This is a genomic window from Amycolatopsis sp. NPDC052450, assembly GCF_044547565.1.
Classification (GTDB): domain Bacteria; phylum Actinomycetota; class Actinomycetes; order Mycobacteriales; family Pseudonocardiaceae; genus Amycolatopsis.
This window is the reverse complement of the sequence record NZ_JBIUAQ010000006.1, coordinates 202,095-259,490: the sequence shown is the minus strand read 5'-3', so window position 1 is coordinate 259,490 and position 57,396 is coordinate 202,095. Positions and strand designations below refer to the sequence as shown.

Genomic DNA, 57,396 nt, shown 5'->3' with positions numbered 1-57,396 from the left:
ATCTGGAACTCGTGGTCGTCCGCCTTGCGGTCCGCGTCCATCGCGAGCTTTTCGGCGATCGCGATCATCCGCGGGTCGTGCGAGGCGACCATCGGATAACCCTTGCCCTGCATGAGGATCTTCAGACAGCGCACGTAGGACTTGTCCACTTCGGACTTGTCCTGGAACGCGACCTCCTCAGGCTCGGCGTACGCGCCCTTGCACAGCCGCACGCGGGAACCCTCGGTGGCCAGGTCGCGGCAGTCCTGTTCGGTCCGCCGCAGGTAGGCCTGCAGCACCGCGCCGACCCACGGGTACTCGGTGCGCAGTTCCTTGAGGATGCCCAGCGTCGAGTCGGTGGTGGTGTGGTCCTCCATGTCGAGGGTCACCGTGGCACCGACCGCTTCGGCGGCCGCGCAGATCTTGCGGGCGTTCTCCAGCGCGACCTTCTCGCCTTCGGCGGGCAGGAACTGGCCGACCGCGGAGAGTTTCACCGAAACGTCCGCGCCGAACGCGAGGCCGTCGGCCGCCAGCGCGGTCAGCAGTTCCTCGTAGGCACGGACCGTCGTCGCGGCCTGCTCGGCGTCGGTGGTGTCCTCGCCGAGGTGGTCGAGGGTGACCCGGAGGCCGTCGTCGGCCAGTTCGCGGACCACCCTGGCGGCGTCGGGCGTCTTCGAACCGGCGACGAACCGGCTCACCACCGATCGGGTGGCGGGGACGACCTCGACCAGCTTGCGCATCCGCCGGGATCGGGCGGCGGCGAGCAACGGGGCACGCAACATCACGGACTCCTGGAGAACTCAGCCCTGGTGGGGGTAGCGGACGCTGGTGGGCGGGACGAAGGTCTCCTTGATCGAGCGGGGGCTCGTCCAGCGGAGCAGGTTGAACACCGAACCGGCCTTGTCGTTGGTGCCGGAAGCGCGGGCACCGCCGAAGGGCTGCTGGCCGACGACCGCACCGGTCGGCTTGTCGTTGACGTAGAAGTTGCCGGCGGCGAAGCGCAGCGCCTCGGCCGCCTTGGCGACGGCCGTGCGGTCGTTCGCGATGACCGCGCCGGTGAGCGCGTAGTCGGCGGTCTCGTCCACCAGCTCCAGGACCTTGTCGAAGTCCTCGTCCTCGTAGACGTGCAGCGCGAGGATCGGGCCGAAGTACTCGGTGCGGAAGATCTCGTGCTTCGGGTTGTCCGAAACCAGGATCGTCGGGCGCACGAAGTAGCCGACGCTGTCGTCCGCGGTGCCACCGGCGATGACGTCGATCTCGGCGTCCTCGGCGGCGCTCTTCAACACGGCCGCGTGCTTGTCGAAGGCGCGGCGGTCGATCACGGCGCCACCGAAGTTGTCCAGGTCGTTGACGTCGCCGTAGGTGATGGCCTCGGTCTCGGAGACCAGCTCGTCCTTCAGGCTCGCCCAGAGCGAACGCGGGACGTAGGCACGGGACGCGGCCGAGCACTTCTGGCCCTGGTACTCGAAGGCGCCGCGGATCAGCGCGGTGCGCAGGATGTCGACGTCGGCCGAGGCGTGCGCGAGCACGAAGTCCTTGCCGCCGGTCTCGCCGACCAAACGCGGGTACGTGCGGTAGCCGGAGATGTTGGCGCCGACGGTGGCCCACACGTGCTGGAAGGTCGCGGTGGAGCCGGTGAAGTGGATCCCGGCCAGGTCGCGGTGGGTCAGGGCGACCTCGGAGACGGCCTTGCCGTCACCCGGGAGCAGGTTGATGACGCCCGGCGGCATACCGGCCTCTTCGAGCAGCCGCATCAGCATGTGCGCGGCGTAGCTCTGCGTCGGCGACGGCTTCCACAGCACGACGTTGCCCATCAGCGCGGGCGCGGTCGGCAGGTTGCCGGAGATCGCGGTGAAGTTGAACGGCGTGATGGCGTACACGAAGCCCTCGAGCGGGCGGTGCTCCATCCGGTTCCAGATCCCGGGCGAGCTGACCGGCTGCTCGGCGAGGATCTGACGGCCGAAGGCGACGTTGAACCGCCAGAAGTCGATCAGCTCGCAGGCGGAGTCGATCTCGGCCTGGAAGGCGGTCTTCGACTGGCCGAGCATGGTGGCCGCGTTCAGCTTGGCGCGCCACGGGCCGGCCAGCAGGTCGGCGGCACGCAGGATGATCGCGGCGCGGTCGTCGAAGGACAGCGCGCGCCAGCCGGGGGCGGCGGCCTTGGCCGCGGCGATCGCGTCGTGGGTGTCCTGCGCGGTCGCGCTGTGGATGACGCCCAGCACGGCCTTGTGGTTGTGCGGCTGGACGACGTCGATCTTCTCGCCGCCGCCCTTGCGCTGCTCACCACCGATCGTCGCGGTGATGTCGATGGGGTCGGCGTTGCCCAGCGACTTGAGCGCGCCCTCGAGTTCAGCGCGCTCAGCGCTGCCCGGTGCGTAGTTCAGCACCGGCTCGTTCTTCGGGGCGGGGGTCTGGGTCACGGCGTCCACTGACTGCTCCTGACTGCACTTCGCCGGGTAGAGGTCTCACCCCGAACGGTAGACCGGACAGCACGCCAGCGGCTTGTCCGACTGGCTAGAATCAGGGTGACCATCTTGTCCGATCGGCTTAATCGGTGATGACAGCGACTACTCAGACGACCCCTGGCGCTTCCCTGCGGCACGTCCTCGCCACGCTCGGGGAACCGCTGGTCAGGGTGCTCGCGGCACCGAACGGGCTCGGCGTCGGCGTCGACGACGTCGTCATCCACGATCCGGAGGATCCGCCCGACGCCCATCCAGGTGACCTCGTCCTGGTGATCGGCGCTCGCGGACGCTCCGCCGCGGGGGCGATCCGGGCGGCGGGACGGTCCGGCGCGGCCGCCGTCGCGGTCAAGAACGGCATGGCCGCGGTGAACGTCGCGGCCGACGCGGGGATCGCGCTGATCGAGGTCGGCCACGAAGCACGCTGGGAGCAGGTCGAGGCGTTGGCCAGGGGCGTCGTCGACGCGGCCCGCGCGGGTGGCGAGGCGGACAGCGGCGAGGTGCTCGGCGACCTGTTCTCGCTCGCGCAGACCATCGCGACGCTGACCGGTGGCCTCGTCAGCATCGAGGACACCGCGAGCCGTGTGCTGGCCTACTCGCGGGCGGGCGACGAGGTGGACGAACTGCGCAGGCTCTCGATCCTCGGCCGCGAAGGTCCGGAACGGTATCTCGCGATGCTGCGCGAATGGGGCGTCTACCAGCGGCTTCGCGCCGGGGAGGGCATCGTCCGCATCGACGAGCGGCCCGATCTCGGCATCCGGCGGCGGATCGCGGCGGGGATCCACGCCGGGTCGCAGCCGCTCGGCACGATCTGGGTCCAGGAGGGCGCGCATCCGCTCACCGAAAGCGCGGAAGTCGCCTTGCTCGGCGCGAGCCGCGCGCTCGCTCCGCAGCTGATCCGGCACCGGACCTTGCCCAGCCCCGAACTCCGGTTACGCGAGGATCTGCTGGCCGGCCTGCTCGACGGCCGTCTCGACGTGGAATCCGTCGCCGACGACATCGGCGCCGATCCCGGGAAACCCGCGATGGTGCTGGGGTTCTCGCTCCCCCGCGACCGCGCCGCGACCGACCGGCAGCTGCGCCGGGCGGAGCTGGTGCACCTGATCACCGTGCACACCGCCGCGTACCGGCGGAGCGCGCTGGTGAGTGTGATCGGCGGCCGTGTCTACGCGCTCCTTCCCGACCTCCCCGAGCACGCCGAGACACGGATCCTGGCGCTGGCCAAGGAAATCGTCGGCACCGCGCAACGTCATCTCGACGTCCGGGTGCGCGCGGCGCTGGGCGGGGTCGTGCCGCGTCTCTCCGACGCGGCGGCCTCGCGTGGCGACGCCGACCGCGTACTGGCGACGATGGCGCGCGGGCACGGGACGGCGGACGTCGCCTCGCTGGCCGACGTCCGCGCCGAAGTCCTGCTCTCGGAGGTGCTCGCTTTCCTGAGCGAGCAACCGAGGATCCGCGATCCGCGGCTGGCCGAACTGGTCGCGCACGACGCCGAGCACGGCGGCATCCTGGTGCCCGCGGTACTGGCCTACCTCGACGCGTTCGGCGACGTACGGAAGGCGGCACGCGAGCTGAACATCCACCCGAACACGGTCCGCTACCGGGTGCGCCGCGCCGGCGACGTGTCCGGCATCGACCTGGACGACCCCGCGCAGCGCATGCTCACCCAGCTTCTTCTGCGCCTCTAGGGTTTTCCCGCCCAGAACCCGAGCCGGTGCGTGGCGGCGTAGTCCGTGCCGCCGCGCTCCCCGGGTGCCAGGCGTTCGACGTGCTCGAAACCCGGCCAGCCCGGATCGCCGTCCCTGGCGAAGGCCGCCCAGTGGCGGGTCATCCGGTCGGCGAGCTCCCGCTGTGGCGCAGGAAGTCCCGGACGGCCTTCGAAGTCGAACTGGTAGACCAGGGCACTGGAATGCTGGGCACCGGCGGGGAATCCCGGGACCAGTGACGGCGCGTTCTCGTCGGCGAACTCGCAGAACCAGGTGCCGGTGTGCGCCGCGAGGGCCTTGGCCAGTTCCCACGAGGGTCGCGCCCAGGCACGGTCCGTGGAGATTCGCGCCCACGCCAAGCTCGGGGTTTCGTAGTCCCGCAACGGATATCTGTCGGCGACGTCGTCCGCGTAGCCGCCGAACGCTTCGGCCAGCAACCGCGGATAGCTCTCGGCGGTGACCGGGTTCCCGGCGAGCGTGACGAAGAACCGGGCCTCGTCGAGCGTGGTCCCCAGCAGCACCGGCACGCGGTGGAAACGCCCGGCGGCCAGCGCGGCGGCGGGTGACTCGGGCAGTGTGGCGCCGCCGAAGGCCGGCCGGATGAACGCGTCCGAGACTTCGAGCAGGTCCTTCACCGGAACCTGCCGGAGCTGCGCGAGCGCGTCGGCGTCTCCGGTCACCCAGCCGCGCTCGGCCGCGACGGCTGCCCCGATCGCCGCCAGCTCCGCTTCGGGAGCCCAGCGAGGTGGCAGCTCCGGGAGACCGGGCATGAAGGTGTGCGCCGGCGTCGTGCCCAGAACCGAGAACACGCTCTGCACGATCGCTCGGTGGAACAGCCCCGCCGAGCCAGGGGCGGTCAGGTGTGCCGCGACCATGGTGGCGCCGTAGGACTCCCCCATCAGCGTCACGTTGCCGGGGTCGCCGCCGAATCCGGCGATCTCCCGCCGCACCCAGCGGAGGACGGCCTGCTGGTCCTGCAGGCCGAAAGTGCCGCCGCCATCGAGGCCCGGGTATCCGAAGCAGCTCAGGACACCGAGCCGGAAGTTCGGCGCCACCACGACGAGGTCACCGGTGACGGCGAGGCGGCGGGCGTCGTAGTCGGCGGCGTTCCCGTTGGTCCCGCCACCACCGTGCAGCCAGACCAGCACGGGACGGCCTTCGCCTGGCGTGCCGGGGGTGGTGACGTTGACCGTCAGGCAGTCCTCGTCGAGCGAAGTCGTGCCGTCGAAGGACGCCGCGGGCTGCGGCGCGGGATTCCCCGGTTCGAACGCGTCGCGGACACCCGTCCATGGCTCGACGGGTGCGGGCGGGCGCCACCGCAGGTCGCCGACCGGCGGCGCGGCGTACGGGATCCCCCGGAACGAGACGTGGCCGTCGAGGCGACGGCCACGGACGGTGCCGTTGGTCAGCCGCACCTTCGAGTTTTGCCATATGTCCATATTGCAAAGATACTCATCCGAGCCCACCTCTGTCAGGCGGACCACCGCCAGCGAGTGAAGACGGCGGCGACGGAACGGCGCAGGACCTCACATGCGGGGAACGCCTCAGCCCCCGACAGCGCGACCTGATCCGCCAGGCCCTGGACGGTCGCGAGGATCATCCGCGCGGCGAGTCCCGCGTCCGTTCCCGGCGCGACATCGCCGCCGTCCTTGCCCCGCTCGACCACCGAGGTCACGTAACCGAGCAGGTCGCGACCCGACCGCCGGGCGACGTCGGCGAGCCCGTCGTCGTGCGCCGCCTGCGCCTGAAGTCCTTGCCGGACGCGGTATTCCAGCTCGCGCTCGGCGTCGAGCGGCAGCAGTTCGGCCAGGGTGCCGAGCAGGACCTCCGCGATCGGGAGCCCAGCGGCCTCACCGTTGCGGACCCGCGACCGGACCCGCTCGCCCATCCGGCTCACGGCGTCGTCGTAGGCGAACCGGAGCAGGACGTCCTTGCCGGCGAAGTAGTGCTGAATGGATCCGACTGAGATCCCGGCCTCGGCCGCCACCTTCGAGAACGAGACGCCGGCGAAGCCGTCCGCGGCGAGCAACCGCTGGAACGCCCGCGCGATCCGGGCTCGGCGCTGATCATGATCGACGACGCGAGGCATATGGATATAGTACAGTCATATTGCCAAAGTCCCCGAGACAGGGAATCCGGACCATGCGTGCCAACCTGCGTGACGAACTGAAGACCGCCCTCAAGGCCAAGGACCGCGTCGCCATCTCGGCCCTTCGTTCCGCGCTGGCGGCGATCGACAACGCCGAAGCGGTGCCGCTGGACTCGGTGGACCAGGCCCCCGGGATCACCACGAACGAGCAAGTCGCGGGAACGGCGGTGGGACTGGGCGCGGCCGAGGTCGAGCGCCTTCACCTCACCGAGGACGACGTGCGGGACATCGTGGCGCACGAGATCAGGGAGCGCACCGTCTCCGCGGACGAGTACGAGCGTCTCGGCCGCGCCGACGCCGCCGACCGCCTGCGTGCCGAGGCCGCCGTCCTCGAGCGTTCTCTCACGCCCCGCGATTAGTCACCTACTTGCGGTGGACGCGCCTGGAACCCGCCTGCCGCCGATGTCATGAAAGGGTCGTTCAGGACATTTTTCGTCCTGAACGACCCTTTCATGACACTTCCGGGACGGGGCCAGGCGACGGCCAGGCTGAACCGCCGAGTCACGACACGGCGGCGAGGCTGCGCAACCCCGCGACCTCGGCCAGCGCGCGGTAGGAATCCAGCCGCTCCGTTTGGTCGAAAGTACTGGTGGTCACCAGGATCTCGTCGGCGCCGGTCTTCGCGACGAGGTCGGCGAGCCGGTCACGCACCTCGTCGGGGGTGCCGGCGAGCTGACCGTCGAGGGCCCGGTCCAGCCGCTCCCGATCGCGGTCCGGCAGCGACCCGGCGAGGATCTCCTCCACCGGCGAAAGCGGCGGAAAGACGCCGTGCGTGCGTGAGTAGACCGTCGACCACGCTTCGGGGATCAGCAACCGCCGGGCCCGTTCAGCCGTCTCGGCGACCGCGATCGCCGTGGACACCACGACATACGGTCGCGAAGCCTGCGCGGAAGGCCGGAAGCCGGAGCGATAACCCTCGATGGCTTCGAGCAGCGGCCCCTCGCCCCGGACCGGCGCGATCACCAGCGGCAGCCCCAGTTCCGCGGCCAGCTTCGCCCCGGCACCGGTCGCCAGCAGGAACGCGGGCACGCGCAGTCCTTCCGCGGGAATGGCGTGCACGCCCGGATAGCTCGTCTGGTCGCCCGCGAGGAAGCCCAGCAGCTCGCGAACCTGGTCGCCGAAGCGATCGGCGTCGTCCTTCTCGTGCCCGAGCGCCTGCCGGACGCCGCCGGTGAACCCGACCGACCGGCCCAGCCCCATGTCGATCCGGCCGGGGAAGAGCGATTCGAGCACGCCGAACTGTTCCGCGACCACGAGCGGACGGTGGTTCGGCAGCATCACGCCGCCGGTGCCGACCCGGATCCGTTCCGTCGCCGAGGCGACCGCGGCCGCCAGCACCGTGGGCGCCGAGCCGGCGACGCCGGGCACGCTGTGGTGTTCGGAGACCCAGAACCGGTGATAGCCCAGCGCTTCGATGTCCCGCGCGAAGGCGACCGTGTCCCGCAAGGCGCGAGGCGCGTCGCCGCCGCGGCGGGTCGGGGACCGGTCCAGTACCGAAAGCGTGATCACCTTCGAGTCAACGCGTCCGGACCCGGCGGGCATTCCCCGCTCAGGGGCGCCAGCGCTCGCTGTAGTCCGGGTGATCGGCGTGCGGCAGGGCGAGCAGCCGCAGGGTGAGGCACCAGTTCGTCCCGGCCTCGTCGGCGGGGACATGGCAGGTCTCGCACCAGTACTCGTTGCCGTACAAGGGGAATCCCGGGACCTTCTCGGAAACCGTGGTGCGGTGCGCCTGCAGGAGCCGCCGGGTCGCCTCGATCTCGTTGATCATCTGGTTGACCGTGTCGAGTTCAATGTCGTTCATCGAACGGATCTTCTTTTCGATGACGACCTTGGTCTCGCCACGATTGAGCGATTCGTTGATCTCGGTTTTCTTGACCGCCTGCATGATCAACGCCTGGCGTTGCCCCACACGCGCGGCGAGAAAGGCGATCAGGTCGTCCACGGGTACTCCTTCGTCCTCCCCCAGCCTAGTGTTCGGAGGGAAATGTCGCTGGCAGGAAGCCCGGCGTTACGGCCGGGTCCCGTGCGTCACACAGTCTCGTATCGATCCACCGCGCGACGGTGACTGGTTTCTGGATCGACACGAAAGCGCAATCACTCCGGGAGCAAAACGAAGGAAAGGCGCGAATTCGTCACCGAGAACGCACATATCGTCACAAAATGCGTTCCCGACCGAGATGTACAGCCTTAGTTGCGCAGTTGATCCTGCGGGTTTTAGCCTGCGATCATGACCGAGAACACCTCCGCGTCGAGTGCCCGCGCCGCCCACGACATCCGCCTGGCCTTCAGCAGGCTTCGGCGCCGCCTCCGCGAGAACTACGGCAGCGGTGACCTCACGCCATCCCAGACCTCCGTGCTCAGCCGGCTCGACAAGGACGGTGAAGCGGCGGTCAGCGAACTGGCCGCGCTCGAAGGCGTCCGCCACCAGTCGGTGGCCACCACCGTCGGGGTACTGGTGGAGCGCGGACTGGCCGCGCGCCGCCCGGACCCCGGCGACGGACGGCGTCAGCTGGTCTTCGTCACCGAAAGCGGGCACGCCTTCCTGGCGGAGCGACGGCGCGCCGGGGAAGGCTGGCTCGCGCGGATGCTGGAAACGCGGTGCACCGAAGCGGAACGCCGCACGCTGATCGAGGCGGCGGCCCTGCTGGAACGAGTCGTGCGGCGATGAGCACCCGGTTCGACCGGCGGCTCCTGCCGCCGATGATGCTGGGTGCGGCCCTCAACCCGGTCAATTCGTCCATCATCTCGGTCTCCCTGGTGCCGATCGGCGTGGCCTTCGGTGCCCCGCCCGCGGAGACCGCGTGGCTGGTCTCCGCCCTGTACCTGGCCACCGCGATCGGGCAGCCCGTGGTGGGGCGGCTCATCGACCTCTTCGGCCCCCGCCGCCTGTTCCTGGCCGGGGCGGCGCTGACCGGGGTCGCCGGGGTCGCGGGCATGCTCGCCCCCGGCTTCGGCGTGCTCGTCGCGTCACGGGTCCTTCTCGGTTTCGGCACCTGCGCGGGCTATCCGGCGGCGATGTACCTCATCCGCGCCGAGGCCCGGCGTACCGGGAAGGACAGCCCGGCCGGGGTCCTGACGGCGCTCGCGGTGACGACGCAGACCATCGCCGTCGTCGGGCCCAGCCTCGGCGGCCTGCTGATCGGCGTCGGCGGATGGCGCGCCACGCTGGCGATCAACATCCCGCTCGCGCTGGCAGGCCTCTACTTCGGTGCCCGCCGCCTCCCCGCGACGCGCGCCGACCGGCCTCCCCGGGGATTCCTGCGCGAACTCGACCTCCCCGGCATGGGCCTGTTCGCCACCGCGCTCGTCTGTCTGCTGCTCTTCCTGATGGACCCCTCGGGTGACGGCTGGTGGCTGCTGGCCGTCACGGCCGTGGCGGGCGCCGGATTCGCCTGGCGTGAACTCCGGACGCGGCAACCCTTCATCGACGTGCGCCTGCTCGGCGGCAACCTGCCGCTGCTGGCCACCTACGGCCGGGCGCTGCTCGGTTTCGTCGTCGGCTACGCCTTCCTCTACGGCTACACACAGTGGATGGAGCAAGGGCACGGGCTTTCGGCCTCGCAGGCGGGGCTGGTGCTGCTGCCGCTCTTCGGTGTCGCGATCGTCGCCTCCACCGTCACCGGACGCCGGGACACCGTCCGCGGCAAACTCCTGGCGGGCTCGGCAGGCCAGGTCGCGGCGTGCGCCCTGCTTCTGCTGCTGAACGCGGACAGTCCGGTGTGGATGCTCGTGGCCGTCGTGGTCGTCCTCGGTGTCCCGCAAGGACTGAACAACCTCGCGCTGCAGAACTCCGTGTACCACCAGGCCCACTCGGAACGCATGGGCTCGTCGGCCGGACTACTGCGCACCTTCGGCTACCTGGGCGCCATCGTCGCCTCCGCGGCCAGTGGCGCCTTCTTCGGTCCACGCGCCGACAGCGCCGGCCTGCACCACCTGGCCGCGTTCATGCTCGTGGTCAGCGTGCTGTTCCTCGTACTGACCGTCGCCGACCGCTCGCTGGCGCGCGTGGGACGCGCCTAGGTGTCGTCGCGCGCTTTGCGCCCAGGCGGTCCCTGACCTAGAGGCGAGAGCAAAGGTCCCTTGCTCTCTCGCGCGGTGACCGTGTGGATTTCGGGACATCTGACGCCCCAAAATCCACACGGTCAGCGATGGCCCTGACAGCGAGTGAGGGGTGTGTGGATATAGGGACACTCAACGTCCCTATATCCACACACCTAGGTGTCGTCGCGCGCTTTGCTCGGCTGGACGCGCTTCGGCTCGCCCGGCATCTTCGGATAGTCCGGCGGATACGGCATCTCGCCGAGACCGTGGTCGCGTTCGTCCCGCGCGTACCACTCCAGCAGGGTCTCGATGCCGAACGCCCGCTCGTCCATCGGCGCGTGCAGGTCACCGCGCTCGGCGTAGAAGGCGCCGGCGGTGAGGACGTCGAAGTCGTCCGGGTCCACTTCGGTCAGCAGGTCCCAGGTGAGCGGCATCGACACCGTCGCGCGGGGTGTGCCGCGGACCGACCAGGCCGACGCCACCGTGCGGTCACGCGCGGCCTGGTTGTAGTCGATGAACACCCGGCCGCCGCGTTCTTCCTTCCACCACGCGATGGTCGCCTTCTCCGGGATCCGGCGCTCGACCTCGCGGCCGAGCGCGATCACCGCGTGCCGCACGTCGATGAAGTCCCACTCCGGCCGGATCCGCACCAGGACGTGCACGCCGCGGCCACCCGAGGTCTTCGGGTAGCCGGTCAGCCCCGCCGAGTCGAGGACCTCGCGCACCACGGCGGCGACCTCGACCGCGTCGGAGAACCCCGCCTCGTCGGGCGGGTCCACGTCGATGCGGAGTTCGTCGGGGTGGTCGACGTCGGGCCGCCGCACCGGCCACGGGTGGAAGTCGAAGGTGCCGAGGTTCGCCGCCCAGGCGAACACGGCGGGCTCGGTCGGGCAGACCTCCTCCGCCGTCCGGCCCGACGGGAAGGTGATCTTCGCCGTTTCCACCCACTCCGGGGCGCCCTTCGGCACGCGCTTGGCGTAGAACCAGTCGCCCTCGACGCCGTCCACGTAGCGCTTCAGCGTCGTCGGCCGCTCCCCGATCGCGCGCAGCAGCGGCTCGCCGACCGCGACGTAGTGCTCCACGACCTGGCGCTTGGTGATCCCCGTTGCCGGGAAGTACACCTTGTCCGGACTGGACACCCGGACCTTGCGCTCGCCTGCCTCGACCTCGATCGGCTCACCGTTCTTGGGCATGCGCACACCGTATCGCCGATCAGGGCCGGGGATCGGTCCCCAGAACGGCCATCGTGATGACGTCATGCCACTCGCCGTCCCACCACAGCGCTTCCCGCTGGAGCCCCTCGCGGACGAACCCGGCCTTCTCATAGGCACGCTGGGCTCGCGGGTTGTAGTCGAAGACCTCCAGCGAGACACGGTGCAGCCCGACGACGTCGAAGGCGTACTCCAGGACCAGCTTGGTCGCCTCGGTGCCATAGCCCTTGCCGAAGAACTCCGGGCCGTTCAGCGCGATGCGGAACGCCGCGGAGCGGTTGTCCTTGTCGACGTCGGTGAGCGCCAGATCTCCGATGTGCGCCCGATCCTCCTTGCGCACGATCGCGTAATCCGCGCGATCGTCGAGCCCCGGTCGTCCGGCCAGCCAGTCCCGGATCTGCTCGGGGGTGAACTGGGTATGGGTGCCGGTCAGCCGGATGGATTCCGGCTCCTGCAGGGCCTTCCACGCGGTCTCGAAGTACGTCTCGTCGAGCTGGGTGAGCACGACGTTCTCGCCGGTGAGTTCGGGCTGCGTCCGCAGCGCCTCGGTATCGATCACGGCGGATACCGTACGGTTGACGCAGTGTCCGGCCGTACCAAATTAATTCTCGCGCTCACCGTGCTCGCCCTGTTCGTGGCGGCCGCGGTCCTGCTGCCGATCCCGAGCCCGGCCGGGCTCCGTGCCTGGGCAGCCGAGACCGGCCCTGCCACCCCGCTGGTGTTCTTCCTGCTCTATTCGGTGCTGACGGTCGCGCCGATCCCCCGCACCGTGTTCAACCTGGCGGGTGGGCTGCTGCTCGGCGCCACGACGGGCATCGTCGTCGGCATCCTGGCGACCATCGTCGCCTCCGCGCTCTCATTCACCCTTTCGCGGGCACTCGGCCGCGATCTGGTCACCCGGCACCTGCACCGAGCGAAGGTCCGCGCGGTCAACGACCGGCTTTCCGACGGCGGGGTGCTGGCGATCACCTCCTTACGGCTGATCCCGATGGTGCCGTTCGCTCCGTTCAGTTACCTGTGCGGAGTGTCATCAGTCCGTTTCGCTCCGTATCTGATCGGGACCGCGCTCGGCAGCCTTCCCGGCACGATCGCGGTCGTCGTCCTCGGCGACGCGCTGACCGGGGAAACCCCGCCCGCGCTGCTGATCTGTTACGCCGTGTTCGCCGCCGCGGGAGCCATCGGACTGCTCAAGGTCTTCCGGCGGAAAGCCCGTCCGATGCCCGGAACGAGCGATGAGGAAGAATTGCCCGCCTCCGCACCGGCGAGCTGACGGGGAGCCGAAACCGCCGCCCGCTACACTCGATCGGGTGCGCGGGACCTGTCAGGTCGCGTAACGCCACCATCACCCGGGATGTGTTCGTCAAAGAATGTGTCAGGAGCAGTCGCCATCGACACCGGTCAGCTGATCGCTGGGCACTACCGCCTGGTCGAGCAAATTGGTAGCGGTGCCATGGGGGTGGTCTGGCGTGCCATCGATGTCCGCCTGGAGCGCTCGGTGGCGGTCAAGCAGATCCTCCCGCAGCCGGGTGTCTCCGAGGCCGAACGCGACAACATGCGCCAGCGCGCCATGCGCGAGGCGAAGAACGCGGCCCGTTTCCAGCATCCGAACGCGATCGTGGTGTTCGACATCGCCGAGCACGGCGGCGACCCCTGCCTGGTGATGGAGTACCTGAACGGCCCGAGCCTCTCGGCGATCATCTCCGAAGAAGGCACGCTGCCGCTGGGACGCGTCGCGAAGATCGGCGAGCAGGTCGCGTCGGCGCTGGTCGCCGCGCACCGCGCCGGCATCGTGCACCGTGACGTCAAACCCGGGAACATCCTGATCGACGAGTCCGGCACCGCGAAGATCACCGACTTCGGCATCTCGCGCGCGGCGGGCGACATGACGCTCACCCAGACCGGACTGATCGGCGGCACCCCGGCGTATCTCGCGCCCGAGCTGGCGCGCGGCTCGGACCCGGTGCCCAGCTCCGACGTCTTCGCGCTCGGCGCGACGCTCTACCAGGCGATCGAAGGCCAGACCCCGTACGGGAACAGCTCCAACCAGCTGGCGCTGCTGTACGCGGCCGCGAACGGGCAGATCAACCCGCCGCAGCAGGCGGGCCCGGCGACGGCGCTGCTGATGAGTCTCCTGCGCACCGAGCCGACCGAACGCCCGACCATGGCCGAGGCCCGTGAGCGCCTCGCCGCGCTGGCGGCGAGCGAATCCGCCGCGGGCACGGCGGCGTCGCCGCGGCTCTTCGGAGCGGGCGGCGGTAGACAGCCCGCCGTGCCCGACACCCCGGGGCACGGCATCCCCGGCGGAGACCGCCCGCCGTGGCAGCGGACCGACAAGCCGGCGCAGTCCGCCGCGGCGGCTCCTCCGCCCACCAAGACACACACGCCGACGGCCGCCTTCATCCCGATGCGCTCGCCGTCCGCCCCGCCGAACACACCGCCGCGGCCGGTCGCCGCGATGAGCCCGCCGCCGTCCGCGGCCGCACCGATGCGGCCGTCCCCGGCGAAGCCGGCCGACGCCAAACGCAAGGCCGTCCTGTTCGCGGGCGGCGGTGCCGCGGTCGTGGTGATCGCCGTGATCGTGTTCCTGGTGCTGAATTCGGGCAACGGCGCCAACACCCCAGGGAGCAACAACGCCGGGGCGAACCCGCAGACCAGCGTCTCGGCGCCCAAGTCGAGTGCGCCATCCTCGTCGCGTCCCGCGCCTGAGGGCCTTGGCAAGACGCCGAGCGAAAAGATCACGAGCTACTCGAGCGTGGGCGAGTTCCTGCTGGACTTCTTCGACACGGACAAGATCGGCACCTCCGCGAGCTGGAACAAGCTCACAGACGCGGCGAAAGCCGTGTACGGCTCGGAGCAGGCCTTCGCCGACTACTGGACCGCGCACAAGGTCACCGGTGCCGACACCGCGCGAGCGGACAAAGGCGGCGGCAACGCCGACGGCTCGATCGACATGAACATCACGCTCAACAAGGGACCGCGGCCGGCGCTGCGCGTGGTCCAGGTCGGCGGCCAGTACCTCATCGACGCCGACACGCGAGTACTCGGCAACTGACGCAGCGTGGCGGTGGTGAGACCCGCCTCGCTGGTGGTAGGCCAATCGCCGATCGTGGCTTACTGTTGCCGGTATGGCCGATAGCGGACCTTTCGGACCTGGCCAGAATCCTCGTTTCGACGAGGACCTGGTAGGCCTCGACCCGTACGATCCCGAAGCCCGTGCCTTCGCCGAGCATCTGGACCGCATCGAACGCTGCGGCCCGAACTTCACCGTGGAAGCCTGCCTCGACGGTGTCTCCGATTTCGCCGACTCCAGCAACCGGCTCGGCGGTCTGCGCTGGTGGATTTCGGCACTCGTCGTGGTCCTCATCGTGCTCGGCGTGATGGTCACCGCATGGGACATCATCGGCCGGGCCATCGCGTGGCTCGCGGGGTAACGTGGAACCGGTGAAAGGCATGAAACCCGTTGTCGGAGCCACGCCGCGCGTGGTCAAATCCGAGCAGGAATGGCGGGAGCAGCTCAGCCCCGACGAGTACGCCGTGCTTCGCAAGGCGGGCACCGAGCGCCCCTTCACCGGGGAGTACACCGACACCGAGACCACCGGTGTCTACCAGTGCCGGGCCTGTGGCGCCGAACTGTTCCGCAGTGACACGAAATTCGAGAGCCATTGCGGCTGGCCGTCGTTCTACGACCCGGCCGACACCGACGCCGTCCTCCTCCGGGAGGACACCGCCATGGGGATGCGCCGGATCGAGGTGCTGTGCAAGTCGTGCCACAGCCACCTCGGGCACGTCTTCGAAGGCGAGGGCTACGACACGCCGACGGATCAGCGGTACTGCATCAACTCGATCTCCCTGAAGCTCGTTCCCGAGTCGTAACCGAACGAAGCCAACCGCCGCCCTCCTTGACGCGTTCCCGTTGTACAGGAACAGCGTCGGGGAGGGCGGTGTCGTTCATGAACGAACCTTGGGGAATCTCCGGGCCGGCTTTCGCCTGGCTGTACGGAGTCTGTGCCGTACTGCCGATCGCGCTCGCCGTGGCACACGAACTGTGGCTGCGTCGTGACACCGGCGCCAGGACGGTGCCCGGCCTCTATCACCTGGCCGCGCTGGCCGACGGCGTCGAGCGGGTCACCGACACGGCCGTCGCCGGTCTGCTCGAACGGAACTTCCTGCGGCCCGACGGCCGCGGCATCCTGCACCCGGTCAAACCGGTCCCGGCCGATCCGTTCCAACGCGCGGTCGTCCTGCTCGTGCACGGCCACGGGACCGGCCTGCGCGAGCTGCGCTCGATGATGGCACGGCACGAGGTCGTCCGGGAGCTGCGCGCCGATCTGGAGCAGCGAGGTCTGCTGGTCCACGAGAACCGCCGCCGGAAGGGCTGGCAGTACGCGATCGCCGCGTATGTGGCCGTCTTCGCGCTGGGTATCGCGAGACTGGCGAACGCCGTACCGCTGAAACGGCCGGTCGGCGTCCTCGTCGTCCTGATCGTCGGTGTGGCAGGCGGGATCGGCCTGGCCGTGTGGCGGCAATGGCCGGACCGCTTTGGCCGGGCGACCGCCGCGGCGGGCCTGGCGCTCCGTTTCGGCGATTGGGACCGTGGCCTGGCCGGCTCCGCGGCCGGGAAGGTCGCCCTCCACGGGTTGCAGGCCTTCCCTGACCAGATCGTCGCGATCACCCTGATCAAGACCAGCGGTACCAGGGCCAGGTTGTTCGCCGACTCGGCGAGCAACTGCGGCGGAGGCGCGTCGTACGCCGTCGGTTCCTCGTGTGGTGGTGGCGGTTCTTCGTGTAGTAGCGGAGGTGGTTGCGGTGGCTGAAACCTGGGGCATCCCGGGACCGGAATTCGCGTGGCTGTACGGCTTGGCCATCGCGCTCCCCTTCGCCATCGCGGGGCTTCACGCGCTTTGGCTCCGGCGCGGCTTCCACGACGGCGGCAGGCTGCCGAGCGTGCACCATGTGGCGGCGTTGGCGGGCGGCACCTCGCGGGTCACGGACACGGTGGTCGCCGCGATGCTCGAACGCGAACAGGCCCGGCTCGGCCGTTCGGGCAGGCTCTACCGCACCCCGCTGGTCCCGGTCGATCCGCTGGGGCTGGAACTCGCCGGCGTGCTCTCCGTGATACCCGACTACCGGCTGCGGGCGTGGATGAGCCGCGGGCCCGCGATGCGGGCACTGTGGGCCGACTTGGGCCGCCGCGGCCTGGTCGTCGCGGAAGGGCGACGACGGCTCACGTGGAGGATCACCGCCGCCGTCCACGGCGTTCTCCTGGGGATCGGGACGGTCCGGTGGATCGCCACCGGCGGCACCTGGGTCTTGATCGCGCTTCTCGTCGTCGCACTGGCACTGCTGATCGTCGCCCTCCTGCTCGGCCGGACCGACTACGAGGGCAGGACGACCGCCGCGGGCCGTGCGGTGCTGGCCGAGGCGGAAACGGATCAAAGCCTCGTTTCGGGTGCGGCGGGCGCGGTGGCCCTCGGCGGCTTCGGCGCCTATCCCGATCGCGACCTCGCCGGCATCCTGAGCCGCCACAGCGGGCGACCGGGCAAGGACACCCGCACCTTCGCCTGGGGCGACGGGACGGCCTCCGAGTCCTATGGGAGTGCCGGCAGCTTCTGACGGTCCAACTGCCGTCGTGAAAGCCCACTCCGGATGGTCGAATCACGGAACCACGACCGGACGGAAAAGCGTCCGGCTACGGTAAGTGCACCTGCTCGTGAAAGGCCCGTGCGATGGAAGACACTTGGGGCATCCCCGGACCCGCTTTCCTGGCGATCTATGGCGCCCTGCTGGTGTTCCCGCTGGTCGTCGGTCTCGTGTGGAGGGTCGCGGTCAAGCTCGGTGTCAAGGCCCCGCGCGCCACCGTGAGCGGACCGGAGCCGACGGTGTACGAACTCGCCTATCTCGCCGGCGGCCCGGACCGGGTGGTCGACACGGCCATCGCGGCGCTGGTCGACCGCGGGACGTTGCGGGTCAGCAGCACGAAGCAGCTCCAGCTCACCGGCCCCGAGCCCGCCGACCCGATCGAAAAGGCCGTCGCCAAGGGCGCACGGCCGGGGTACAAAGCCACGACGCGCGGCATCCGCGACCGGTTGCGGATGTCGGGGCCGATGCAGGCGCTCGCCAAGGGGCTGGAGGAGCGGGGACTCGTGGTCGCCGACCGGGCGCCGCGGATCCGCCAGGTCGTGTTCTTCCTGTACCTCGCCGTGCTCGTCCTCGGTGTGGCGCGCCTGATCGCCGGGATCTCCGGTGACCATCCCGTCGGTTTCCTGATCCCGCTGCTGATCGCGGCCGTGTTCGCGACGCTGGTCGCGCGGGCGGTCAAGAACAAGCGGTCGGGGCCCCGGCCGACCAGCGAGGGCGGCCGGATCCTCCATCGCGCCAAGTCCGCCCACGGACGGGAGCGCAAACGCGGCATCCCCAACAGCACCTCGATGGGTGGCATGGCCGGTGGCGCGCTGCTGGGCGGTGCCGCCGCGGCGGTCGCGTTCGGTGGTCTCTCCTATTACCCCGACGAGGAACTGAGCGCGGCCCTGATCCCGCCTCCGGTCTCCGGCGGTTTCGGTGGCGGTTCGTCCGGCGGCGGCTCCACGTGCAGCACCGGCGGCGGAAGCTCGTGCAGCGGCGGCGGAGGTGGCGGGAGCTCCTGCGGAGGCGGCGGCTGTGGTGGCTGACGGGCCGGGCACGCTCGGGATCGGCATCGGCTGGCGGCACGAGCTGGACTTGTCGATCGCGCGGCTGCCCGGCGTCGACTGGGTCGAGGTCGTCGCCGAAAACCTGCACGCCGGGCACCTGCCCGAGACCCTCGTCGCGTTGCGCGACAAGGGAATCCCCGTCCTGCCGCACGCGGTTTCGCTGTCGCTGGGCGGGGCGGAACCGCTGGACACCGCACGCGTCGAGCATCTCGCGGAGGTCACCCGCGAGCTCGGCGCGCCGATGGCCAGCGACCACGTGTGCTTCGTACGCGCGGGCGGCCTCGACTCGGGGCATCTGATGCCACTCCCCCGCACCCGGGAAGCACTCGATGTCCTGGTGGACAACGTGAAACTGACGCAGTCCATCGTGGGCGTCCCGTTCGCGCTGGAGAACATCGCGGCGGTGCTGGAGTGGCCGGACGCGGAGTTCACCGAGTCGGAGTTCCTGCGGGAGCTGACCGACCGGACCGGTTGCCTGCTGATCATCGACGTCGCCAACCTGTACGCCAACGCCCGCAACCTCGGCACCGATCCCGGACGGTTCCTCGACGAGATCCCGTGGGAGCGGCTGGCGTACACGCATATGGCGGGCGGTGTCGAACGCGACGGCGTCTACCACGACACGCACGCCCATCCGGTGGTCCCGGAGGTGCTGGACCTGCTGCGCGAGCTACGGCGGCGCACCGAGCCGCCGGGTGTCCTGCTGGAACGCGACGACGACTACCCGCCCGACAGCGAACTGGCGGCCGAACTGGCCGCGCTCAGGGAAGCGGTCTCGCCGTGACGTCGCCCCGGGAGCGGCTCGCCGCGCGGCAGGCCGAGCTGCTCAAGGCGCTGCTCGCCGGGGGCGACGCTCCGGCGGGCTTCGACGCGGACAGGCTCCGCATCGAGGCGAACGTCCTGTGGAACAAGCAAAGCAGGCTGGTCGCCTACCTTCGCCCGGACCTCGCCGAGGCACTCGGAGACCGGTTCGGCGCGCTCTTCCGCGAGTACGCGACGAGCAGCCCGAAGACCGACGCGATCCGCGCACGGGCCTACGCGGACGCCTTCGGTGCGTGGCTCGTTGAGCGTGGTGAGGTCCCGAAACCGAAGAGACGCCTCGCCAGCCGCCTCCGGCTACGCCGCAATTAGTCACCTACTTGCGGCGGTTTCACCAGACCGGGCGGTCGCTTCCGGGTACGTGCGTCGCTTCCGTCCACTGTGGATTCGAGCCGGGCAGCGTGCCGGCCATCTTGACCCGGGTGACCCGGCCGAGCTGGCCGTCGACCTCTTCGGTCCATTCGCCGCCGTCGAAGCCGGCGGTCCCGGCTTCCTTGCGTCCCAAGGAGTTCAGCCACTCCCCGGTCCCGGCGAGCGAGGTACGGACGTACTGGGTGCCGCCCTCGGTGGCCGCCCGGCGGAGCGCGGTCATGATCGCCGCCGCGGTGAGCCAGCCGGTCGCGTGGTCGAGTGCCTGCACCGGAAGCGGTCCCGGGCCGTCGAGCCCGGCGGTCTTGCCGCCCTCGTCGGCGATCCCCGACGCCATCTGCACCAGGCTGTCGAACCCGCGCCTGCGCGCCCATGGCCCTTGCCAGCCGTAGGCGGACAGGTCCGCGACCACGATTCCCGGCCGGAGCTCCGCGATCGCTTCCGGCGAGAACCCCTTGGCCACCAACGATCCCGGCCGGAAACCCTGCAGAACGACGTCGGCGCGGGCGATCAGCTTGCGCAGCCGTGAACGCCCGGCCTCGGTCTCCAGGTCGACGTACGCCGAGAGCTTGCCCATCCCGGTGTCGACGGCCAGCGGCGGCACGGTCGGCAGCCGGTCAGACCCGATGTGCATGACGGTGGCGCCGTGCGCGGCGAGCACGCGGCCCGCGACCGGTCCGGCGATGACGTGCGTCAGGTCCAGGATCCGCACCCCGCCCAGCGGCCGGTCGGACTCGAACAGCCGCACAGGTTCCGACGGCCCGAGCGGCCGGATCTCGGCGACCGGCAGCCCGCTGGCCGCCTGCCCTTGCTTGTGCGCCAGCCACTCCTCGCGGGAACGCAGCACGGCGGCCGCGCCGCCGGCACCGATGACCGCCGACTCGACCTCGTACTTCGACTTGGCCGCCACGACCTTCTCGAACGCCGCGCGGGTCGCGGGCACGCCCAGGCCCCAGCACACGGCGGAGACGTGACGCGGGTAGTTGCAGTGCAGCCGCACCCAGCCGTCGTTCGCGCGGTAGTCGCCGGACAGCGGCGCGCTGAACGGCACCGGTTCCCCGTCGACCCGGATGTACTGCTCGCTGTGGAACGACGCCGCGGCGTGCCGGGTGTCGACCGAGACCTTGCCCGGCTCGATCCCGCGCAGCCGCAACAGTTCACCGGCGGCCAGCGTCGCGGCGGCGATACTCGTCGTCGCCGCCTCCTCGACCCGGAAGGTCCCGGGCAGCACCGACCCGGGGCCGGTGATCTCGACGGCGCCCTCGGCGAGGGTGTCGCCGGTGAGCGTGGTCCAGACGCGCGTGTCCACGGAGGCCTTCACTAGGGCAGGAGCGCGATCAGCTCGGCGGGGGCCACCTTCGTCCCGGTGTAGAACGGGATCTCCTCGCGCACGTGAAGACGGGCCTCGGTGCCGCGCAGATGACGCATCAGGTCGACGATGCGGTGCAGCTCGTCGGCCTCGAAGGCCAGGATCCACTCGTAGTCGCCCAGTGCGAACGACGCGACCGTGTTGGCGCGGACGTCCGGGTAGTCGCGGGCCTCCTTGCCGTGGTCGGCGAGCATCTTGCGGCGCTCGTCGTCCGGCAGCAGGTACCACTCGTAAGAGCGGACGAACGGGTAGACGCAGATGAACTTGCGGGCCTCTTCACCGGCGAGGAACGCCGGGATGTGGCTCTTGTTGAACTCCGCAGGGCGGTGCAGCGCGACCTGGCTCCACACCGGCGCCGAAGCGCGGCCGAGCGGGGTGTGCCGGAAACCGCTGTACGCCGCCTGGACCTGCTCGATCTCCTCGGCGTGCCACCAGATCATGTAGTCGGCGTCGGCCCGCAGCCCCGAAAGGTCGTAGACACCGCGGACGATGACGCCCTTGGCCTCCAGCGCGTCGAGGTACTCGGTGGTCTCCGCTGTCGCCTTCGCGCGGTCTTCGCCGAGCTTGCCCTGCTCGGCCCGGAAGACCGACCAGGCGGTGTAGCGGATGGTGTCATTGAGCTCGTTGTAGTTCAGCCGCGCCATACCGCCATCTTGGCACTGCCGGTGCTCAGGAGCCCTCGTGGGTCGGTGTGATCCCGGCGATGCGGCGGGCGGCCGCGTCGGCGGTGGCGATGCAGGCCGGGATCCCGACGCCGTGCAGCGTCGCGCCCGCCACGGCGAGGCCGGGAACGGCGGCGACGGCACGTTCGATCCGCTCGACGCGGATGAGGTGCCCGATGCCGTACTGCGGGAGCCCGCCGCCCCAGCGGGTCACGAGGGTGTCGATCGGCTCGGCGGTGACACCGGTCAGCCGGGCCAGGTCGTCGCGGACCACGCGGACGAGTTCGTCGTCGTCGGCGTGCAGCGCGCCCGGTTCGCCGAAGCGGCCGACCGAGCCACGCACCAGGACCGGGCCTTCGCCGTAGTGCGCCCACTTGCGGGAGGAGAAGGTGAACGCCTTGGCGGCGAACGGCTTCCCGGCCGCGTCCCGCTCCCCCGCACCGATCAGCACCCCGGAGGACTCCGGCAACGCGGTCCCCGGCGGAAGCGCGAGCGCGACCACCGCCATCGACGCGAGTTCGACCTTCGCGAACACCGACGAGGCCACTCCCGCGACGCCGTCGAGCAGCCGTCGTGCCGAAGGCGCCGGGACGGCGAGAAGGACGGCGTCGGCGTCGAGGTCGTCGACCTTCCAGCCGTCTGCGGTGCGCTCGAGCGCCGTCACGGTGGTTCCGGTGCGGACCTCGGCGCGGGACAGCTCCGCGAGCCGCGCGATCAGCGTTCCGAGACCGCCCAGCAGGGTGCCGAAGACCGGCGCCGTACTCGGCGAGGCGGGCATGAGCGACGCGGCGGCTTCGGTGAGCGAGCGTGCGCCGCGATCGATCGCGGACGCGAGACCGGGCATGGTCGCGCGCAGCCCGAGCCCGTCCGCTCCCCCGGCGTAGACCCCGCCGAGCAGCGGATCGACGAGCCTGTCGACCAGTTCGTCGCCGAAGCGCTCGCGCAGCAGCGGGCCGAGCGGCACGTCCTCCGCGGCCGGTTTCAGCGGAGACAGCGACGCCTCGGCCTCGACCAGGGCGCGGCCCTTCTCCGACAGCACCCCCGTGACCGCGTCGGCCGAGGCCGGAACACCCATGACCGTGCCCGGCGGCAACCCGAGCACGGAGCCACCGGCGTGGATCTTGGCGCGAGCCTTGGTGGGGTGGACGAGGCTTTCGCCCAGCCCGACCTCGCGGACCAGGGCGAGCGCTTCGGGATGGCGGGCGAGGAAGGCCTCCGCGCCGACGTCGTAACGTTCACCGGCGAGTTCGACCGTGCGGAGCTTCCCGCCGAGGGACTCCGTCGCTTCGAAAACGACGATCCGGGCGTCTTCGCCGAGCAGCGTCCGCAGCCGGTACGCCGCGGTCAGTCCCGAGATACCGCCGCCGACGACGGCGATGGTGCGCACGGGCTTCACGGCTGGAGCTCGTGCACCAGCCCGACCACGCGCGTCAGAACGTCCGGGTCGACGCCGGGCAGCACGCCGTGGCCGAGGTTGAAGATGTGGCCGTCGGCCGCGCGGCCCTCGGCGTGGATGCGCCGGACCTCCGCTTCGAGCACCGGCCAGGACGCGTGCAGCAACGCCGGGTCGAGGTTGCCCTGGACCACCCCGCCGCCGAGCCGCCGGACCGCTTCGTCGAGCGGGATGCGCCAGTCGACGCCGACCACGTCGGCGCCCGCGTCGCGCATGGCCACCAGCAGCTCGCCGGTGCCGACGCCGAAGTGGATCCGGGGTACGCCGTAGCTCGCGACCGCGGACAGGACCTTCGCCGAATGCGGCAGGACGAACTCGCGGTAGTCCCGCTCCGAGAGCGCGCCCGCCCACGAGTCGAACAGCTGGATCGCGTCGGCCCCGGCGTCGAGCTGCGCGGAGAGGAAGGTGATCGCCATGTCCGCGAGACGCCCGGCCAGCTCGTGCCACAGCTCCGGCTCGGAGTGCATGAGCGCCTTGGTGTGCTCGTGGTTGCGGCTCGGGCCGCCCTCGATGAGGTACGACGCCAGGGTGAACGGCGCGCCCGCGAAGCCGATCAGCGGTGTCTCGCCCAGCGACCCGACCAGGAGCCGGACGCCCTCGGCGACCCGCTCCACCTGCTCCGGGTCCAGCACCGGCAGCGCGCGCACGCCCGCGGCGTCGCGGATCGGCTCGGCGACCACCGGCCCGGTGCCCGCGACGATGTCGATGTCGAGGCCCGCCGCCTTGAGCGGGACGACGATGTCACTGAAGAGGATGGCCGCGTCGACGCCGTGACGGCGGATCGGCTGGAGCGTGATCTCGGCGAGCATCTCGGGGTCGAAGCAGGCTTCGAACATCGAGGTGCCCTCGCGCAGCGCCCGGTACTCGGGCAGCGACCGGCCCGCCTGGCGCATGAACCACACGGGGGTGTGGGCGGGGCGTTCGCCGCGCGCGGCGGCCAGGAACGGCGCACCGGGCAGGGCGCGACGGGCCGCGGGAACGGTCTGCGCGGGAGAAGCAACTGAAGGAGACATCACGGTTCATGGTGCCATGGGCGCTCAGGGGCCTTACTCTCGGCGCGCCTGCGCCCCGAACCGGACTATCCCGTCCTACAGTCGGTTGGTGACCGCGATGACATCAGTACCCGATCTCTTCCGTGAAGCCGTCGCGGCGTTGCAATCGGTCCGGCCCCGCCCCGAAGTGCAGCTGGAGACGATGCGCCCGCCGCAGCGTCTGGCGCCGTGGTCCTACGCGGTGAGCTGCGAGGTGGAAGGACCGGCGGACGTGCTGGCGTCGGGACGGCTGGTGCTGCTGCACGACCCGGACGGCCAGGAGGGCTGGGACGGGGTCCTGCGGCTGGTCATGTACGTCCGCGCGGAACTCGACCGCGAACTGGCGACCGATCCCTTCCTGCCTGCCGTGGGCTGGTCGTGGCTGACCGACGCGCTGGAGAGCTCCGGCGCGGACTGGACGGCACTGGGCGGCACCGTCACCGAAACGTCCTCGGCGCGCTTCGGCGACATCTCCGGGCCCTCGCGCACCGACGATCTCGAACTCCGGGCGTCCTGGACGCCGACCGACGCCGCGTTGCGGCCGCACGGGCAGGCCTTCTGCCAGGTGATGGCGAGCGTCGTCGGACTGCCGCCGGTGGGCGTGACCCTCTTCGAGCAGCGCCAGTCCTCCTGACGGTCGGCTCAGCCGAGGGACTCGACCTTCACTCCTTCCCCAGTACATGAAGGACCCCTTCCTTGCGCCTAGGTACAGGAAGGGGTCCTTCATGTACTTCTACTTCTCACGAGGCCAGCCCTCCCGAAGGTTTTGCCAAGGTCCGTGAAGGCCTCCTTGAGGGACCCTGGGTCCCTCAAGGAGGCCTTCACGGACTCGACAGCGGTCTCGACAGCGGTCTCGACAGCGGTCTCGACACGCCGAATCCCATCAATCGAGACATAGCATTTGGGTTATTCTGCGAGTTCTGGCCATCTAGCGCCGCTAGGAAAGCTAGCGAGACTAAAGGTCCCTTGCTATCGCCCGCGGATCCGTGAGGGCCTCCTTCCCTACTCTCAAGGTAGGGAAGGAGCCCTCACGGACAGCCGCGACGTTCGCAGAGGCGGCGCGAAGCGACCGAAGGCGCCTTCGCCTACTCCATCCGCGAGCCCCTGAGAGCGTCCGTACGCCGTCGAGAGGCCCTTAGCGGCCATCTTGGACTAGACCAGCCCCGACCAGCGCGGAGCCGGTCGAACAGAGGTCTGAACCACCCCGTTCGTGCTAACCCCGCTGTCACCGTGCGCAACAAGATCAAGTGAGCCCGAAACAGCCCTGCGGGCACTCCGAGACCCTTCCGGAGCGTTACCGCCACAGTCACTGAGCGGAGCGATCATGACTCTCCGCGAAGTTGATCAAGCCCCATGCCGGGGCCGCTTTCCGGGCCCCGGCACACTGCCCTCCGAGCGTCCCGGGCAGAGGCACCGGCAGGTGCACGGCTCATCTGCACAGTCGCTTGGGCCCCGGTATCCCCAGTGCATCGTGTTCGTTCGGCGATGTGTTAGCCACCGGCTGTGTACTAGCCCGATCGTGTTACTACGAACTCCCTGAGTGACCACTGGTTTGAGATAGATACCCATTCGATCCCCCCGTGAAGGCCTCAGGGCGGCTACAGTGCCATCGACGACACCACTTTCGGTCTAAAGCTGGCGCGGCTGAACGGCCGAAAGTCCCGGTGCCGGTCGGGGGGCACGACCGACTCCAGGGAGGTAGTGACGTGGCTACCGTCGGCATTTCTCAGGCCGTCCGATCCACGCCAGCCGGTTCATTGCCGGCGAGCATGGTTCCGCACCCGCGGGAAGAGCTTTTTTCCGTGTTGGTGGTCGATGACCACCCGCTGTTGAGGGAGGCAATCTCAGCAAGACTCGCACAGATGGGTGCGGGCACCGTCCACGAGGCCGCCACGGTGGCCGAGGCGAGGGCGCGAGCACAGGCCACAGGGCCTTGTGATCTGGCGATCCTCGATCTCGGACTGCCGGATGGCAGCGGCATCGAGCTGGTTACGGAACTCCGTAGCCATGGCTGGCCTCGAGTAGTGGTGCTCGCTTCATCAGACGACCCGTACGCGGTCAGGTCGGCGTTCCAGGCCGGCGCCCAGGCATACCTGCTCAAGTCGGCATCGCCGGTCGTAGTGACCGACGGCGTCCGCAGGGTGCTCGAGGGCGGCGTCTACGCGGACCCGAGCGTCGCACCGGTACTGGCCACCGGCACCCGAGTCGCCGGCACCGACAACACCCCGCGCGAGCTTTCGGCGCGCGAGGTCGAGGTGCTGCAGCTCGTCGCCGACGGCCAGAGCAACAAGGAGATCGGCGAGGAACTCAGCCTCTCCGCGCTCACCGTGAAGTCTCACCTCTCCCGCATCGGGCGCAAGCTCGGCACGGGTGACCGGGCTCAGATGGTGGCGCTGGCCATGCGTGCCGGCGTGATCCGCTGACAAAGGCGAACAGCCCTGCGGGGCGGGCGGACCAGGCGCGGTCCGCTCGTCCCGTAGGGTCTTCACCTATGGAAGGCGACCGACCCGGAGAACCGCAGACGGACCCGAAGAACGGCACCGATGACACCGGTGGACCGGTTCTTCTGCGTGAGCCCGCCGAGGGCACTCCGCCGGTGATCGCCGACGCGGCAGCCCTCGCCGAAGCCTGCGCGAAGATCGCGGGCGGCAGCGGGGCCATCGCCGTGGACACCGAACGCGCGTCCGGCTACCGATACTGGCCGAAGGCCTATCTCGTGCAGCTGCGCCGCGAAGGTGCCGGCTCCTTCCTCATCGACCCCATTCCGCTCGAAGGGCAGCTCGAACCCCTCGCGGAAGTGCTCAACAACGCCGAATGGGTGCTGCACGCGGCCTCTCAGGACCTGCCGTGCCTCGCCGAACTCGACCTGCACCCGAAGAGCCTGTTCGATACCGAACTCGCCGGACGGCTCGCCGGGTACGAACGGGTCGCCCTCGGCACCCTCGTCGAACTCCTTCTCGGCTATCAGCTGGAGAAGGGCCACAGCGCCGCCGACTGGTCGAAGCGCCCGCTTCCCGTCGACTGGCTGAACTACGCCGCCCTCGACGTCGAGCTGCTCATCGAGCTGCGCGAGAAACTCGAGGCGGACCTGGCCGCCCAGGGCAAGCTCGAATGGGCCCAGCAGGAATTCGAGGCCGTCCGCACCGCGCCGCCGCCCGCCCCTCGGGCCGAGCCGTGGCGCCGGACCTCTGGCGTGCACAAGATCCGGAGCGCCCGGGGTCTCGCCGCCGTGCGCGAACTGTGGCAGGCGCGGGACGAGCTCGCCCGCAAACGCGACCGCGCGCCGAGCCGGATCCTGCCCGACACCGCCATCATCAACGCCGTCACCGCGGACCCGAAGACCGTCGAGCAGTTGCAGGCGCTGCCGGTGTTCAGCGGCCGGGTCCAGCGCAAGTACACCGCGAGCTGGCTGCGGCATCTGCAGGCCGCCCGCGCGCTGCCCGCCGACGAACTGCCGACCCCCGCGCAGCAGACCGACGGCCCGCCGCCGGTGAACCGGTGGTCGGACAAGGATCCCGACGCCGCCGCCCGGCTCATCGCCGCCCGCGCGGCGCTGGCCGCGATCGCGGAGGACCGGCGGCTGCCGGTGGAGAACCTGCTGCTGCCGGAACTGGTGCGCCGCACCTGCTGGCGTCCGCCCGCGGAGCTGAGCGAGGACGCCGTCGCCCAGGTGCTCCGTGACGGCGGCGCCCGGCCGTGGCAGGTCGAGCTGACCGTGGCGGCGCTGAGCAAGGCACTGCACGCCACCGCCGCCGCCTGACCCCCTTTCAGTCCTCCAGCAGCATCCGGGCGGAGGCACGCAGCCCCGCGTCCGGTTCCCCGATACCGGCGAGCCTCAGCACGCTGTCGGCCCCTTCGACGGCGTGCGCTTCGACGTCCAGATCCGGCTGGTCACGCCGGACGATCGCGATGCTCTCGACGAGCCCGAACACGAGGTCGCTCCGGATGCCGACGAGGTCACCGGGTACGCCGGCCGCGGCGACGAGCGAGCCGTAGACGCGTTTGAGTTCCGCCCGTTCGGCGCGGAATCGCCCCAGCCTCGGCGACGAGATCTCCGGCAGCAGGTACAGGGCGCCGAGGTTGTGCCGCGCACTGCCGAGCAGATGGATGTCCGCGTACGCCAGCGCCCACAGCCGCGCGCCGACCGGCGCGAGCTGCGCCGAAAGTCCGCCCGCGACGTCCAGTGACGGCCGGACGGTGTCCTCCAGCAGCGCCGCGAGAATGTCCTCTTTGGACGGAAAGTGGTAGTAGAGGGACGCCTGGCGCAGACCGGCGCGTTCGGCGATGGCTCGGGTGGTCGTCGCCGCGTACCCGGCGCCGGTGAACAGCTCCCCCGCCGCGTCCAGTACGGCGAGCCGCGCTTCCCGCTTGCTCGCCGCGGCGCCGCTGGCTCTCGGCCTTCCCACCCCGGTCGTTTTCGTCATCTATCCGATCCTGCCATTTCTTCGCGAAGATCTTTGTTACGTCCGGTGGTCGGCCCAGGTTACCCAATCCGGTATCTGTTAACACCGCGCTTACCCGGCGGAGATCGGAAGGATCCCGCACGCGCTTAATTTCGGTCAGCCGATCGAAATTCGGCCCTTGAGACAGGAGCCTCCGCAAATGCCTTCCGAAGACCTTTCCGCCTTCGGGTACCGCCAAGAACTTCGCCGGACACTCGGCGGATTCTCCGCCTTCGCCGCCGGTTTCTCCTTCGTTTCCATCCTGACCACGGTGTTCCAGCTGTTCGCCTTCGGCTATTCCTTCGGCGACACGCTCTTCTTCTGGACATGGCCGCTGGTCATCGCCGGGCAATTGCTCGTCGCGCTCAACTTCGCCGAACTCGCCGCCCGATTCCCGCTGGCCGGATCGGTTTACCAGTGGGCGAAACAGCTCTCCCCCGGATTCGGGGGCTGGCTCGCCGGCTGGATGATGCTGGTCGGGTGCGTCGTCGCGCTCGCCGGTGCCGCGATCGCGCTGCAGGTGGTCCTCCCGTCGGTCTGGAGCGGTTTCCAGCTCGCCGGCGGGGATCCGGCGATCACCTCCCCGACCGGCGCCAGCAACGCCGTCCTGCTCGGCACCCTGCTGATCGTCGTCACCACCGCGATCAACGCGGGCGGGGTACGGCTCATGGCGCGGATCAACGACATCGGGGTCGCGGCGGAACTCGTCGGCGTCCTCGTGCTGGTCGTCGGTCTCGCGTCGTTCGCGGTCCGTGGCCCGCAGGTGGTGACGCAGCCGGCGGGCGAAAGCCCGGGAGCCGGCGGCGTTCTCGCTTCGGCGCTGATGGCCGCGTACGTTCTCTACGGTTTCGACACCGCGGCCTCGGTCGCCGAGGAGACCAAGGACGCGCGCCGCATCGCGCCGCGCGCCGTGCTCCGCGCGCTCTTGGTCTCCGGGGTCGGCGGGCTCGCCGTCGTCCTCACCGCGCTGATGGCGGCGCCGAGCCTGACCGACGGGCAACTGGCCGGGAAAGGCCTGCCGTATGTGATCACCGCGGTCTTCGGCGACACTCTCGGCCGGATCTTCCTCGCCGACGTCGCGATCGCGGTCGTCGTCTGCACCCTCACCATCCAGACCGGCACCGTGCGGCTGATCTACTCCATGGCCCGCGACGGCGCGCTCCCCGGCGCCAGGCGGCTTTCCGCGGTGAACGCCCGCACCGGCACACCCATCGCGCCCGCCGTGCTGTCCGGGATGCTCGCCATCGGGCTCCTGCTGCTGAATCTGGGGAACCCGACCATCTTCAGCACGATCACCGGGACTTCGGTGGTCGTGGTATACCTCGCCTATCTCCTGGTGACCGGGCCACTGCTGCTCCGGCGCCGTCAAGGCCGTTTCAGCGCCGAGCCCGGCCATTTCTCCCTGGGACGATGGGCTATTCCGGTCAACATCGCGGCAGTAGGGTACGGCGCGATGATGATCGTCAACATCGCTTGGCCACGAGCCGAGATCTACGACCTCGCGGGCACCGGTTCCGTCTGGGTCCTGTTGTTCCCGATCGAGTTCGTCGGCGCCGCGCTGCTCACCGGCTACCTCTGCTGGCGCCGCCGCTCCGCGCTCACCACGGTTCCCGTCCCCGTGACCTGAAGGAAGGTTCCATGAGCACGACATCGACCACGTACGGCGCTCGCGACCACGCCCGCGCCCAGGCGGGCACGGTGACCGAAGCGATGCCCGCCATCCCCGCGTCCACCTGGCCGGACCCGCCGCCCGGGATCGACCCGGCGAAGCTGGTCTGGGCCGAGACCGTCGCCGGCGGCGGCTACACCCACAAGGTCCTCGCCCGCGGCACCGAACTGCGGCTGACCGACGTCGAGGGCGACGCCTGCGCGCATCTGCTGCTGTTCAACGCCGACCAGCCCTGGGAGCGGCTGAACGTCGCGGACACGGTGAAGGTCCAGTGGAACGCCTACCTCGGTGAGGCGATCGCGCTGCTTTCGGATCAGGCGCGGGTGCTCGCGACCGTCGTCACCGACGAGAGCGGCAAGCACGACGCCCTCTGCGGAACGTCCACTGTGGACGGCAGAACGCTGTTCACCCTCGCCGCGGCCAAACACGGCCTCACGCCGCGCGATCTCCCGCCGAGCCTGTCCTTCTTCCAAGGCGTCCGCGTGGAGGCCGGCGGCGGACTGACGTTCACCGGTTCGGCCGGTCCGGGCAAATCCGTGGTCCTGCGCACGGAGCTCCCCGTCGTCGTCCTGATCGCCAACGTGGCGCATCCGCTCGATCCGCGCACGGACTACCCAGTCACGCCGCTGCGCGTCCTCGCGCAGCGCTCCGCGCCGTCCACTCCGGACAGTCCTGAATGGACCGCGTCGCCCGAGGCCCAGCGCGCCTTCGAGAACACCGCCGACTACCTCACCGCAAGGGGCCTCGCATGACGATCATCTCCGACACCGAGGTCGCCGCGCGGGCGCCGTATTCCACCGTGCTCCGCGAAGGTGAGACGCTCGCGATCATCGATCTCGGCGGCAACCAGGCCGTCGACTTCCTCTGCTACGACGCCGCCGACACGGCGAAGAGATACAGCGCGGCCGCCACGATCGCCGCGCAGCGCAACATCTTCCTCACCACCGGCAGCGTGCTGCGCACCGGCGAGGGCGCGCCGCTGCTGACCGTCGTCGAGGACACCTGCGGGCGGCACGACACGATCGGCGGCGCCTGCAGCAAGGAGTCGAACAGCCTCCGCTACGGCCAGCACACGCGATACCAGCACGCCTGCGTCGAGAACTTCCTGACCGAAGGCGCCAAATGGGGCCTCGGCAAACGGGATCTGGTCAGCAACGTCAACTGGTACATGAACGTGCCGGTCGAACAGGACGGCACGCTCGGCATCGTCGACGGCATCTCGGCGCCCGGCATGGAAGTCAAGCTGCGTGCCGAGACCGACGTCCTGGTCCTGGTGTCGAACTGCCCGCAGATCAACAACCCGTGCAACGGCTTTGACCCGACGCCGGTCCGGATGATCGTCACCGGCGGTGCCGGGTGAAGCTGCTCGTCGCCAACCGGGGGGAAATCGCGGTCCGGGTCATCCGGACCGCCAGGGAGATGGGCATTCCGACGGTCGCCGTCCATTCCGACGCCGACCGTACGGCCGCGCACGTACGGCTTGCCGACGAAGCCGTCCGTCTCGGCCCGGCACCGGCGAGGGAGAGTTACCTCCTCGCCGACGCCATCATCGAAGCCGCGTTGAAGACCGGGGCGGACACGATCCACCCCGGTTACGGCTTCCTGTCCGAAGACGCCGCTTTCGCCAGAGCGGCGGAAGCGGCGGGGATCCGGTTCGCCGGACCCACCGCGGACCAGCTCGAAGTGTTCGGCAGCAAGCACACCGCGCGGCTGAAGGCCGTCGAGGCCGGTGTCCCGATGCTGCCCGGCACCGGGCTGCTGGACACCCTGGCCGACGCAGAAGCGGCGGCCGCCGAGATCGGCTATCCCGTGATGCTCAAGGCGACCGGCGGTGGCGGTGGGATCGGCATGCGTGCCTGCGTGTCCGCCGAGGAACTGCGGGACGCCTGGGAAGCGGTGCAGAGCATCGCGGCCAAGAGCTTCTCGACCTCAGGCGTGTTCCTCGAACAGCTGGTGACCCGCGCGCGGCACGTCGAGGTCCAGGTGTTCGGCGACGGCGCGGGTAAGGTGCTGGCGCTGGGCACGCGGGACTGCACCCTGCAGCGGCGCAACCAGAAGGTGCTCGAAGAGTGCCCCGCGCCGGGCTTGCCTGAAGCGGTGCGGGAGAAACTGGTCTCCGCGGCCGTCGACCTGTGCGCATCGGTGCGCTACCGGTCGGCCGGGACGGTCGAGTTCATCTACGACCCGCGGCGGGAAGTGGCCGCGTTCCTGGAAGTGAACACGCGGCTTCAGGTCGAACACCCGGTCACCGAGGCGGTGTACGGGATCGACCTCGTCGAGTGGATGCTCCGGCTCGCCGACGGCGACACCGGAATGTTCACGACCACGCCGGCGCCGCGCGGGCACGCGGTCGAAGCGCGGGTCTACGCCGAGGATCCGGCCGCCGGGCACCGGCCGAGCGCGGGTCTGCTGACCCGCGCCGACTTCCCCGACGGCGTCCGGGTCGACACCTGGGTCGAGGCCGGGGCGAACGTGACGACGCATTACGACCCCTTGCTCGCCAAGGTGATCACCGTCGGCGCGGACCGGGAGGAGGCGCTGGGCGCGTTGGGCGAGGCGCTCCGCGAGAGCCGGGTGGACGGCGTCCGGACGAACCTCGGCCAGTTGCGCGCGGTCGCCGCCGATCAGCGGCTGCGCGAGGTCACGCACGACACCGCGACACTCGACACGATCACCGATCCCGAACCGCGGATCGAGGTCCTGCGGGGCGGCACGATGACCACCGTCCAGGACTGGCCGGGACGGCTGGGGTTCTGGCACGTGGGTGTCCCGCCGAGCGGGCCGATGGACGATTTGTCACTGCGCCTTGGCAACCGCGCGCTCGGCAATCCCGAAGGCGCGGCGGGCTTGGAGTGCACCGTAGACGGTGTCTCGCTGAAGTTCACCGACGCCGCAATCGTTTGCGTCACGGGATCGCCGTCGCCGGTGTCCCTTGACGGCTCGCCTGTTCCACAGTGGACTCCGCTCGAAGTCCCCGCGGGCGGCGTACTCGACGTCGGCGCCGGCACCGCCGGGCTCCGCGCGTACGTGCTCGTCCGCGGCGGGATCGACGTGCCGGACTTCCTGGGCAGCGCGGCGACGTTCACCCTGGGCGGCTTCGGCGGGCACGGCGGGCGCGCGCTGGCGACCGGTGACGTGCTCTCCCCCGGTCCGGAGCCGGAGAACGCCGTCACCGGAGCGGTTCCCGAAGGCGATCGCCCCGTCTTCACGACGCACTGGGAGATCGGCGCGTCCGAGGGACCACACGCCGCACCGGAGTTCTTCACCCCGGACGACGTCGAAACGTTCTACGCCACCGGCTGGGAGGTCCACTTCAACTCCGCGCGAACCGGCGTCCGGCTCGTCGGGCCCCGGCCACGCTGGGCACGGGAAGACGGCGGAGAGGCGGGCCTGCACCCGTCGAACATCCACGACACGCCGTACGCGATCGGCGCCGTCGACTACACCGGCGACCTGCCGATCCTGCTGGGACCGGACGGGCCGAGCCTCGGCGGGTTCGTCTGCCCGGCGACCGTGGTGACCGGGCAGCGCTGGAAACTCGGCCAGCTGCGGCCGGGCGACACCGTACGATTCGTGCCGATCACCACCGAGCATGCCTCTTCCTTGCGGGACACGCCCCACACCGCGGTCGAGGCGAGCCGGAAACCGATCGACGACGGCGGCATCCTCGGCCGTCTGTCCACATCGGACGAAAACCCCGAAGTCACCTACCGGCGCAGCGGCGACGACAACCTGCTGATCGAGTACGGGCCGATGAAACTCGACCTGGCCCTGCGGATGCGGGTCCACGCCCTGGCCGATCGGCTGGCCAAGGAAGGTCTCGACGGTGTCGTGGACCTGACCCCGGGCATCCGCTCGCTGCAGGTCCACGTCGACCCGGACGTGCTGCCGGTGCCGAAACTGCTCGGGCTCGTCCAGGAGGTGGAGCACGATCTGCCGCGCACCGCCGATCTCGTCGTGCCGAGCCGGACCGTGCGGCTGCCGTTGTCGTGGGACGACCCGGCGACACGCGAGGCGATCGAGCGGTACATGGCGGGCGTCCGCGACGACGCGCCGTGGTGCCCGTGGAACATCGAGTTCATCCGGCGGGTGAACGGTCTGTCCAGTGTGGACGACGTCTATCGCACGGTGTTCGACGCGGAATACCTGGTGCTCGGCCTCGGCGACGTCTACCTCGGCGCGCCGGTGGCCACTCCGCTGGATCCGCGGCACCGGCTGGTCACCACGAAGTACAACCCGGCCCGCACCTGGACCGCGGAGAACTCGGTCGGCATCGGCGGCTCGTACCTGTGCATCTACGGGATGGAAGGCCCCGGCGGGTACCAGTTCGTCGGGCGGACCGTGCAGGTGTGGAGCGGCTGGCGGCAACGCGGGTCGTTCGAACCGGGTTCGCCGTGGCTGCTGCGGTTCTTCGACCGGATCTCGTGGTACCCGGTGACCGCCGAGGAACTGCTCGACCTTCGGGCTCAGAGTTCGGCGGGGGAACTGGAACTCGACATCACCGACGGCGAGTTCGCGCTGGCCGGCCACGAACGGTTCCTTGCCGACAACGCCGCCGACATCGCGTCGTTCCGGGCGAAGCAGAGCGCGGCGTTCGAGGCGGAGCGGCAGGCATGGGCGGCGGCGGGCGAATTCGACCCGCGCCCCGAGCTTGTCGGCGTGAAGGTCCCGACCACGAAGGTCGAGGCCCCGCCCGGCGGACACGTCGTCGAGGCACCGTTCGCCGCGACCGTGTGGCGGGTGGACGTCGAACCCGGCAAGAAGGTCGACCCGGCGGAGACGCTGGTGATCCTCGAAGCGATGAAGACCGAGGCGCGGATCCCCGCGCCCGCCGCCGGGGAGGTCGTCGAGGTGCTCGTCTCCCCCGGCGATCAGGTCGCCCCCGGCACGCCGCTGGTGGTACTGGGAAGGAGCGCGGGATGAGTGTGCTGGAACGGGTGCGCGCCGCGTACCACCGGATCGCGCGGGCCGACCGGCCCGAGATCTGGATCGACCTGCGTCCCGAGTCGGACGTGCTCGCCGACGCGGAAAAACTGGAAGCCCGTCGTGCGGCGGGGGAACCCTTGCCGCTGTACGGAAAACTGGCCGCGGTCAAGGGCAACATCGACGTCGCCGGGCTGCCGACGACGGCGGCGTGCCCCGAGTACGCCTACCTGCCCGCCGAGGACGCGCCCGTGGTGGCGCGGCTGCGGGCGGCCGGGGCGCTGATCCTCGGCACGACCAATCTGGACCAGTTCGCGACCGGGCTGGCCGGCACGCGCAGTCCGCACGGGGCGGTCCGGAACGCGATCGATCCGGCCTACGTTTCGGGCGGGTCGAGTTCGGGGTCGGCGGTCGCGGTGGCGCTCGGCATCGCGGATCTCGCGCTCGGCACCGACACCGCCGGATCCGGGCGGGTCCCGGCGGCGTTCAACGGGATCGTCGGGCTGAAGCCGACGCGGGGACTGCTGCCGACGACCGGTGTCGTGCCCGCGTGCGCGAGCATCGATTGCGTGACGCTGTTCGCGCGGACGGTCGACGAGGCTTCGGCGGCCTTCGCGTGTCTCAGCGAGCCGCGGGATCTTCCGGTGGTCCACCGTCCTTTGCGGATCGGTGTGCCGGACGCTCTCGGTCCCCTTCAGGAAGGGTGGGCGGACGCGTTCTCCGCGGCGGCTCACGAGTTCCGTGACGCGGGAGCCGAGCTGGTCACTGTCGACATATCGGCGTTTCTCGACGCGGCGCGTCTGCTGTACGAAGGCGCCTTCGTGGCCGAGCGCTATTCCGCGGTCGGCGAGTTCATCGACGCCCACCCGGCTGCCGTCGATCCGTCCGTGCGGCAGATCATCGGTGCGGCGAAGGACATCCCGGCGCACCGGTTGTTCTCCGACTTGGCCGCGCTCGACGGTCTTTCGCGTGCGGCGTCGGCCGTGTTGTCCACTGTGGACTGCCTGCTGCTGCCCACGACGACCGGGCACCCGACGATCGCCGAGGTCGAGGCCGACCCGCTGGGTGTGAACGCCGGACTGGGCCGGTTCACGAACTCGACGAACCTGCTGGGCCTGTCGTCGCTCGCCGTGCCCGCCGGCACCGTCGGCGGGCTGCCGTTCGGGGTGATGCTGGTCGGCCCCGCGTACGCCGACCGGATCCTCGCCGACGTCGCCCGGCTGGTGCCGCGAAGGACACGGATCGCCGTCGTCGGCGCCCATCTGCGCGGGCAGCCGCTGAACCACGAACTGACCTCGCGGGGCGCCCGGTTCGTTTTCTCCGGATCGACGGCGGCCGAGTACCGGCTCTACGCGCTGGACACCGTGCCGCCCAAACCCGGTCTCGTCCGGGTCGCCTCGGGTGGCGAACCGATCGAGGCCGAGGTGTGGGACCTGCCGTTGAGCGGCTTCGGCGAGTTCGTGGCGGGCGTTCCCGCGCCGCTGGCGATCGGGAAGGTGCGGCTGGCCGACGGGAGCGAGGTGTCCGGGTTCGTCTGCGAACCGGTGGCCGTGGAGGGCGCCGAGGACATCACCGGCTACGGCGGGTGGCTCGGATACCTGAGCCGCTGAGTCACGTCGTGAGTGGCGTTTCGGGTTCTATTGAGGGGTACGGCAAAGGTGGCGTGGTCGTGGGGTGGGGCCGGTGGTGAGGTGAAGGCGTCCTTCGTCGCGTCCGATGCGGTGAAGGACGCCTTCACCTCTGGGTCTTTGGTTATTGAGGGGTAAGGCAAAGTCGGGAGGTTGCGAAAGCCACTTTCGCGACGCCTGGCGTCGCGAAAGTGGCTTTCGCGGCACGGTCGCCCACGGCCCGCGAGCGAATCCCCGCGACCCGACACCTTTGCCGTACCCCTCGATACCCGAAACGCCGCTCACGACCTCCCACCAGTCGTTTTCCGATTCGGTTGGCCTTCCGGGCGGTTCTGGGAACAACCTCACAAACCGTGGCGCCCCGCCGGACACTGGGTAGCTTCGGGGTGGTGCCGACCACCTCTCCCTCCAGCCGCCGGACCGCGATCAGTGTGCTCGTGGCGCTGGGTCTCGTCGGGGCCACGATGGTGACGCTGGGAGCCACCGGCGTGGCCGTCAAGACGGTGAACGGGCACCCGCTCGCGATCCTCGAAGAGGTCCCCGGCCCGGAGAGCGGGCCGACGTGCGCCGTCGACAAGCGTTATGTCGACGAGGACACCTTCGGTATGCGTCCGGACGTGATCGAAGCGTGGAACGCCATGCGTGCCAAGGCCAAGGCACAGAACATCACGCTCTGCGTGAACGACGGCAAGCGCAGCCGGGCCCAGCAGCAGCGCGAGTTCGACAAGGCCGTCGAGCGGTTCGGCTCCGTGGAGCAGGCCAAGAAGTGGGCGCTGCAACCGGAGACGTCCATGCACGTCAAAGGAATCGCCGTCGACATCCAGCCGCTGAACTCGGCCGCGTGGGTGGACAAGAACGGTGGCGCCCTCGGCTGGTGCCGCCGCTACGACAACGAGAAGTGGCACTTCGAGTACGACCCGACCTACAAGACCGGCGGTTGCCCCGCCCTGCTCCCCAGCGCCACCGGCAACTAACGCGTAACTCGCGTGATCGGGCGCGTAACTCGCGTGTTCGAAGGCGTAACTCCTCCAATCACGCGAGTTACGTCTTCAATCACGCGAGTCGCGCCTCCAGACACGCGAGTTACGCGTCCGATCACGTGAGGGTTTCGGCCACGTACTTCGCGGCCTCGGCGAGCAGCGCCTGGTCGTACGGTGCGTCCTTGGCCGCCTTGCTGGACATGATCGCCAGCACGATCGGCGCTTTGGCCGGCGGCCATACGACGGCGATGTCGTTCAACGTGCCGTAGGCGCCCGTCCCGGTCTTGTCGGCCACGGTCCAGCCGGACGGCAGGCCCGCCCGGATCCGGTCGGCGCCGGTGGCGTTGCGCTGGAGCAGGTCGCGGAGGAAGTCGCGTTTGTCGGCCGTCAGCGTGTCGCCCAGCACGATCTCGCGGTAGTCGGCGGCGAAAGCGCGCGGAGTCGTGGTGTCGCGAAGGTCGCCCGGGGTGGCCTCGGTGATGGCCGGTTCGACCCGGTCCATCCGCGTGACGGTGTCGCCGAGACTGCGCGTGAACGCCGTCAGCGCGGCGGGACCGCCGAGGTCCCGCAGCAGCAGGTTGCCCGCGGTGCCGTCGCTGAACCGGACGGCGGCGTCGCACAGCTGGCGGATCGTCATGCCCGTGGCCACGTGCTGTCCGGTGACCGGGGCGTGTTTCATCAGGTCATCCCGGGAGTAGCTGACCCGGGTTTCCAGATGCGACAACGGGTTGCGCTGCAGGACGGCGGCCGCCGCGACGCCTTTGAACGTCGAGCAGAACGCGAACCGCTCGTCCGCGCGATGTTCGACCGTGCCGCCGCCTTCGGTGTCGAGCGCGTACACGCCGAGCCTGGCGTCGAACTTCTTCTCCAGCTCCATCAACCGGTCGTGGAACTGCCGGGAAGGTGAAGGCGGGGGCGGCGGAGGAGGGGCCGAAGGGCTCGGAGGCGGCGTCCCGCGAGTGCAGGCGGCCAGCTGCACCAGGACCGCCATCCCCAGCAACGCGCGACGGGTGACGGCCGGCCCCGGCGATGTCATCGTGATCCCTCCCCCTGATCACGTCGAACATAGCAACTTCCCCACCGCCCCCGGATCGGCCAAGCGGCCGAGGCGGGTGACCCCGGGAGTGTGCCTTCCCCCACTCGACCGGGCCACCATCCTGGTTACCGACGGGTAACCGGGGCTAGGGTGCGGTCAGGACTACCTCTACTTCAGGAGCATTCGTGGCCGCAGGAGCAACACCGCTCGCGCCGAACGCGCGGTCGGTACGCAATGTCGCCTTCGTCGAAGGGGTGCGAACGCCCTTCGGCAAGGCAGGCGAAAAGGGGATGTACGCCGGCACTCGTGCCGACGACCTCGTCGTCAACGCCATCCGTGAACTGCTGCGGCGGCATCCCGAGCTGCCGCCCGAACGCGTCGACGAGGTGGCGATCGCCGCCACCACCCAGATCGGGGACCAGGGCCTGACCATCGGCCGCACCGCCGCGCTGCTGGCGGGCCTGCCCAAGTCGGTGCCCGGCTTCGCGCTGGACCGCATGTGCGCGGGCGCGATGACCGCGGTCACCACCACCGCGAGCGGCATCGGCTTCGGCGCGTACGACATCGCCATCGCCGGCGGCGTCGAGCATATGGGCCGCCACCCGATGGGCGAGGGCGTCGACCCGAACCCGCGCATCATCGCCGACAAGCTCGTCGACCCGACGGCGCTGGTCATGGGCCAGACCGCGGAGAACCTGCACGACCGGTTCCCCGAGATCACCAAGCAGCGCACCGACGCCTTCGCCGCGCGCAGCCAGGAGAAGTACGCCGAGGCCGTGAAGACCGGCAAGATCGGACCCGAGCTGGTCCCGGTCGCGACCCGTTCGAAGGAACTCGGCTGGGGTCTCGCGACCGAAGACGAGCCGCCGCGTCCGGGCACCACCGTCGAGCAGCTCGCCGGGCTGAAGACGCCGTTCCGTCCGCACGGCCGGATCACCGCGGGCAACGCGGCCGGTCTCAACGACGGCGCCACCGCGGCCCTGCTCGCCGACGAGGACACCGCCCGCGAACTCGGCCTTCCGATCGGCATGCGCCTGGTGGGCTACTCCTTCGCCGGGGTCGAGCCGGAGGTCATGGGCATCGGCCCGGTGCCCGCCACCGAGAAGCTGTTCAAGCGCACCGGTCTGTCGATCGACGACATCGGCCTGTTCGAGATCAACGAGGCGTTCGCCGTCCAGGTGCTCGCTTTCCTCGACCACTTCGGCATCGCCGACGACGACCCCCGCGTCAACCAGTGGGGTGGCGCGATCGCCTGCGGTCACCCGCTCGCCTCGTCCGGTGTCCGGCTGATGACGCAGCTTTCGCGCCAGTTCGCCGAGCGCCCCGACGTGCGCTACGGCCTGACCACCATGTGCATCGGTATCGGCATGGGCGGCACGGTCATCTGGGAGAACCCGGCCTTTGAGGGGGCGAAGTAATGACTTTCACCGCTGAGCAGGCGAAAGCCGCCTTCCCCGACGAGGTCGTCACGAACGCGGTCACGCGTCTGGTGAAGGTGCCCGGCCTCGACAAGCCGGTCGCGCTGATCACCCTGGACAACGGCCACGACCACACCCGGCCGAACACCTTCGGCCCGCAGGGCCTGGTGAGCCTCAACGCCGCGATCGACACCGCCTTCGCCGCGGAGCCCGCCGCGATCGCGGTCACCGGCAAGCCGTTCATCTTCGCCGTCGGCGCCGACCTTTCCGGTGTCGAAGCGGTCGCGGATCCGGCGCTGGCCCGGGAGATCGCGCAGACCGGGCACGACGTGTTCCGGCGCCTCACCGAGACCGAGATCCCGACGTTCGGGTTCGTCAACGGCGCGGTGATGGGCGGTGGGCTCGAACTCGCGCTCTCCTGCCACTACCGCACGCTTTCGGAGAACACCGCCGCGATCGCGTTCCCCGAGGTCTTCCTCGGCCTGTTCCCGGGCTGGGGCGGCACGCAGCTGCTGCCGAACCTGATCGGCCCGGACGCCGCGGTCACCGTGATCATCGAGAACGCGCTGGCGCAGAACAAGATGCTCAAGGTCGCGCAGGCGGCGGAGCTCGGCATCGTCGACGAGGTCTTCGGTTCGGCCGACTACCTCGAGCAGTCCCTGTTGTGGCTGGCGAAGGTCGTCAACGGCGAGATCACCCCCGCCCGCCGCGAGATCGACCGCGGCGCGGGCTGGGACGCCGCGATCGCCCGCGCCAAGGCCATTGTGGACGGACGCACCAAGGGTGCCTCGCCCGGCGCGACCAAGGCCGTCGAGCTGCTGGAGCTGGCCCGCGAGAACGATCTGGACCGCGGCTACGCGGCCGAGACCGACGGGCTCGCCGAACTGCTCATGGACGACACGCTGCGTGCCGGGCTGTACTCGTTCAACCTGGTCAACAAGCGGGCCAAGCGGCCGGCGGGCGCGCCGGACAAGTCGCTGGCGCGCAAGGTGAACAAGGTCGGCATCGTCGGCGCGGGCCTGATGGCCAGCCAGATGGCGCTGCTGTTCGTCCGCCGCCTCAAGGTGCCGGTGGTGCTCACCGACGTCGACCAGGAACGCGTCGACAAGGGTGTGTCCTATGTGCACGGTGAGATCGACAAACTGCTGGCCAAGAAGCGGGTTTCGCCGGACGGCGCGAACCGGCTGAAGGCACTCGTCACCGGCTCGCTCGACAAGGCCGCTTTCGCCGACGCCGACTTCGTGATCGAAGCGGTGTTCGAGGAACTGGGCGTCAAGCAGAAGGTCTTCGCCGACCTGGAGCAGTACGTCTCCCCCGAGGCGATCCTGGCGACGAACACCTCGTCGCTGTCGATCACCGCGATGGCGTCGCAGCTCAAGCATCCGGAACGCGTGGTCGGGTTCCACTTCTTCAACCCGGTCGCGGTGATGCCGCTGCTGGAGATCGTCCGCGCGGAGAAGACCGACGACGCCGCGCTGGCGACGGCGTTCGCGCTTGGCAAGCAGCTCAAGAAGTCGAGCGTGCTGGTCAAGGACGCGTCCGCGTTCGTGGTCAACCGGCTGCTGCTGCGATTCCTCGGCGAGGTGCTGGTGACCGTCGACGAGGGCACGCCGTTCGAGGTCGCGGACAAGGCGCTCGAGCCGCTCGGCCTGCCGATGACGCCGCTGACGCTGATGCAGCTGGTCGGCCCGGCGATCGCCCTGCACGTCGGGGAGACCCTGCACGAGGCGTTCCCGGACCGGTTCACCGTCAGCGAAAACCTCGACCGCTTCGTCAAAGCGGGCAAGAAGGGCGTCTGGCAGTGGGATGACAAGGGCAACGCCACCGTCGATCCCGAGGTGGCCGAACTCTGGCAGCGCGGCGACTCGCCGTCGACCTCCGAGCAGGTGCGTGACCGCGCGCTGGCGGCGATCGCCGAGGAGATCCGGATCATGCTCGACGAGGGCGTGGTCGCCGAGGCGCAGGACATCGACCTGTGCCTGATCCTCGGCGCGGGCTGGCCGTTCTGGCTGGGCGGCATCACGCCGTACCTGGACCGGGCCGGGGTGTCCGAGAAGGTCAACGGCAAGCCGTTCCTGGCTCCGGGCGTGGCGAGCGTTCCGCTCTCCTGACCTCCGCGAAGGCCACCGTCGGCGATCTTTTGATCGCAGGCGGTGGCTTTTTGCGTTTCTCGTGGATTTCGTGGCGAACAACCGCGTTTTCATGAACACTTAGCGTCTGTTCGAAAAGCTCGCCTCCCCGGCCATCCCCCGGGGAGGCGAGCTGCGTACCGCGACGGCGACGATCGTCACACGGCGCCGCGCGTTGGCCGTCCGGTCACCGCCCGTTCAGCGAAGCTCTTTAGCGTGCCGCCGGTGAACAGCGAAAAGCCCGGCGTCGACCGCCGCGGATTCCTCAAGCGTGCGGGCCTCGTGTCCGCGGCGGCCGCGGGTGCGCCGCTCGCCGCCACCACCCCGGCGGAAGCCCTCGACCTCGATCTCGACATCGATGTCAACCTGCTCTTCGGCCGCGACCGCTACCGGTGGCTGGTGGGCGACCACCACATCCACACACAGTATTCCTACGACGCGATGTACACAGTGGACGGAATCGCCGACGCCGCGCGCCGGCACGGGGCGGACTGGGCGGTGATCACCGATCACGGCCACGCCGCGCACGAGAAGTCGTCGGTGGAGCGGACGAACGCCGCGATCCGGGCGGCACAGCGCGAGCACCGCGATCTCCTGCTGTGGCAAGGCATGGAGTGGAACGTGCCGGGCGCCGAGCACGCGACGCTGTTCTTCCAGGCGGGCGCGGACCAGGCCGCGAAACTGCGTGAGTTCGAGCGTGCCTTCGACTGGCGGCTCACCGGGACCGAGACGGGCACGCCGGACAACGAGGCACTGGCGGTCAAGGCGATCCGCTGGCTCGCCGCCGAAGAGCGGGCCCGCCGGATCCACGCGCCGGTGGTGGTGATCAACCATCCGCTGCGCAACGGCCGGATCGCCCCGCACGAGATCCGGGCGCTGCGCGACGCCGCGCCCGGCATCGTCATCGGCATGGAAGGCGCGCCGGGCGCGCAGGCCGACGGCTTCCCGAAACCGCTCGGGAGCGGCGGTGGCGCGCGCGGCGGTTACGGCAACTCCCCCGGCGCGAACTCGTGGCCAGGCTTCCCCGAAACGGCCTACCGCACCTACGGCGGCTTCGACTGGAGCACCGCGACCGTCGGCGGGCTGTGGGATTCGCTGCTGGCCGAAGGAAAGCCGTGGTGGATCACCAGCAACTCCGACTCGCACTACAACCGCGGCGACACCCACGTCCGGCCCGGCGTCCCGGACGGGTACTACGACGAGCACGGCGCCTACCCGGACCCGATCGACACCGGCGTCCCGCAGACCCTGCCCCCGTACGCGGACTTCGCGCCCGCCGAGTTCAGCCGGACCGTCGTCGGCGTGTCCCGCCGAAGCCACGAAGGTGTGCTGGAAGGCCTGCGTGCGGGACGTGTCTGGGTAGTGCACGGCGGGCTCGCGCAAGAACTGGAGTTCGGCGCATACAGCGGCTGGAGCTCGGCGACGATGGGCGGCAGGCTGCGGGTCCGGCGCGGCTCCGATGTCACGGTCGTCGTCTCGGCGAAACTGGCGGCCCGGCCGAACGGCGGCGGCGCGATCCCCCGGCTCGCGCGGCTCGACCTCGTTTCGGGACCGGTGACCGGCCCGGCCGCCGACCGGGACGCGCAGACCGCTCCGGGCACGCGGGTCGTGCGGTCCTTCGAACCGGGGTGGGCGCCGGGGCGGCGGGTGGCCTTCCGGCACACGTTCCGCAACGTGCGCGAGCCGTTCTTCGTGCGGACGCGCGGCACGGACGGCAAGAAGCACGTGCCCGGCGGGATCGAACCGAGCGCCGACGTGATCGGGCGGTCGAACCCGTTCGAAGACCTGTGGCTGTACGGGAACCCGATCTTCGTGGACGTGCGCTAGCCATTTCGGGATGTCATGAAAGGGTCGTTCAGGACATTTTTTGTCCTGAACGACCCTTTCATGACACTTGCCGAACCCTAGGCGCCGAGCGTGTCCGGATCCGGTCCCAGCCGCTTCCCCTGCTCCAGCGTCGCGATCGCGGCGCCGTCGTGCGCGTCGAGGGCGAAGTCGAAGACGTCCATGTTCTCCTTGATCCGTTCCGGCGTGACGGATTTCGGGATCACCAGGTGGTTCATCTCGATATGCCAGCGCAGGACGACCTGCGCCGGGGTCTTGCCGTGCTTCTCCGCGATCGTGGTGATCTTCTCATCGGCGAGCAGCTCTCCGCCGCGCGCCAGCGGGCCCCACGCCTCGGTGAGGATCTCGTGCTTCTCGTGGAAGTTCCGGAGCAGCGGCTGCTGCAGCCACGGGTGGCATTCGATCTGGTTCACCGCGGGGACCGTTCCGGTCTCCTCGATCAGCCGCTCCAGATGCGGGATTTGGAAGTTCGAGACGCCGATCGCCTTCGCCCGGCCGTCCGAGGCGATCTTTTCCAGCGCCCGCCACGTTTCCACGTATTTGTCCTGCGACGGCAGCGGCCAGTGGATGAGATACAGATCGACGTACTCGAGACCGAGTTCGCTCAGGCTGGTGTCGAAGGCACGCAACGCCGAGTCGTAGCCGTGCTCGGTGTTCCACAGTTTCGTGGTGACGAACAGTTCCTCGCGGGGCAGCCCGCTGGTGCGGACGGCCTCGCCGACGCCGCGTTCGTTGGCGTACAGGGTCGCCGTGTCGATGGCGCGGTAGCCCGCCTCGATGGCGGTGCGGACCGCGCCGACGACCTCGTCGTCGCCGATCTTATACACCCCGAACCCGAGCTGGGGAAGGGACGTTCCGTTGTTCAGCCTCATGCTGGGGACCATCCTTGAACCGTAACCCCGGCGGCAGGTCAAGGCAGAGCGGGAAGGTGGACGGTCACCGAAAGACCGCCGCCCACAACGGGTTCCGCGGACACCGTGCCGCCGTGCGCCTGGACCGCGGCCCGCACGATCGAGAGCCCCAGCCCGGCGCCGGTGCGGGCGGTCCTGGCGACGCCTGCCCGGCGGAACGGCTCGAACAGTTCGGGGACCGCGGCCGGGTCGAGCAGACCGCCGGAGGAACGCACTCGCAGCACCGACCACTGTGGACCGGCCTGCGTGACGACGTCCAGCCAGCCGCCGTCGACGTTGTGCCGCACGGCGTTCTCCAGCAGATTGCCCGCGATCCGTTCCAGCAGCGCGGGATCACCGAACGTCGGCGCGCCCTGGGTCGCGAATTCGGCGCGGATACCGCGTTTCCCGGCATCGGCCCGCACCGCCCGCCACGCGGTCGCGACGATCACCGCGAGATCGGCCGGTTCCCTGGCCACCAGTCCCGCGCCGTCCGTGCGGGCGAGCAGCAGCAGCGAACCGACCAGCCGCTCGGCCCGTTCGGTCGCGTCGCGGACGACACCCGCCATCCGGCGTAATTCGGCTTCGTCGGCTTGCTCGTCGGCCAGGGTGACGTCGAGTTCGGTGCGGATGACCGCGAGCGGCGTCCGCAGTTCGTGGCTGGCGTTCGCGACGAAATGCCGTTGGGCGTCGAACGCGGCCTGCAACCTGTCGAGCATGTCGTCGAAGGTCTCGGCCAGTTCGGCGAGTTCGTCCTTGGTGCGGACCTCGCCGATCCGCTCCCCCATCGATTCGATCGAGAGGCGCCGCGCCGTCCCGGTGATCTCACGCAACGGCTGCAGGACCCGCGCGGTGAACGTCCACGCGAGGATCCCCGCCGCCAGCACGACGAAACAGAACGCGGCCGCGCCGAACAGCAGCACCCGGTTCCGGGCGTACACCCGCAAATGCTCGGTGACGGCGGAAGCGTCGACCTCGACGCCGTCGACCCGCACCGTGGTGCCCGGCGGCAGCTGCGGAACCGCGGAAACCGCGTCGCCGACCAGATTCCAGGTCAGCCAGAGCAACAGGAGGCTGACCAGCGCCACCAGCCCGGTCGCGAGCAACGTGACCCGCGCGCGCAGGCTGCGGGCACCGGACAGGTTCACCCGCGTGCGGTCCCCTGCTCCGGCACCCGATAGCCGGAGCCGACGACGGTCTCGATGATGCCCGGCTCGCCGAGTTTCTTCCGCAGTGTCATCACGGTGACCCGGACGGTGGTGGTGAACGGGTCGGCGTTCTCGTCCCACACCCGTTCGAGCAGTTCCTCGCTGCTGACCACCGAACCGGCGGCCGACAGCAGCACCTCCAGCACGCCGAACTCCTTGCGGGTGAGCTCGACCGGACCGCTCGCGCGGCGGACGGTCCGCCTCGCCGGATCCAGTTCGACGTCGCCCGAAGTCAGCAGCGGCGGCGCGGCCGGGGTCGCGCGGCGGCCCAGCGCCCGCACCCGCGCGACGAGTTCGGGAAAGGCGAACGGCTTGGCGAGATAGTCGTCGGCGCCGAGGGAAAGCCCGTCGACGCGGTCCGAAACGGAACTGCTCGCGGTGAGCATCAGCACGCGGGTCAGCTCGCCGGACGCGACGATCTCGCGGCACAGGTCGTCACCGGACATACCGGGCAGGTCGCGATCGAGCAGCACGACGTCATACCGGGTGACGGCGGCCTTCTCGTGCCCGTCGTCACCGGTGAGCGCGATGTCCACCGCCATTCCCTCGCGCCGCAGGCCGCGTGCGATCGCGTCGGCGAGGGGTTCTTCGTCTTCGACTACCAGAATTCGCACGACCCCACGTTGCCACAGATTCCTGAGAGTGACCTGATTGGAGTAAGCGTCACCCCCACCGCAGGGCGAACCACAAACGCATCCGGACCTCCGGATCCGCCAGGTCCACGCTCAGCGCCCGTTCGATCTGCCCGATCCGGTGCCGGACGCTGTTGCGGTGCACGCCGAGTTCGGCGGCCGTCCGATCCCAGCCGCCGTGGTGCGCGAGCCACGTCCGCAGCGTGCCGACCAGTTCGCGGTCGCCCTTCCGGTCGAGTTCGCGCAGCGGCGCCAGCGCTTGGGCAGCGAACCCGGCGGCCGCGTCCGGGGCGATCAGCGCGTCCAGGCCGAGCCCGGACGCCTCCGCCACCACCGGCCGTTCCAGCGCGGCGGCCCGCCGCAGCAGCGACTCCACTTCGGCGCGCGCCTCGGGGAGCCGGTCGGGTGGGACGGGCGAACCCACGACGGTGAGCCAGCCGTCGGCGCGGAGCCGGTCGAGGTCGCCGATCGCCGGCGCCTCACGGACGATCGCGGTGAACCGCGGCCCGGGCAGCAGCCGCACGAGCGGGGTGTCGAGCCGGGCGCGCAGCCAGTCGTAGCGCGCGGCGACCTCGTTCGGCCCCCGGCGGTAGGCGATCCCGGCGACCAAGCGGCGTTCGTCCCCGCCGACCACGTCGGTCTCGCCCAGCAGCAACGCCGTGGCGGTGGCACCCAGTCCGGCCGCGTCCGACCCCGCGCGGCCCACCAGCCCGAGCAGCGCCGCCCCGACCGACAGGATCGAGCGGTCCGCGCCGTCGAACCGTTCGACGCGGCCGACCACGACCAGATGTGACGCCGTCGCCTGCGGGTACACCGGTTGCGCGACGACGTGCGTGCCGTCGGCCAGTTCCGTCGTCGCGCTGCGGATCCCCCGGCCCGCCCGCAGCGTGGCGACCAGTTCCCGGACCTCGTCCGGCAGCGGGGACGGCGCGCCGTGGTCGGCGGCGAGGACGTCGCCGGCACCGACCAGCGCCACCCACGCCCGCAGCCGCCCGGCCAGCGCGCTCGCGAGTTCGCCGAGCCCGTCGCCCGCGGCCCTGGTCAGCGCCTCGCGCGCGGCCGCGATCCGCCGCTGTTCCCGCTGCCCCGCCTCGGCGAGCGCGACCGACACCGCGCGGCTGATCGCCAGGAACGGCGTCCGCGGCTGGACGACGATCAGCGGCAACCCGTGCCGCGCGCAGGCCGACCGCAGTGCCGGCGGCAGGGTCTCGTGGGTGCCCGGCGTCAGCCCGAAGCCGAGCGCGGAGATCCCGCTGCCGGCCAGCCGCCGGACGTAGCGGTCGACCTCGGACGGCTCCACCGGAAGGTTCACACCCGCGGTGAGCAGCAGTTCCGCCCCGAGCAGATACGGCGCGGGATCCCGCAGCTCGCTGACGTGCGCCCAGCGCACCGGGGCGTCGAGCGCGTCCGGGCGCAGAGTCTCCACGACCGGGTCGAGTGCCAGTTCCGGGTTGCCGACCACGGCCCGTAACGGGACATTCACATCCGAGTCGAACGGATCGCGAGTTTGGGTCATTTGGTCCTCGATTTCCGGCGCTTTGGATGGATCATCCCATGTCGTTCGAGGAGCGAACGAACCTACGGTGACCCGAACGAAGCGAACCGCCCCAAGGCAAGGAGGACACCGTGGCCGGTGACTACGCGGTGATCGCGCTCTACATAGCGGGCATGATCGGGGTCGGCTGGTTCGGCCTGCGGCTGGCCAAGACCAAATCCGACTACCTGGTCGCGGGCCGCCGCCTCGGCTGGTTCATGTACTCGGGCACGATGTCCGCGGTCGTCCTCGGCGGCGCTTCGACGGTCGGCGGCGTGAAGCTCGGCTACACCTACGGCATCTCCGGCGCCTGGCTCGTGATCGCGATCGGCGTCGGCATCCTGGTCCTGCACACGCTGTTCGCGCGGCGACTGGTGAAACTGCGCGTCTACACCGTCGGCGAGATGCTCGACCTGCGCTACGGCGGCTCCACGAGCGCCATCTCCGGCGTCGTCATGTGGGCGTACACGCTGATGCTGACCGTCACCTCGACGCTGGCCTTCGCCACCATCTTCAAAGTCCTGTTCAACGTCCCGAGCTGGGCCGGGATCGCCATCGGCGGGTCGATCGTGGTGCTCTACTCGGTGCTCGGCGGCATGTGGTCGATCACGCTGACCGACATCGTCCAGTTCGTCATCAAGACCATCGGCATCCTCTTCATCCTGCTGCCGGTCTCGATCGTCTCGGCGGGCGGCTTCGACGGGATGGCCGCGCGGCTGGACGAGAGCTACTTCGAACTCACCGCCATCGGCGGCGACACGATCCTCACCTACTTCCTCATCTACAGCTTCGGCCTGCTCATCGGCCAGGACATCTGGCAGCGCGTGTTCACCGCGAGGACGCCGGGCATCGCCACCGGCGGCGGCGTCATCTCCGGCGTCTACTGCCTGGTCTACGGCCTCGCCGGCGCGCTGATCGGCACCGCGGCCAAGACGCTGTACCCGAACCTCGCCAGCGCGCAGGACGCGTTCGCGACCATCGTCGAGGACCAGCTGCCCGCCGGGGTCCGCGGCCTGGTGCTCGCGGCGGCGTTGTCGGCCATGATGTCGACCGCGAGCGGCGCGCTCATCGCCTGCTCCACGGTCAGCACTTCGGACCTGCTTTCCAAGCTGGGCCTCAAGAAGGCCGCCAACGAGGTGACAAGGAACCGCGTCACCACCCTGATCCTCGGCATTGTCGCGATCGGCATCGCGATGGTCGTGGACGACGTCGTCAACGCGCTGACCATCGCCTACGACATCCTCGTCGGCGGTCTGCTGGTCGCGATCATCGGCGGGCTGGCCTGGAAACGCGGTACTCGTCAGGGCGCGCTCGCGTCGATGGTCGTCGGTACCGTCGTGGTCATCGCGTTCATGTTCGTCGACGGCGTCGAGGCCAACAGCCCGATCTACTGGGGTCTCGGCTCCAGCCTGGCGGTGTACCTGCTGGTCAGCTTCCTCACCCCGCGTACCTCCGACGAGATCCTCACCGTGTGGACCCGCCGTCTGAACGGCAGCGCGGCCGCCGAGGAAGAAGAGGCGGAACTCGCCGCTTCGAAGTCCTGAAACCCTTACACCCCAAGAAGGAGACACAGTGCCTGAGCAGAGCCCGATCGGCCCCGTCGACTCGTCCAAGGTGCCCCGGTTCGCCGGTTTCGCGACCTTCGCGAGGCTGCCGCGGATCGATCAGGTCGAGCGTGCCGATGTCGCCGTCGTCGGCGTGCCGTTCGACGCCGGGGTGTCCTACCGCCCCGGCGCGCGATTCGGCCCCGCCGCGCTCCGCGAGGCCAGCAGGCTCCTTCGCCCGTATCACCCGGAACTCGACGTCTCGCCGTTCGCCGAAACACAGGTGGTCGATGCAGGCGACATCGCGCTCAACCCGTTCAACATCGGCGAGGCGATCGAGACCCTGCAGGACGAGGCCGAGGCGCTGACCGCGAACGGGACACGGCTGGTGACCGTCGGCGGCGACCACACGATCGCGCTGCCGCTGCTGCGGGCGGCGGCGAAGAAGCACGGACCGGTGGCGCTGCTGCATTTCGACGCGCACCTCGACACCTGGGACACCTACTTCGGCGAGCCGTACACCCACGGCACCCCGTTCCGGCGGGCGTCCGAGGAAGGCATCCTCGACACCGAAGCGCTGTCCCACGTCGGCACGCGCGGCCCGCTGTACGGCAAGCGGGATCTGGAAGAGGACCGCCGTCTCGGATTCGGCATCGTCACCTCCGGCGACGTCATGCGCCGCGGGGTCGCCGAGACCGTCGACGCGCTGCGCCAGCGCATCGGCGGCCGCCCGCTCTACATCTCCGTCGACATCGACGTGCTCGACCCCGCGCACGCGCCGGGCACCGGCACCCCCGAAGCGGGCGGCATGACCAGCCGTGAACTGCTGGAGATCCTGCGCGGGCTGCGGGACTGCAACCTCATCGGCGCGGATGTGGTGGAACTCGCCCCGGCTTACGATCACGCCGAGATCACCGCCATCGCGGCCTCCCACGTCGCCTACGACCTGGTGAGCCTGCTCAGCCTGGGAAAGAGCGAATGACACAACGGATAGGCGGCGACGTCGTCGTCGAAACCCTCCGCGCGCTCGGCGCCGACACCGTGTTCGGCCTGCCCGGCCAGCACGCGCTCGGCCTGTTCGAAGCACTGCGGCGCACGGACGACCTGCGCGTGATCAGCTCGCGGGTGGAGAACAACCTGGCGTTCGCGGCCGACGGGCACGCCCGCGCCCGGCTCGCGGCGGACCCCGAAGGCCCGGCCCCGGTGACCCCGATGATCGTGTCGACCGGCCCCGGCGCGCTGCTGACCTTGGCCTCACTGCAGGAATCCCGGGCGGCGTCGGTCCCGGTGCTCGGCATCTCCAGCCAGATCCCGGTCGCCGGGCTCGGCGGCGGACGGCACGGGTACCTGCACGAACTGCCCGATCAGCAGGCAAGTTTCCGTGACGTCGTGAAGTCGGTGCACGTGGTGCGCACCGTCAGCCAGATCCCGACGGCGCTGCGCGAAGCCTGGGAATCGGCGGCGACCGCGCCGTACGGCCCGGTGTGGGTCGAGATCCCGCAGGACATCCTGCTGGCGCCGGCGGAGCTGCCGCGGATCACGTCGGTGACCGCACGGCCCGCGCCGCTCGCGCCGTTGCCGGAGCTCGTCACCGAGGCCGCGAATCTCCTTGGCGCGGCGAAGAACCCGGTGATCCTGGCCGGTGGTGGCGCACTGCGCTCGGGCGCGCACGCGGAACTGAAGGCGCTCGCGGAGGCACTGCGCGCGCCGGTGCTGTCGACGTTCGGCGGCAAGGGCGTCTTCGGCTGGGACCACGAACTTTCCGGGCAGTCGTGGGTCGAAGACTGGCACAGCACCGAGTTCCTCTCGGCCGCGGATGTGCTGCTCGTCCTGGGTTCCGGACTCGGCGAGCTGTCCAGCAACTACCGCGAGTTCGCCCCGCGCGGCCGGATGATCCAGGTCGAGGCCGATCTCGGGAAACTGGGGTCGAACTACCCGGCGCTGGGTATCCACGCCGACGTCCGCCTTGTCCTGCAAGGACTTCTGGAGCAGGTGCCGTTCCGGCAGTCCGACGGTGCGGCCGAAGCCGCGGTGGCGGATCTGCTGGCCAAGGTGCGTGAACGCCTCGACGCCCAGCCTCTCGAGGTCGAGCGCAAGCTGATCGAAGACATCCGCGCGGCGCTGCCCGAGGGCACGCAGACGTTCTGGGACATGACGATCGCGGCCTACTGGGCCTGGTCGGCGTGGAATCCCGAGGGCGCGCCGATCCACACCGCGCAGGGCGCGGGCGGGCTCGGCTACGGCCTGCCCGGCGCGCTCGGCGGCGCTGTCGCCACCGGCGGGCCGGTGCTCGCGGTGTCCGGCGACGGCGGCGCGATGTACGGGATCGCGGAACTGGCCACGGCGGTCCAGCACGGACTGGACGTCACATGGCTGGTCGTCGACGACGGCGGCTACGGCATCCTGCGCGAATACCTGACCGGCGCCTTCGGGCAGTCCACCGCCACCGAACTCGCACGGCCGGATTTCGCCGCGCTGGCGCGCTCTTTCGGCGTCGACGCGACCGTGTCCTCTTTGGACACCGTCGGAAAGGACCTCGCCGACGCGCTGGGCACGCCAGGGCCGTCCGTGGTCGTCCTTCCCGCCCTGCTGAAGATGTTCGAGCCGACCCACCTGGAGAAGAAATGACTCAGGTCCTCAATTTCGTCGACGGCGCCGGGGTACCGGCGTCGGGCTCGCGGACACTCGACCTGGTGGACCCCGCCACCGGCGAGGTCTTCGGCACCAGCGTCCTGTCCGAGCAGTCCGATGTGGACGCCGCGCTGGCCGCCGCCGAACGGGCGTTCAAGGTGTGGCGCAAGAGCACCCCCGCCCAGCGTCAGCTCGCCCTGCTGAAGATCGCCGACGCGGTCGAGGCGCGCGCGGAGGAGTTCGCCGAACTGGAGATCCGCGAGACCGGCAAGATCCGGTCCGTCGTGCTCGACGAGGAGATCCCGGAGTGCGTCAGCGCGCTGCGGTTCTTCGCCGGTGCCGCACGGCAACTCGAAGGCACCGCGTCCGGGGAATACCTGCCGGGGCACTCTTCGGCGATCCGGCGTGAACCGGTCGGCGTCTGCGCGCAGATCGCGCCGTGGAACTACCCGCTGATGATGGGCGTCTGGAAGATCGCCCCGGCGCTGGCCGCCGGGAACACCGTCGTGTTGAAGCCTGCCGAGACCACGCCGTCGACCGCCGTGCTGCTGGCCGAGGTCGCGGCGGAGTTCCTGCCGCGGGGCGCGTTCAACGTGCTGTGCGGCGACCGCGACACCGGCCGCGCATTGGTGAAGCACCCGATCACCGAACTCGTGTCGATCACCGGATCGACCCGCGCGGGCATCGACGTCGCCACCGTCGCGGCGGCCGACCTCAAACGCACGCATCTGGAACTCGGCGGGAACGCGCCGCTGCTGGTCTTCGGCGACGTGAACCTCGCCGAGGCGGCGGAGGGCATCGTCGGCGCGGCGTTCTACAACGCGGGCCAGGACTGCACCGCGGGCAGCCGGGTGCTGGTGGACGCGGCGATCCACGACGAGTTCGTCGCGGAACTCACCAAGGCCGCCGCCGCGCAGGCCCCCGGCCGGGACTTCGGCCCGCTCAACAGCGAGGCGCAGTTCGGCCGGGTGCGCGGTCTCGTCGAGCGACTGCCGTCGCACGCCCGCGTCGAAACCGGCGGCGTTCCCGCCGGTGACCGCGGTTTCTTCTTCTCCCCCACCGTGATCTCGGGCCTGACGCAGGATGACGAGATCGTGCAGGAGGAGATCTTCGGCCCGGTGATCACCGTTCAGTCCTTTGTGGACGAGGACGAAGCGGTCCGCCTTGCCAACGGCGTCCCCTACGGGCTGGCGTCCTCGATCTGGACCAACGACCTGGCACGCGCGACCCGCGTTTCGGGTGAACTCGACTTCGGCTGCGTCTGGGTCAACACCCACGGGCCGCTGGTCTCGGAAATGCCCCATGGCGGCTTCGGGCACTCGGGCCACGGGAAGGACCTCTCGTCCTACTCCTTCGCCGAGTACACCCGCGTCAAGCACGTCATGACCCGCTTCGCCTGACCGCATTTCGGCACCTGGTTGCGGTAGTTCGCGAAGCCAACGATCGCAAGCTGGTGCCGAATTGCGTATTTGGAGGTCCCCATGGGTGACAAGGTCACCGAAGTCGAGCAACACGGCATCGCGCCGATCCCGCCGGAAGAGCAGACGTCGCGGCCCCGCGACCTGTTCCGGATGGCGTTCGGCGGCGCGAACACCTTCGCCACCATCATCCTCGGGACACTCCCGATCGCTTTCGGCCTGAGCTTCTGGGCCGCGGTGGCCGCCACCGTCGCGGGCGTCGTCGTCGGCGCGCTCGTGCTCTCGCCGATGTCGTTGTTCGGCCCGCTCACCCGGACCAACAACGCCGTGTCCTCGGGCGCGCATTTCGGCGTCGTCGGCCGCTGTGTCGGCTCCTTCCTCTCCCTGCTGACGGCGATCACGTTCTTCGCCATCTCGGTCTGGGTGAGCGGCGACGCCGTCGCCGGTGCCGCGCAACGGCTCTTCGGCTTCGACGGCGGCGAGGTGCTCCGCGGCGTCGCGTACGGCGTCATCGCGATCGCGACACTGGTGGTGTGCATCTACGGCTACCGGTTCATGCTGCTGGTGAACCGGGTCGCCGTCGTACTGGGCACGGCGATCATGCTGCTCGGGATCGTGGCCTACGGCGGCACGTTCGACCCGGGTTTCGCCGGCACCGGCACCTACGCCCTCGGGGACTTCTGGCCGACCTGGATCCTGGCCGCGCTCACCACGATGGCGAACCCGATCTCGTTCGGCGCCTTCCTCGGCGACTGGACGCGCTACATCCCCGCGCGCCACAGCCGCCGTTCCCTGCTGGCCGCGCCGTTCCTGGCACAGGTCGCGACGCTGCTGCCGTTCGGCTTCGGCATCGCCACCGCGACACTGGTCGCGGATCCGGCCGACTACATCACCGGCCTGACCGCGATCTCCCCGCTCTGGTACGCGATCCCGCTGATCGTGGTCGCGCTGATCGGCGGACTGTCCACCGGCACGACGTCGCTCTACGGGACCGGGCTGGACTTCAGCTCGATCTTCGTGAAGCTGAGCCGGGTGCAGGCGACGCTGCTGATCGGCTCGCTCAGTGTGGTGTTCATCTTCGTCGGCAACTTCGTGCTCGACATGGTCTCCAGCATCAACGCCTTCGCCACGCTGATCGTGCTGTGCACCTCGCCGTGGATGGTGATCATGATGATCGGCTTCGTGCTGCGGCGCGGGTTCTACGATCCCGACGACCTCCAGGTGTTCAACCAGGGCCGCAAGGGCGGCCGCTACTGGTTCACCCGAGGCGTGAACTGGCGTGCGATGGCCGCGTGGATCCCGGCGACGACGCTGGGCCTGCTGACCGCCAACACCCCGATGATCGCCGGACCGTTCAAGGACATCGCGGGCGGCGTCGACGTCAGCATGGTGGTGACGCTGTGCACGGCGGCGATCGCGTATCCCGTGCTGGTGAAGCTCTTCCCCGAGCCGCGGGAGGTCTACGCGTACTCGGAGCCTGTCGCCACTCCGGCGGTCGCGATCGCCCAGGAGGCCTAGCGCGTGCTATGAAAGGCCCCTTCATTGCAAAATTTGCAATGAAGGGGCCTTTCATAGCGCTTGTCAGCGCCTGTCAGCGGTGCGTGTCCTCCGGCGCCGGTGTCCGGCTCGCCAGGTTCGCGGACCACTCGGTGACCCGCCGCGCGACGTCCTGCGCGGTGAGCCCGACGCGGGCCAGGACCTCTTCGCGCGAACCGTGGTCGTGGAACACCTGCGGCACCGCGAGATCGCGCAGCGGCACGTCGCACTCGGCGTCACGGAAGAGCGCGGCCAGCGCGGAACCGAAACCGCCGTGCCGTCCGCTGTCCTCGACGGTCACGACCAGCTTGTGCTGCTCGGCCAGCGCCACCAGTTCGGCGGGCGCCGGGACGACCCAGCGCGGGTCCACCACGGTCACGCCGATGCCCTGGTCGGCCAGCCGGTCCGCGGCGGCGAGCCCGAGCATCGCGAACGCGCCCACGGCGACCAGCAGGACGTCGGCGTCACCGTCGGGTTTGCGCAGGACGTCGACCGTGCCGACGCGTTCGACTGCGGGCACGGAGTCGATCACGCCGCCCTTGGAGAACCGCAGCGCCGTCGGCCCGTCCTCGACCGCGACGGCCTCCCGCAGTTCCTCGCGCAGCGTGCCGGCGTCGCGCGGCGCGGCGACCCGCATACCCGGCACCATGCCGAGCAGCGAGAGGTCCCACATGCCGTGATGACTCGGCCCGTCCGGTCCGGTGATGCCCGCCCGGTCCAGCACCAGCGTCACCGGCTGGCGGTGCAGCGCGACGTCCATCAGGACCTGGTCGAACGCCCGGTTCAGGAAGGTCGAGTAAACCGCGACGACGGGGTGCTTGCCGCCCATCGCGAGCCCGGCGGCCGAAGTCACCGCGTGCTGCTCGGCGATGCCGACGTCGTACCAGCGGTCCGGGTACGCCTCGGCGAACTTGTGCAGCCCGGTCGAGCGCAGCATGGCCGCGGTGATCGCGACGACGTCCTCGCGGTCGGCGCCGATCTTCACCAGCTCGTCGGCGAAGACGCCGGTCCAGCTCGGGCCCTTGACCGGCGGCAGGCCGGTTTCCGGGTCGATCGGGTCGGTCTGGTGCATCTGGTCGGCCTGGTTGGTCACCGCGGGCTCGTAACCGTGGCCCTTCTCGGTGACCACGTGCACGATGACCGCGCCGCCGAAGTCGCGCGCGCTCTGGAACGCCTTCTCCAGCGCGGCCAGGTCGTGCCCGTCCACCGGGCCGAGGTACTTGAGGCCGAGGTCGGAGAACATCATCTGCGGGCTAAGCGCGTCCTTGAGCCCCGCCTTGGCCGCGTGCAGCGCCGCGTAGATCGGCTTGCCGACGATGGGCGTGTGCCGCAGCAGTTCCTTGCCGCGGTCCAGCACGCGCTCGTAGCCCGGCTTGAGCCGCAGCGCCGCGAGGTGGTCCGCCACGCCGCCGATGGTCGGTGAGTACGAGCGGCCGTTGTCGTTGATGACGATGACGACCGGGCGGCGCGGGTTCGCGGCGATGTTGTTGAGCGCCTCCCAGCACATGCCACCGGTCAGCGCGCCGTCGCCGACCACGGCGATCGCGTGCCTGCCACCGCCGCCCAGCTCGAACGCCTTCGCCAGACCGTCCACATAGGACAGCGCGGTCGACGCGTGGCTGTTCTCGACGAGGTCGTGCTCGCTCTCGCAGCGCGCCGGGTAGCCGGTGAGGCCGCCGAGCTGGCGCAGCTTGCCGAAGCCGTCATGACGGCCGGTGACGATCTTGTGCACATACGCCTGGTGACCGACGTCCCACACGATGGCGTCGTTCGGCGAGTCGAAGACCCGGTGCAGCGCCATCGTCAGCTCGACCACACCCAGGTTCGGGCCGAGGTGACCACCGGCGAGCCGCACCTTTTCGACGAGGAAGTCCCGGATCTCCGCGGCCAGCTCGTCGAGCTGCTCCGGGGTCATCCGCTTCAAGTCGGCCGGTCCGTGCACGGACTCGAGCAACGTCACTCTCCCACCTCGCCTGATTCCTCTTCCGCCGTT

49 protein-coding genes (1 of these 49 cut by a window edge) are annotated in these 57,396 nt (G+C 70.1%); 30 read left to right on the top strand and 19 right to left on the bottom strand.

The features are described from left to right. Positions 1-761, bottom strand: partial view of a proline dehydrogenase family protein gene (locus ACIHAO_RS13615; RefSeq protein ID WP_125780362.1) — the 5' portion only. Its footprint begins 169 nt before the window's first position; only the first 761 of its 930 coding nucleotides appear in the window; it begins with the start codon at positions 759-761; its stop codon lies beyond the left edge, outside the window. Positions 762-779: 18 nt separating this feature from the next. Next, a complete protein-coding gene (pruA, locus tag ACIHAO_RS13610; RefSeq protein ID WP_396557567.1) occupies positions 780-2,408 on the bottom strand; it encodes an L-glutamate gamma-semialdehyde dehydrogenase in 1,629 nt (542 codons plus the stop codon). Positions 2,409-2,536: 128 nt separating this feature from the next. On the opposite strand from pruA, the gene ACIHAO_RS13605 reads away from it, so the two are divergent. Next, a complete protein-coding gene (locus tag ACIHAO_RS13605) occupies positions 2,537-4,129 on the top strand; it encodes a PucR family transcriptional regulator (RefSeq protein ID WP_396557565.1) in 1,593 nt (530 codons plus the stop codon). Here ACIHAO_RS13605 and ACIHAO_RS13600 read toward each other — a convergent pair. Both ACIHAO_RS13600 and ACIHAO_RS13595 read right to left on the bottom strand, forming a co-directional pair. Next, on the bottom strand, positions 4,126-5,586 hold the full coding sequence (locus tag ACIHAO_RS13600; protein WP_396557563.1) for a carboxylesterase/lipase family protein: 1,461 nt from the start codon (positions 5,584-5,586) through the stop codon (positions 4,126-4,128). The genes ACIHAO_RS13605 and ACIHAO_RS13600 overlap by 4 nt on opposite strands. Before the next feature lie 32 nt (positions 5,587-5,618). Further along, positions 5,619-6,236 (bottom strand): TetR/AcrR family transcriptional regulator, encoded by a 618-nt coding sequence (locus ACIHAO_RS13595; RefSeq protein ID WP_396557561.1) that lies wholly within the window; start codon positions 6,234-6,236, stop codon positions 5,619-5,621. A 53-nt stretch (positions 6,237-6,289) separates the two neighbouring features. On the opposite strand from ACIHAO_RS13595, the gene ACIHAO_RS13590 reads away from it, so the two are divergent. Then, positions 6,290-6,655, top strand: a complete 366-nt coding sequence (locus ACIHAO_RS13590; RefSeq protein WP_396557559.1) for a GatB/YqeY domain-containing protein — start codon at positions 6,290-6,292, stop codon at positions 6,653-6,655. A gap of 142 nt (positions 6,656-6,797) precedes the next feature. On the opposite strand, the gene ACIHAO_RS13585 is transcribed toward ACIHAO_RS13590, so the two are convergent. After that, positions 6,798-7,838 carry an LLM class flavin-dependent oxidoreductase gene (locus tag ACIHAO_RS13585; RefSeq protein WP_396557557.1) on the bottom strand — a complete coding sequence of 347 codons (1,041 nt, stop codon included), beginning with the start codon at positions 7,836-7,838 and terminating at the stop codon, positions 6,798-6,800. A gap of 7 nt (positions 7,839-7,845) precedes the next feature. Further along, complete coding sequence (locus tag ACIHAO_RS13580) at positions 7,846-8,238, bottom strand: DUF6221 family protein (protein WP_125780354.1); 393 nt, start codon at positions 8,236-8,238, stop codon at positions 7,846-7,848. Positions 8,239-8,523: 285 nt separating this feature from the next. Between ACIHAO_RS13580 and ACIHAO_RS13575 the strand changes: the two genes are divergently transcribed. Both ACIHAO_RS13575 and ACIHAO_RS13570 read left to right on the top strand, forming a co-directional pair. After that, complete coding sequence (locus ACIHAO_RS13575; RefSeq protein ID WP_396557555.1) at positions 8,524-8,964, top strand: MarR family winged helix-turn-helix transcriptional regulator; 441 nt, start codon at positions 8,524-8,526, stop codon at positions 8,962-8,964. Continuing rightward, positions 8,961-10,316, top strand: a complete 1,356-nt coding sequence (locus tag ACIHAO_RS13570; protein WP_396557553.1) for an MFS transporter — start codon at positions 8,961-8,963, stop codon at positions 10,314-10,316. The genes ACIHAO_RS13575 and ACIHAO_RS13570 overlap by 4 nt, the downstream gene beginning before the upstream one ends. Positions 10,317-10,510: 194 nt before the next feature. Here ACIHAO_RS13570 and ACIHAO_RS13565 read toward each other — a convergent pair whose 3' ends face one another. Continuing rightward, positions 10,511-11,530, bottom strand: a complete 1,020-nt coding sequence (locus ACIHAO_RS13565) for a DNA polymerase domain-containing protein (protein ID WP_396557551.1) — start codon at positions 11,528-11,530, stop codon at positions 10,511-10,513. Between the two features lie 19 nt (positions 11,531-11,549). After that, on the bottom strand, positions 11,550-12,107 hold the full coding sequence (locus ACIHAO_RS13560; protein WP_396557549.1) for a GNAT family N-acetyltransferase: 558 nt from the start codon (positions 12,105-12,107) through the stop codon (positions 11,550-11,552). A gap of 24 nt (positions 12,108-12,131) precedes the next feature. On the opposite strand from ACIHAO_RS13560, the gene ACIHAO_RS13555 reads away from it, so the two are divergent. The 9 genes from ACIHAO_RS13555 (at position 12,132) to ACIHAO_RS13515 (ending at position 19,368) form a co-directional block, all read left to right on the top strand. Then, positions 12,132-12,818 carry a TVP38/TMEM64 family protein gene (locus ACIHAO_RS13555; protein ID WP_396557547.1) on the top strand — a complete coding sequence of 229 codons (687 nt, stop codon included), beginning with the start codon at positions 12,132-12,134 and terminating at the stop codon, positions 12,816-12,818. Between the two features lie 180 nt (positions 12,819-12,998). Continuing rightward, entirely contained in the window at positions 12,999-14,600 is a 1,602-nt protein-coding gene (locus ACIHAO_RS13550) for a protein kinase (protein ID WP_396557708.1), read from the top strand. A 73-nt stretch (positions 14,601-14,673) separates the two neighbouring features. Beyond that, positions 14,674-14,979 (top strand): hypothetical protein, encoded by a 306-nt coding sequence (locus ACIHAO_RS13545; RefSeq protein ID WP_125780344.1) that lies wholly within the window; start codon positions 14,674-14,676, stop codon positions 14,977-14,979. A gap of 19 nt (positions 14,980-14,998) precedes the next feature. Further along, the gene (msrB, locus tag ACIHAO_RS13540; RefSeq protein ID WP_396557545.1) at positions 14,999-15,421 is read left to right on the top strand and encodes a peptide-methionine (R)-S-oxide reductase MsrB; all 423 of its coding nucleotides are present in this window, start codon (positions 14,999-15,001) and stop codon (positions 15,419-15,421) included. 77 nt (positions 15,422-15,498) lie between these two features. After that, a complete protein-coding gene (locus ACIHAO_RS13535) occupies positions 15,499-16,362 on the top strand; it encodes a TIGR04222 domain-containing membrane protein (protein ID WP_396557543.1) in 864 nt (287 codons plus the stop codon). Continuing rightward, positions 16,355-17,161, top strand: a complete 807-nt coding sequence (locus ACIHAO_RS13530) for a TIGR04222 domain-containing membrane protein (protein WP_396557541.1) — start codon at positions 16,355-16,357, stop codon at positions 17,159-17,161. Before ACIHAO_RS13535 ends, ACIHAO_RS13530 begins: the two co-directional genes overlap by 8 nt. 113 nt (positions 17,162-17,274) lie before the next feature. Continuing rightward, the gene (locus ACIHAO_RS13525; protein ID WP_396557539.1) at positions 17,275-18,216 is read left to right on the top strand and encodes a TIGR04222 domain-containing membrane protein; all 942 of its coding nucleotides are present in this window, start codon (positions 17,275-17,277) and stop codon (positions 18,214-18,216) included. Beyond that, positions 18,209-19,021 (top strand): DUF692 domain-containing protein, encoded by an 813-nt coding sequence (locus ACIHAO_RS13520; RefSeq protein WP_396557537.1) that lies wholly within the window; start codon positions 18,209-18,211, stop codon positions 19,019-19,021. Before ACIHAO_RS13525 ends, ACIHAO_RS13520 begins: the two co-directional genes overlap by 8 nt. Then, on the top strand, positions 19,018-19,368 hold the full coding sequence (locus ACIHAO_RS13515; protein ID WP_396557535.1) for a hypothetical protein: 351 nt from the start codon (positions 19,018-19,020) through the stop codon (positions 19,366-19,368). Before ACIHAO_RS13520 ends, ACIHAO_RS13515 begins: the two co-directional genes overlap by 4 nt. 19 nt (positions 19,369-19,387) lie before the next feature. Here the strand turns inward: ACIHAO_RS13515 and ACIHAO_RS13510 are convergent, their stop codons facing one another. Genes ACIHAO_RS13510 through hemE form a run of 4 tightly spaced genes read right to left on the bottom strand, consistent with a single transcriptional unit; the run spans position 19,388 to position 23,922 of the window. Further along, positions 19,388-20,734, bottom strand: a complete 1,347-nt coding sequence (locus ACIHAO_RS13510; protein WP_396557533.1) for a CoA transferase — start codon at positions 20,732-20,734, stop codon at positions 19,388-19,390. Positions 20,735-20,745: 11 nt separating this feature from the next. After that, positions 20,746-21,438 (bottom strand): hydrogen peroxide-dependent heme synthase, encoded by a 693-nt coding sequence (gene hemQ, locus ACIHAO_RS13505; protein WP_396557531.1) that lies wholly within the window; start codon positions 21,436-21,438, stop codon positions 20,746-20,748. A 25-nt stretch (positions 21,439-21,463) separates the two neighbouring features. Further along, the gene (gene hemG, locus ACIHAO_RS13500) at positions 21,464-22,843 is read right to left on the bottom strand and encodes a protoporphyrinogen oxidase (RefSeq protein ID WP_396557706.1); all 1,380 of its coding nucleotides are present in this window, start codon (positions 22,841-22,843) and stop codon (positions 21,464-21,466) included. Positions 22,844-22,848: 5 nt separating this feature from the next. Continuing rightward, complete coding sequence (gene hemE / locus ACIHAO_RS13495; RefSeq protein WP_396557529.1) at positions 22,849-23,922, bottom strand: uroporphyrinogen decarboxylase; 1,074 nt, start codon at positions 23,920-23,922, stop codon at positions 22,849-22,851. Positions 23,923-24,010: 88 nt separating this feature from the next. Here hemE and ACIHAO_RS13490 point away from each other — a divergent pair, with 88 nt between their 5' ends. From ACIHAO_RS13490 to ACIHAO_RS13480, 3 genes are all read left to right on the top strand, one after another. Continuing rightward, positions 24,011-24,574 (top strand): DUF3000 domain-containing protein, encoded by a 564-nt coding sequence (locus tag ACIHAO_RS13490; protein ID WP_199746301.1) that lies wholly within the window; start codon positions 24,011-24,013, stop codon positions 24,572-24,574. A gap of 1,072 nt (positions 24,575-25,646) precedes the next feature. Next, positions 25,647-26,363: a response regulator transcription factor gene (locus ACIHAO_RS13485; protein ID WP_034318331.1), complete on the top strand. Its 717-nt coding sequence runs from the start codon at positions 25,647-25,649 to the stop codon at positions 26,361-26,363. Positions 26,364-26,431: 68 nt separating this feature from the next. Next, positions 26,432-27,700 carry an HRDC domain-containing protein gene (locus ACIHAO_RS13480; RefSeq protein WP_396557527.1) on the top strand — a complete coding sequence of 423 codons (1,269 nt, stop codon included), beginning with the start codon at positions 26,432-26,434 and terminating at the stop codon, positions 27,698-27,700. Between the two features lie 7 nt (positions 27,701-27,707). Here the strand turns inward: ACIHAO_RS13480 and ACIHAO_RS13475 are convergent, their stop codons facing one another. Beyond that, the gene (locus ACIHAO_RS13475; RefSeq protein WP_396557525.1) at positions 27,708-28,364 is read right to left on the bottom strand and encodes a TetR/AcrR family transcriptional regulator; all 657 of its coding nucleotides are present in this window, start codon (positions 28,362-28,364) and stop codon (positions 27,708-27,710) included. A 178-nt stretch (positions 28,365-28,542) separates the two neighbouring features. Here ACIHAO_RS13475 and ACIHAO_RS13470 point away from each other — a divergent pair, with 178 nt between their 5' ends. The 6 genes from ACIHAO_RS13470 to ACIHAO_RS13445 all read left to right on the top strand — a co-directional run bounded on the left by ACIHAO_RS13470 (position 28,543) and on the right by ACIHAO_RS13445 (position 37,576). Continuing rightward, positions 28,543-30,009: an amino acid permease gene (locus ACIHAO_RS13470; RefSeq protein WP_396557523.1), complete on the top strand. Its 1,467-nt coding sequence runs from the start codon at positions 28,543-28,545 to the stop codon at positions 30,007-30,009. A gap of 11 nt (positions 30,010-30,020) precedes the next feature. Continuing rightward, the gene (locus ACIHAO_RS13465; RefSeq protein WP_396557521.1) at positions 30,021-30,803 is read left to right on the top strand and encodes a DUF1989 domain-containing protein; all 783 of its coding nucleotides are present in this window, start codon (positions 30,021-30,023) and stop codon (positions 30,801-30,803) included. After that, a complete protein-coding gene (locus ACIHAO_RS13460) occupies positions 30,800-31,411 on the top strand; it encodes an urea amidolyase associated protein UAAP2 (RefSeq protein ID WP_396557519.1) in 612 nt (203 codons plus the stop codon). Before ACIHAO_RS13465 ends, ACIHAO_RS13460 begins: the two co-directional genes overlap by 4 nt. Next, entirely contained in the window at positions 31,408-34,974 is a 3,567-nt protein-coding gene (gene uca, locus ACIHAO_RS13455; protein ID WP_396557517.1) for an urea carboxylase, read from the top strand. The genes ACIHAO_RS13460 and uca overlap by 4 nt, the downstream gene beginning before the upstream one ends. After that, positions 34,971-36,584, top strand: a complete 1,614-nt coding sequence (locus tag ACIHAO_RS13450) for an allophanate hydrolase (RefSeq protein ID WP_396557515.1) — start codon at positions 34,971-34,973, stop codon at positions 36,582-36,584. Before uca ends, ACIHAO_RS13450 begins: the two co-directional genes overlap by 4 nt. 404 nt (positions 36,585-36,988) lie before the next feature. Then, positions 36,989-37,576: a D-alanyl-D-alanine carboxypeptidase family protein gene (locus ACIHAO_RS13445; RefSeq protein ID WP_396557704.1), complete on the top strand. Its 588-nt coding sequence runs from the start codon at positions 36,989-36,991 to the stop codon at positions 37,574-37,576. Positions 37,577-37,697: 121 nt separating this feature from the next. Here the strand turns inward: ACIHAO_RS13445 and bla are convergent, their stop codons facing one another. Beyond that, positions 37,698-38,618 (bottom strand): class A beta-lactamase, encoded by a 921-nt coding sequence (gene bla, locus ACIHAO_RS13440; protein WP_396557513.1) that lies wholly within the window; start codon positions 38,616-38,618, stop codon positions 37,698-37,700. 185 nt (positions 38,619-38,803) lie between these two features. On the opposite strand from bla, the gene ACIHAO_RS13435 reads away from it, so the two are divergent. The 3 genes from ACIHAO_RS13435 (at position 38,804) to ACIHAO_RS13425 (ending at position 43,992) form a co-directional block, all read left to right on the top strand. Beyond that, entirely contained in the window at positions 38,804-40,036 is a 1,233-nt protein-coding gene (locus ACIHAO_RS13435; RefSeq protein WP_340683236.1) for a thiolase family protein, read from the top strand. Further along, positions 40,036-42,147, top strand: coding sequence for a 3-hydroxyacyl-CoA dehydrogenase NAD-binding domain-containing protein (locus tag ACIHAO_RS13430; RefSeq protein WP_396557510.1), 2,112 nt, complete (start codon positions 40,036-40,038; stop codon positions 42,145-42,147). The genes ACIHAO_RS13435 and ACIHAO_RS13430 overlap by 1 nt, the downstream gene beginning before the upstream one ends. Before the next feature lie 243 nt (positions 42,148-42,390). Next, complete coding sequence (locus tag ACIHAO_RS13425; RefSeq protein ID WP_396557508.1) at positions 42,391-43,992, top strand: PHP domain-containing protein; 1,602 nt, start codon at positions 42,391-42,393, stop codon at positions 43,990-43,992. Positions 43,993-44,069: 77 nt separating this feature from the next. On the opposite strand, the gene ACIHAO_RS13420 is transcribed toward ACIHAO_RS13425, so the two are convergent. The 4 genes from ACIHAO_RS13420 to ACIHAO_RS13405 are packed head-to-tail and all read right to left on the bottom strand — an operon-like array spanning position 44,070 to position 48,256. Further along, complete coding sequence (locus ACIHAO_RS13420) at positions 44,070-44,894, bottom strand: aldo/keto reductase (protein ID WP_396557506.1); 825 nt, start codon at positions 44,892-44,894, stop codon at positions 44,070-44,072. A 26-nt stretch (positions 44,895-44,920) separates the two neighbouring features. Beyond that, positions 44,921-46,048, bottom strand: a complete 1,128-nt coding sequence (locus tag ACIHAO_RS13415) for a sensor histidine kinase (protein ID WP_396557504.1) — start codon at positions 46,046-46,048, stop codon at positions 44,921-44,923. Continuing rightward, on the bottom strand, positions 46,045-46,722 hold the full coding sequence (locus ACIHAO_RS13410) for a response regulator transcription factor (protein WP_007033550.1): 678 nt from the start codon (positions 46,720-46,722) through the stop codon (positions 46,045-46,047). Before ACIHAO_RS13410 ends, ACIHAO_RS13415 begins: the two co-directional genes overlap by 4 nt. Positions 46,723-46,771: 49 nt before the next feature. After that, entirely contained in the window at positions 46,772-48,256 is a 1,485-nt protein-coding gene (locus ACIHAO_RS13405) for a PucR family transcriptional regulator (RefSeq protein WP_396557502.1), read from the bottom strand. Between the two features lie 110 nt (positions 48,257-48,366). Between ACIHAO_RS13405 and ACIHAO_RS13400 the strand changes: the two genes are divergently transcribed. The 5 genes from ACIHAO_RS13400 to ACIHAO_RS13380 all read left to right on the top strand — a co-directional run bounded on the left by ACIHAO_RS13400 (position 48,367) and on the right by ACIHAO_RS13380 (position 55,385). Next, on the top strand, positions 48,367-49,818 hold the full coding sequence (locus ACIHAO_RS13400) for a sodium:solute symporter (RefSeq protein WP_396557500.1): 1,452 nt from the start codon (positions 48,367-48,369) through the stop codon (positions 49,816-49,818). A gap of 28 nt (positions 49,819-49,846) precedes the next feature. Continuing rightward, positions 49,847-50,800: an agmatinase gene (gene speB / locus ACIHAO_RS13395; protein ID WP_396557498.1), complete on the top strand. Its 954-nt coding sequence runs from the start codon at positions 49,847-49,849 to the stop codon at positions 50,798-50,800. Continuing rightward, positions 50,797-52,446, top strand: coding sequence for a thiamine pyrophosphate-binding protein (locus ACIHAO_RS13390; protein ID WP_396557496.1), 1,650 nt, complete (start codon positions 50,797-50,799; stop codon positions 52,444-52,446). The genes speB and ACIHAO_RS13390 overlap by 4 nt, the downstream gene beginning before the upstream one ends. Beyond that, positions 52,443-53,849 carry an aminobutyraldehyde dehydrogenase gene (locus tag ACIHAO_RS13385; RefSeq protein WP_396557494.1) on the top strand — a complete coding sequence of 469 codons (1,407 nt, stop codon included), beginning with the start codon at positions 52,443-52,445 and terminating at the stop codon, positions 53,847-53,849. Before ACIHAO_RS13390 ends, ACIHAO_RS13385 begins: the two co-directional genes overlap by 4 nt. Before the next feature lie 81 nt (positions 53,850-53,930). Continuing rightward, complete coding sequence (locus ACIHAO_RS13380; protein ID WP_396557492.1) at positions 53,931-55,385, top strand: purine-cytosine permease family protein; 1,455 nt, start codon at positions 53,931-53,933, stop codon at positions 55,383-55,385. A 73-nt stretch (positions 55,386-55,458) separates the two neighbouring features. Here ACIHAO_RS13380 and dxs read toward each other — a convergent pair whose 3' ends face one another. After that, entirely contained in the window at positions 55,459-57,363 is a 1,905-nt protein-coding gene (dxs, locus tag ACIHAO_RS13375) for a 1-deoxy-D-xylulose-5-phosphate synthase (protein ID WP_396557490.1), read from the bottom strand. Between the last annotated feature and the right edge of the window lie 33 nt (positions 57,364-57,396).

What these genes read in the sequence shown, in the direction of transcription:
- ACIHAO_RS13605 (WP_396557565.1), top strand. Translation starts at nt 2,537, where the DNA reads ATGACAGCGACTACTCAGACGACCCCTGGCGCTTCCCTGCGGCACGTC.
- ACIHAO_RS13600 (WP_396557563.1), bottom strand. Translation starts at nt 5,586, where the DNA reads ATGGACATATGGCAAAACTCGAAGGTGCGGCTGACCAACGGCACCGTC.
- ACIHAO_RS13595 (WP_396557561.1), bottom strand. Translation starts at nt 6,236, where the DNA reads ATGCCTCGCGTCGTCGATCATGATCAGCGCCGAGCCCGGATCGCGCGG.
- ACIHAO_RS13590 (WP_396557559.1), top strand. Translation starts at nt 6,290, where the DNA reads ATGCGTGCCAACCTGCGTGACGAACTGAAGACCGCCCTCAAGGCCAAG.
- ACIHAO_RS13585 (WP_396557557.1), bottom strand. Translation starts at nt 7,838, where the DNA reads ATGCCCGCCGGGTCCGGACGCGTTGACTCGAAGGTGATCACGCTTTCG.
- ACIHAO_RS13575 (WP_396557555.1), top strand. Translation starts at nt 8,524, where the DNA reads ATGACCGAGAACACCTCCGCGTCGAGTGCCCGCGCCGCCCACGACATC.
- ACIHAO_RS13570 (WP_396557553.1), top strand. Translation starts at nt 8,961, where the DNA reads ATGAGCACCCGGTTCGACCGGCGGCTCCTGCCGCCGATGATGCTGGGT.
- ACIHAO_RS13565 (WP_396557551.1), bottom strand. Translation starts at nt 11,530, where the DNA reads ATGCCCAAGAACGGTGAGCCGATCGAGGTCGAGGCAGGCGAGCGCAAG.
- ACIHAO_RS13550 (WP_396557708.1), top strand. Translation starts at nt 12,999, where the DNA reads ATGGGGGTGGTCTGGCGTGCCATCGATGTCCGCCTGGAGCGCTCGGTG.
- ACIHAO_RS13545 (WP_125780344.1), top strand. Translation starts at nt 14,674, where the DNA reads ATGGCCGATAGCGGACCTTTCGGACCTGGCCAGAATCCTCGTTTCGAC.
- msrB (WP_396557545.1), top strand. Translation starts at nt 14,999, where the DNA reads ATGAAACCCGTTGTCGGAGCCACGCCGCGCGTGGTCAAATCCGAGCAG.
- ACIHAO_RS13535 (WP_396557543.1), top strand. Translation starts at nt 15,499, where the DNA reads ATGAACGAACCTTGGGGAATCTCCGGGCCGGCTTTCGCCTGGCTGTAC.
- ACIHAO_RS13525 (WP_396557539.1), top strand. Translation starts at nt 17,275, where the DNA reads ATGGAAGACACTTGGGGCATCCCCGGACCCGCTTTCCTGGCGATCTAT.
- hemQ (WP_396557531.1), bottom strand. Translation starts at nt 21,438, where the DNA reads ATGGCGCGGCTGAACTACAACGAGCTCAATGACACCATCCGCTACACC.
- hemE (WP_396557529.1), bottom strand. Translation starts at nt 23,922, where the DNA reads ATGTCTCCTTCAGTTGCTTCTCCCGCGCAGACCGTTCCCGCGGCCCGT.
- ACIHAO_RS13480 (WP_396557527.1), top strand. Translation starts at nt 26,432, where the DNA reads ATGGAAGGCGACCGACCCGGAGAACCGCAGACGGACCCGAAGAACGGC.
- ACIHAO_RS13475 (WP_396557525.1), bottom strand. Translation starts at nt 28,364, where the DNA reads ATGACGAAAACGACCGGGGTGGGAAGGCCGAGAGCCAGCGGCGCCGCG.
- ACIHAO_RS13470 (WP_396557523.1), top strand. Translation starts at nt 28,543, where the DNA reads ATGCCTTCCGAAGACCTTTCCGCCTTCGGGTACCGCCAAGAACTTCGC.
- ACIHAO_RS13465 (WP_396557521.1), top strand. Translation starts at nt 30,021, where the DNA reads ATGAGCACGACATCGACCACGTACGGCGCTCGCGACCACGCCCGCGCC.
- ACIHAO_RS13460 (WP_396557519.1), top strand. Translation starts at nt 30,800, where the DNA reads ATGACGATCATCTCCGACACCGAGGTCGCCGCGCGGGCGCCGTATTCC.
- ACIHAO_RS13450 (WP_396557515.1), top strand. Translation starts at nt 34,971, where the DNA reads ATGAGTGTGCTGGAACGGGTGCGCGCCGCGTACCACCGGATCGCGCGG.
- bla (WP_396557513.1), bottom strand. Translation starts at nt 38,618, where the DNA reads ATGACATCGCCGGGGCCGGCCGTCACCCGTCGCGCGTTGCTGGGGATG.
- ACIHAO_RS13430 (WP_396557510.1), top strand. Translation starts at nt 40,036, where the DNA reads ATGACTTTCACCGCTGAGCAGGCGAAAGCCGCCTTCCCCGACGAGGTC.
- ACIHAO_RS13420 (WP_396557506.1), bottom strand. Translation starts at nt 44,894, where the DNA reads ATGGTCCCCAGCATGAGGCTGAACAACGGAACGTCCCTTCCCCAGCTC.
- ACIHAO_RS13405 (WP_396557502.1), bottom strand. Translation starts at nt 48,256, where the DNA reads ATGACCCAAACTCGCGATCCGTTCGACTCGGATGTGAATGTCCCGTTA.
- ACIHAO_RS13390 (WP_396557496.1), top strand. Translation starts at nt 50,797, where the DNA reads ATGACACAACGGATAGGCGGCGACGTCGTCGTCGAAACCCTCCGCGCG.
- ACIHAO_RS13385 (WP_396557494.1), top strand. Translation starts at nt 52,443, where the DNA reads ATGACTCAGGTCCTCAATTTCGTCGACGGCGCCGGGGTACCGGCGTCG.
- ACIHAO_RS13380 (WP_396557492.1), top strand. Translation starts at nt 53,931, where the DNA reads ATGGGTGACAAGGTCACCGAAGTCGAGCAACACGGCATCGCGCCGATC.